Below are 57,103 nucleotides of genomic sequence, written 5' to 3'. Positions count from 1 at the left end.
GCATGGGCTTGAACTGATGCGTGAGCAATCGCAAAACACTGACGCACTGCGAGAGCTGCTGGATCAGCGTCGAAACGGAACCTTCACTACTCTCGAAGAGGGCAAGGAGCGTACCAAAGACATGATCGCACGCAAGCGGGCTGCGCGTGGTCTATAAAGTCGTTCGCGCCGAAGAAGTCACCTCAGATCTCGATCTCATATTTGACTATCTTGTTGAAACCGCTGAGCACTTTGGCGAAGATCTGGAAACCGCTTTTCTGCGCGCTGAGAAGCGCGTCATAGAGATTCAGGAGAGCCTCGAAAGCCTGGCGAACGTTCCACATCAAGGCACCCTAAGACCACATCTCGGCAATAACATTCGGAACGTAACCAAGATCAAAGCGATCATTTATTTTGAAGTCGACGATGACAAACTGATCGTACGCGTACTCGCTGTCTTCTATAGTGGTCAAAACCACGATGCGCACATTCTGCTGCGCCTATTGTCCTGACCCCACGCATACATTGGCCGAGCGATCGGCCGGCAGTTCTCATAAGTCGGCTACCTTTTAATAGCCGAACAGTGCTGAATCTCGAGTGCATTCCTGCGGTTCAAAACTAAGACCTAGCCAAGGATTTCAGTCTGGATGCCATCAGGGTCATGGAGGAGAGTGGTCCACTCAGAGCTGGATCTGCGCGATTGGTGAGCTTTGGTCATGAGATGGTTGGTGGTTTCCCGATCCTGAAAGACGCAAAAACGTACGGTCTGGGTGTTGGTTTTGTCTCTGGGCTAAAAACTGGTCAGTCAGCGCCGTTAGCGACCCGTCGGCTTCTCGCTCCGCGCCATTGAACTTGCTAGTGGTCGAAAAATTCTACCTAGACGTGGTGATCTGCACCACTGGCGATGGAGCAGATCTGGATGAGTTCTTCGGCCACATGAGTGTGTGGGACAACAAGGGTTGGGCGACCCGACGAAAAGCACATCGGTTCATTGAATAATCGGAATTTGCCCATTCGTTTTGGTGACCAGGTCCGTCGTGCTCTCAGAGAAAAGGCAACTCGCAAAGCGTTCCGCCAACCGGTCCAGCGCCACGTTTTACCGTGACCCTGTCGCCGGGTTCGGCATCGACCGAGACCAAAGCAAAGCCGATATTCTTTTTCATCCGGAAAGACCAGGCGCACGTCGTCAAATCACCAATTTTTACCCCCCCTTTCTCTATGTCGTTCCAAGTGAATTCTGGATTTGCAGGACTGCCAGCGTCCAGTACAACCCCCAACTGATGCCGTTTCGGCCCCTCATCCGCAATACGGCGCAACGCATCGATCCCAATCGTGTCGTCAGGCACATGCAAGTCCACATATTTGCCCATGCGGACTTCGTAGGGATTGGTCTGTCCATCGGTGTCGCCTCCATAGGAAACGAGACCGCTCTCGACTCGCTCACTCCAGTTGGGGTTCCCTGGACCAATACCGTGTGGCTGGCCTGCCTCTTTGACGATGTTCCAGAGTGCAGTGCCTTTGGCACTATCCATCAGGTAAATCTCGAACCCACCTTGTTTGGACCAGCCCGACCGGGCGACGGCGACCGGAATACCGTCAATTTCGGTTTCCCGGAACCAGAAGTATTTCAGGTCTCGCACCCAATCACCAAAGATCGAGGCAACCACAGTTTCCGCCTTGGGACCCTGCACGGCCAGAGGTGAGACATCAGGCTCACTGACTTCCACATCCAATCCGCGCTCTCGTGCGACGGCTTCGGCCCAGAACCAGATATTGCTGTCCGCGATAGACAGCCAGTAGCGGTCTTGGTCCAGCTTCAGCAGGATTGGATCGTTGATAAGCACGCCATGGTGGTTGCAAAGTGGAACATACTTGCCTTGGCCCATCTTGCATTTTGAAAGGTCTCGCGGCGCAAGGATTTGCGCCAGACGCCCGGCATCTGGGCCCTTTAGCTGCACTTGCCGCTCTACCGCAACATCCCACATCGAGACATCGTTGATGATGCGCCAGTACTCCTCCTCTGGGCTGCCATAGGAGGTCGGCATCAACATGTGATTGTAAGTTGTCATGGCACACACACCATCGGCCAAGGTGGCCTCATAGAAGGGTGATGTGCGCAGACGCGTGGACGGAGAAATAGAGAACATGGCTTGATCGCGATTTAAGGGAGACAAGAGAAGGCCGCCGGTCCGGGTGGAACCGGCGACCAAAGGTCAGTTGACTGGTGCCACTGACGGGGAGAAAGCAGCCTTAGGTAAGCCAGATATTGCGTAGAGTCTGACCAAACCCACCAAGAGTTCCAACCGGATGGGGTGTGTACCCCATGACGTTTTGTGCTGTTGCCTCAAGTTGGTTCTGGAACACGGCGTTCACAAAGCCGCCATCGTCGTTCATCATATGCAACATGTCGCAATACATCTGCGCGCGTTTTGCCTCATCCAATTCGGCGCGGGCCGCCAGGATCATGGAATCGAATTCGTCAGAACCCCACATGGTTTCGTTCCAACTGCCACCTTTCATGTGAGCGATGGTCAGGAAGGCATCGACAGTAGGTCGAGCGTTCCAACCCGACATGGTCATTGGTTTCTGCATCCAGGTGTGGGTCCAGTACCCGTCCGATGGGGTTTTTATCACATTTACATCTACCGCTCCCTTTGCAGATTGCTGGAAAGTCAAAGCAATGTCGTTTGCCGAATTCCCAGCAGTCTCGGACGTATGGAGGTCGAAGCCCGAAACCCCTGCCTTGTCGAAGTAGAACTTTGCCTTGTCGGGATCGTATTCGGCAGGCTTTGCGTCCGGGCACCAGTACTTGTAGGTCGGGCCAATCGGTGTGTCTGCTGAAATAGTACCTATTCCCTTGAACACCTGGTTCAAAACAAGTTCACGGTCCAACGCGTGTTTGACACCTTTACGGAAATTCGCGTCATTTGTCGGAGCGCGGTCCACCATCATCACCATGTTGGTAAACGAACCAGTCGGTGTATTGTGAAGCGTCACAGCGTCGTTGGAGTTGAGCTGATCAACAGCGAAGGCCGGAACGTCGTATACGGAGTCTACATCCCCCGCTAACAACGCGCTCAACATTGCGTTTGCGTCCGGAACAGGGATGAAATCCAAGCCATCTAAGTAAGGCTTACCGTCCTCATAGTAGTTTTCGAAACGTTCGAAAACCACTCGCTCGCCGGGAATGAATTCCATCACCTTGAACGGGCCGGAGCCAATTGCATTCGTGAAATCGCTGTGCCCGGCTGGATGGATGGACAGATGGTAGTCTGACATGATCACCGGCAGGTCTGCATTGCCCGAGGACAAGGTGATCTTTACGGTCATAGCATCGGGTGCATCGATTGCAGTGACTGTCGAAAGCAGAGCCTTGGCAGGCGATTCCGAACCCTCGGCAATGTGGCGCGACAGGCTTTCGACTACATCGGCTGAGGTGACGTTCTGACCGTTGTGGAAAACTAGGCCATCGCGCAACTTGAATGTCCATTCGGTAGCTGCATCGTTGACACTCCATTCCTCTGCAGCGTCGCCTTCGACCTCAAGCGAGGGTAGCAAACGAGTCAATCGCTGGTAGACGCAATTGCCGTAGACTGCATCCGAAGTATCCGTCATCCTGACGGGCTCTAGGGTATCATCGGTGTTGCCCTGCGCGATCCGCAGCCAACCACCGCGTGTTGGCGACTGAGCGTATGCGGGACCTGCCTGGGCAAGAATGCCGCTGGCTGTGGGCACCAATAAACCAAAAGCGCCTGCGCGTTTGAAAAAACCGCGACGACTGAGCGATCCCGCCTTATATTGGCGTACCAAGCTATCGATGTCGGACATTTTTTCCTCCCAGATGACCGATGCGGGTTGCACCCGCTGTTCATCGAAGTTTGAGCGGACGGCACCCGGTACACAAACAACCGATTCCATGACATTGCCATAACTGAGGTTATGGAAATGTCAGCAGACTTCGAAAAGCCCGGCTGCACCCATACCACCGCCGACGCACATGGTGACGACAACATACCGAACCCCGCGCCGCTTCGCCTCAATCAACGCGTGGCCAACCAACCGGGAGCCAGTCATTCCATAGGGGTGACCGACGGAAATCGCGCCGCCATTCACGTTTAGCCTTTCGGGGTCAATACCCAGCTGATCCCGGCAGGGAATGGCCTGGGCTGCGAATGCCTCGTTCAATTCCCAAAGACCAACGTCATCCACTTTCAATCCGGCACGCTCCAGTAGCTTCGGAACAGCATAAACTGGTCCCATGCCCATCTCCTCCGGAGCGCAACCTGCCACAGCAAGGCCCCGGTATACGCCTAGTGGAGCGAAGCCGCGCCGTTCGGCCATACGGGCCGACATCAGCACACAGGCCGATGCCCCGTCGGACAATTGGCTCGCGTTTCCTGCGGTCACGACACCGGCTTCAACAACCGGCTTCAGCCCCGCAAGCGTTTCGATTGTCGTTCCCGGCCGGTTGCCTTCGTCTTGTCTAATCGTAACGGTTTCTTCGGTAATTTCGCCAGATTCGCGGTTTTTGACCAGCTTGGTCGCTGTTACAGGTACGATTTCATCGTCGAATGCCCCTGCAGCCTGGGCGGCGACAGTGCGCGTTTGCGACAGTGCCGCGAATTCATCCTGTGCCTCACGAGTTACCCCGTGCAGTCGCGCTACATTTTCGGCGGTTACAAGCATCGGCATATACGCGTGCTCTGAGGCTTGGACTACGGCTGGGTCTTTTTCGTCCATGACCCAGTCGAAATACCTGGCCTGCACCGCGGAAATATTCTCTTGTCCTCCCGCCACGACAATGCCCATTCCGTCGACCGAAATCTGTTTTGCCGCTGTGGCAATGGCCATCAGGCCCGAGGCACATTGACGATCGAGAGTCTGGGCTGCCGCCGTTGCCGGGAGACCACCTGCAAGCGCTGCCAGGCGGGCGATGTTCAGGCCGGCAGTCCCAGCGGTCAGGACCGATCCCAGCACCACATCTTCTACCTCTGCTGGATCGATACCGGCCCGACTGACGGCGGCTCGTATGGCGTATCCAGCGAGTGTCGGCGACTTCGAGTTATTGAAGGCACCCTTGAATGCCGACCCTATGGGTGTTCGAGCGGTTGATACGACAACGACATCTTTCATATCACGAACCTTCCTATTAGATGAACCGGGCCCTAAGGGCCTTCTTGTCCAGCTTGCCAACCGACGTTCTTGGCAAGCTGTCGGTAAACTCAATCCGGTCTGGGATCGCCCATTTCGAAATCGCCCCTTGGTCTACCGCCACATCGAACGCCATACGAAGACGGTCGTAGGTTTTTTCGGTTTCATCACAGCAGGTAACAATCAGCATAGGGCGTTCCCCCCATTTCGTGTCTGGAACGCCAATGGCGGCCGCTTCACTCACACCTTCAACGGTGCTCGCGAGGTTTTCCAGTTCAAGCGAAGACACCCATTCGCCTCCGGTCTTGATCACATCTTTAACCCGGTCGGTGATCCGCAACGTGCCCGTTTCGTCGATGAACCCGACATCTCCAGTATGCAGCCAGCCGCCTTGCCAAAGTGCCCCCGTCCCGGCCTCGTTTTTCAGATAACCTTGAGTTAGCCAGGGCGCGCGCGCCACAATTTCTCCCGTCGTCCTTCCATCGCGAGGGGCATCGTTCATATCCCCATCAACCACACGGATTTGCACAAATGGCGCGGGTTTTCCTGTTGCAATCCGAGCACTCAGCGGTGTTTGCGGGTCCCGCGTGGCCATCATGTCCGCCACTGTCAGGAACGGACAGGTCTCTGACATGCCATAGGCAGCGTGCACGTCAACTCCGTGCTCTAATGCCTGCCTTGCCAGACCTTCGGACAGAGCAGAACCGCCTATGATGACCTTCCAGTTGCTGAGATCTGTTTGCGCGACTTCAGGTGCATTCAGAAGCATCGCAAGTATCGTCGGTACACAATGCGAGAACGTAACACCGTGCTTTTCGATTAGCCCCAACAGGCGGGCGGGATCGTAACGACCAGGATAGACTTGTTTAAGGCCCATCAATGTGGCGACATAGGGTATGCCCCAACCATGCACATGAAACAGCGGGGTTATCGGCATGTAGACATCGCTTCGGTTCAGCCCGCCGCCTGGTACCGGGCCTAATCCGGCCGCGACCGCCATTGTGTGCAAAACCAGTTGGCGCTGGGAGTAGCTGACCCCCTTGGGATCACCTGTGGTACCGGTCGTGTAGAAAAGCGTCGCTCGGATATTCTCGTCAAAATCCGGGAATTCTTGCTCCGGTTCGCACTGCTGCAGCAGGGCCTCGTACTCGCCTTCCGAGGACTCCACCTCGGGGAACACCCCATCGTCGCTGAGGATTACCAACCGCCAAGGCCGCTCGATCCGCTCAGAGATCTCGAGTAGAAGTGGCAAAAAGTCGACGTGGCATAGGATTACGTCGTCCTCTGCATGGTTGATCGTGTAGAGGATCTGATCCGGCGACAATCGGATGTTCACGGTATGCAGCGTGGCCCCGATCATCGGAATAGCAAAGAAACACTCGAGATACCGATGGCTGTCCCAATCCAGAACGGCCACAACGCTACCCTCACCCACGCCAAGTGAGCGCAACGCCCCTGCAGCCTGGCCGACGCGCCTGGCAAAAGTGCGGTAGTCATACCGCTTCGTATCGGCGTGTACGATCTCCTGATCTGGCGTGTTTGCCAGCGGCGTGGCGAGGATTTGCTTGATCAACAATGGGTAGGAATAGGCAGTCATGGGCATCTCCGATCGCCCCAGTCTTTGCGTTCTCCAGCCCTGCGGAACAAACAACAAAATCTCGGTCTTTGCCCAAACAAAAGAATACACATGCCTTTGCTATAACCAAAACGACCCCAATCTGGTCGCTATGGTTGTTTGTCTCGCTTCAAGCTTGCGCCGAATATGCCGGAAGCCTTGAAGGGAGGACCAAGGTGTACCGAATTATTCTGACCCGCCTGGCTCAGGGTTTACTAACCTTGCTCCTTGCTTCCATCATTATCTTCGGCGCGACGGAAATCCTTCCGGGCGACGTTGCTGAAGCCATTCTAGGACAAAGCCGCACCGAAGAATCGCTTGCCGCGCTTCGCGAAGAGATGGGACTCAACCGCCCTGCAGTAGTGCGTTATCTCGATTGGCTGGGCGGTATGATCCAAGGGGATCTGGGGACATCATTGGCCACCAAGCGACCTGTGGCTGACATGATAGAAAGCCGTATGTGGAACACTCTGCGGCTTGCGCTTTTGGCAGCGGCAATCTCGGTACCGATGTCTTTGGCTCTTGGCCTTTGGTCTGCGATGCGCGCCGGTGGCCGGATCGACAAAACTCTTGCCATGACCACACTTGCGTTGATTGCAGTGCCTGAATTCTTCATTGGTCTCATTCTGATGAAAGTTTTTGCAGTCGAACTAAAGTGGCTCTCCGCGTCGGCCAACACGCGGCCCTACTTTGATTTCTGGCAGAATTTCCGGGCCTTGGCTCTCCCCGTAGCCACCCTCAGTTTTGCCGTTCTGGCGCACATGATGCGGATGACACGTTCTTCCGTCATCAACATCTTCACCTCCCCATACTTGGAGATGGCAGCACTCAAGGGCTTGCCCAAGCGTAGGCTGGTTTTGCGCCACGCGCTGCCTAACGCGCTGTCGCCGATCTTCACGGTTATTGCACTTAATCTGAGTTACATGGTGTCCGGTGTCATTATCGTTGAAACCGTGTTTGGCGTACCCGGCTTAACGCGGCTTCTGGTCGACGGTGTCACTCTGAGGGACATTCCACTCATCCAGGCCTGTGCAATGATTTTTGGCACTGTCTATATCCTTCTGAATCTACTGGCCGACGTCCTGTCCATCATGGCGAACCCGCGCTTAAGGTACCCAAAATGAGCGAAGCAACCGATATCCCCACTCCCCGGGCCTCCGTCTTTGCGGGCCTGCGCCTGACCTGGACTGCAGGTATTGCCGGCGCGGTGCTGCTGTTCTGGCTCATCCTTGCGTTTTTTGGGCCATGGATCGCACCCCATGGTGAAGCCGAAATCATCTCAGGCCAGACCTTTGCACCAATAGGCGAAGGCGGTTTGCTGGGTACTGACAAGCTGGGACGAGATGTATTGTCCCGCCTGATCTATGGAGTACGTACAACGCTGTTGCTGGCACTTGTCACCACCATGATCTCTTTTTTATTCGGCGTCGCACTCGGTTTTGCCGCCGCGATTCTGAGAGGCTGGTTCGATATCGTAGTAAGCCGCGTTGTCGAGGCATTCATGGCTTTCCCCTCCACCCTATTGGCTTTGGTTGTCATAGGCGCCTTCGGTACTTCTATCACAGTGCTTGTTCTGACTGTTGGGTTGGTCCTCTCGACCAGCGTATTCCGTGTCTCTCGAGCACTTGGTTATGACATCGGCGTTATGGATTTTGTCGAGGCTGCCCGTGCGCGGGGCGAAGGCACCTGGTGGATTCTGACACGTGAGATCTTACCCAATTCCATGGCCCCCTTGATTGCCGAGTTTGGCCTTCGATTCACCTTTTCGATCCTGTTCCTTTCGGGCCTGTCGTTTCTTGGCCTAGGAGTGCAAGAACCTGCGGCCGACTGGGGGCTCATGGTGCAGGAAAACGTGGGGGGGCTGTTCCTCGGTTCGTCCGCAGCGCTTATACCAGCTGCATGCATTGCCTCCTTGACCGTTTCCATGAACCTGCTTGTTGACTGGTTCCAACAGCGCCAGCAAGGCGAAACTGTTCTGGAGAAGATCGACCAATGACCGACATTCTGACCATCAAGGACCTGCGCGTCGAGGGACGCCCCCCAGGCGGTAACTATGTGCCAATTGTCAAGGGCGTGTCCATGAGCGTCGCCAAGGGCGAAGTGTTGGCACTCATTGGCGAAAGCGGCTCGGGCAAATCTACGATCTCTCTGGCATCAATGGGTTTTGCCCGCCCCGGCTGTCGCATCTCAGGGGGTGAAGTCTGGCTGAACGGACGGGACATTATGAAATTGCCCCCACGCGACCGCCACAGCTTGCGCGGGGACGAAGTGTCTTACGTGGCACAATCGGCAGCAGCTAGCTTCAACCCTGCGCTTAGGATCGGCAAGCAAGTTATCGAGGCACCTCTTTGGCATGGCACCGGAGATGCCGAAACTCTGACCGCGAATGCAATAGAGCTTTACCGCAAACTTGACTTGCCCGCCGCGGAAACCGTCGGCGACAAGTTTCCACATCAGGTTTCGGGTGGTCAGTTGCAGCGCTTGATGGCTGCAATGGCCATGTCCTGTGGACCCGACCTTCTGATACTCGACGAACCCACCACTGCGCTTGACGTAACGACCCAGATCGAGGTGCTGAAAGCCTTTAAGGACATTATCCGCGATCAGGGTACCGCCGCGATTTATGTCACACATGATCTCGCCGTAGTCTCGCAGGTGGCTGACCGAATTCTAGTGCTAAAAAACGGCGAGATGGTCGAGGAAGGCACAACGGATCAGATCTTGCACCACCCACAGCACGAGTACACTCGCACACTGATGGAGGCTGTCCGTCCTGCTCCACACTTGGTGGATCACGTGGAGACAGATCTGGCTCAGAGGCCGGTGATTTCGGCACGGAACGTGACTGCGGGTTATGGAGCTCTGACCATTCTCTCTGATGTATCCGTCGATGTACCTGCCGCTTCGGTCGTGGGCGTAATTGGCGAAAGTGGTTGTGGAAAAAGCACACTTGCCCGAGTTGTTGCGGGCCTCACACCGTTAAAGGGCGGAGAAGTCCAACTCGATGGCAATACCGCCGCTCCAGCAGTGAAGGATCGGTCGATTGAAACGCTCAAGGATTGCCAGATCGTCTTTCAAATGGCTGACACGGCGCTTAATCCTCGGCAACGGATCAGCGATATCCTGGGCCGTCCTCTGGAATTCTATCTGAACCTCAAGGGGCGCGCACGCGCCCAGAAGGTCGGCGACCTTTTGGAACTGGTCGATCTTCCTCGCGATTTCGCCTCCCGCTATCCCGGAGAGCTGTCTGGTGGGCAAAAGCAACGCATTAATCTCGCTCGCGCGCTTGCCGCCGAGCCCAAGGTGATCCTTTGTGACGAGGTGACTTCGGCGCTGGACACCGTGGTGGCCGCAGGTGTGATCGAACTCCTGAAATCGCTGAAGGACAAACTGGGCGTCGCCTACATGTTCATCAGTCACGATCTTTCCACCGTAGCTTCTTTCGCCGATGAGGTGGTTGTACTGTATGCCGGACGTGTCGTCGAAAAGGGACCATCAAAAGCGGTTTTTCGCCCGCCTTTTCACCCCTACACAAAGCTGTTGCTATCTTCGGTGCCCGAGATGCGCCAAGGCTGGCTGGAAGGCGTGGCAGATACAAGCGAGGCAAAGGCGGCTAGCGCTGGCAGCGTCGAAATCGGTGCGCGGGGCTGCCCCTTCGCCAACCGCTGCACCCATATCATTGCGGGAACATGTGATACTCGGACTCCACCTTTGCATGACCTACCCGGTGGATTGAGCATCGCTTGCCATTTGACCCAGACGAACCTGCCCCTAGACTGACGTCGCCTCAGTCCACCAGCGCCTGGTAACTCAGAACTCTAAGCTCACGGCGCAGGGTATAGGCGCTCGAAGGAATTAGCTGCGTCATAAGTATCACAGTCATCTCCTCGATCGGGTCCACCCAAAAGGCGGTCGAGGCCATACCGCCCCAGGCAAATTCACCGGGTGAGCCGATGATTTTGGCCCGCGCCGGGTCTAACATCACCGACACACCGAGTCCGAAGCCAACCCCCTCAAAGGTAGTTTCGCTGAAATGAGCCTGTCCCCGGCTCGCCAAATCGCCGCCCATGTGATTGCACACCATTAGATCAAAAGCCTTGCGCCCTAGTAACCTGCCTCCGTCACATCTGCCGCGCCGAAGAAGCATCGTTGCAAAACGCTGGTAGTCGTCCATTGTGGAGAGCAACCCACCGCCCCCGCTTTCCAAGGTAACCGGCGCAATGAAACCTTTCTGATCATCAGAAGCAACAAAGCCGCCTGGCGCGCGGTCATAGAGCGTGGCCAAGCGGCCAGACTTATCGGCCGATACGGCGAAGCCTGTGTCCACCATTCCGAGCGGATCAAAGATCTGTGTCTTAAGAAATTCGCCGAGAGGCTGACCACTGATAACCTCGATCAAATGGCCGAGAACATCCGTCGAAAGGCCATAAAACCAACGGTCACCCGGCTGAAAGGCCAAGGGAAAACTCGCTAGCACTTCAACAGCTTCCGCCATCGTCGTAAGACCTCTGTCAAAGTCGAGACCGCTATCCGAAAGGGCACGCTCCAGCTCGTTTCCCTGCGGATCACCATAGACGATCCCCGCCTGGTGTGTGAGAAGATCATGGATTGTAATACCCCGGTCAGCTGGCTCGGTCTCGTTCAGAGCGTGACCAGGACCCTTCCAGACCTGCGGGTTTGCGAAATCTGGGAGAAAGTCGCAAACAGGCTGATCCAGTTGAAACGCCCCTTCTTCGTAGAGCATAAGTAGGGCGAGTGAGGTCACAGGTTTGGTCATCGAATAGATGCGCCAAATAGTATCAGGTAATACAGGCCGCTTCGACTTTGCATCGGCAAATCCCGCACGCTCCGAAAAACATATCTTTCCCCGGCGAGATATTTGCACAGCCAGACCAGAAAGGCGTCCGTCATGCACATGGGCGTTCATCCAATTGGTGATGCGCGACAGCTTAATCGGGTCTAATCCCAAGGTATCTTCTGGTTGCAAGTCGTCAGCTCCATATAGTCTCAACGTCAATCTGCACCGAGATTCTCTTGGCGTTCAAGCGATAGATAATCTATCTATAACCTAACTGAAATTATGCTTGAGTTGGCCATGAGTACACGGCGACTTCCCCACCTGAACTGGCTGCGCGCATTCGAAGCGTCGGCCAGGCATCTGAGCTTTACCCATGCGGCGCAGGAACTGAACCTGACACAAGCAGCGATCAGCAAACAAGTGAAATTGCTGGAGCATTACTTGCGCGAGCCGCTCTTTGAGCGCAAACCCAGAAGTCTGGTCCTGACCAAAGTGGGCGCCGCCTATCTACCGAAGGTCAGAGACGGCTTTGAACGCCTGGCCGCGGGAACCGAGGAAGTGTTTGGCCTGCGGCGCTCCGAAGTCCTGACCGTGCGGGCGCCGGTCGGGTATTCAGTTAACTGGATCGCGCCGCGACTTCAGGGATTCTTTGACCGCCACCCGGACACTGAAGTGCGTCTGGTCTCAAGTGTATGGGGAGATCAGTTCGACAATGAGCGGTTTGATCTCGATATCCAATACGGCACAGGGAAGTGGCCAGGATACAAAGCCGACCGGTTAACTTGGGAGGTGATCAAACCGGTTTGCTCTCCAATTTTGCTTGAGGGTTCCAAAGCGATCCGCAAACCAGATGATCTTGCCCACCATCGCCTGCTACACGTGCTCGGTTACGAGGAGGGTTGGGCTGACTGGTTGCGTTATGCAAAGGCAAGCGGTGTCAACTCGGGCCAGGGGTTACAGTTCGACACCTCGCTGCTTGCTTTCGAGTTTGCCTCTCGTGGTGGCGGTGTAGCTTTAGCACGGTCCTCAATGTGCGGCGTCGAGATCGAGCGCGGACGACTTGTTGAACCCTTCGAGCTCGAAGCGCCCCTGCAGGAGGCTTTCTACTTGATCGCACCGGAAGCGGATCGCGACCATCCTGATGCCCAAAATTTTCGCGAGTGGCTGATCGAGACGTCAGAAAACGACCTCGAAAACAAGCGCATTCGAGAGACCTATCCGGCTTGAAGCCGCACGCCTGCGTCAAGACGAATGGTCTCGCCGTTCAGCATAGGGTTTTGGATGATGTTAACGGCAAGGCGCCCAAATTCCGCGGGCTCGCCAAACCTGTTTGGAAACATCCGGCCATCTAGCATCCCGTCGATTACCTCCTGCGGAATATGATCAGCGATCGGAGTGCGAAATAATCCGGGCGCAATTGTCATGACCCGCACTCCGCGGGGCATGAATTCACGGGCGGCCTGCAATGTCAGACTGGCAATCGCGCCCTTTGAAGCCACATAAGCCCCCTGCCCAATTTGACCCTCGATTGAAGTAATCGAGCCTGTGTTGATGATAATCCCGCGCTCGCCATCTTGATTGAGCGGCTCCTGCTGCATCATCCGGGCTGCGCATTTCGTCATGACGCTGACGGTTCCCATCAGGTTGACGTTGATCACCCTCGCGAAAGCTTCCATATCAACTGGACCGTCCCGTCCGACAAGTCGCATACCGCCGGGGATGCCCGCACAGTTGACAACTATGCGAATTGGTCCGCTCCGGTCTTCGGCCAGATCCAAAGCGGCCTCGACCGCAGAACTGTTGATAACATCACAACCTATGCCAAGCGCGCCGATTTCCGCTGCCGCGTTTTTTACCCGAACTTCATCGAGGTCCAGCAAGGTAACTCGTGCTCCGGCTTTGCTGAGCGCCTGTGCAGTAGCAAGCCCCAGTCCTGATCCTGCCCCGGTCACGATCGCAGATAGTCCTTCAATATCCATGCGTGATAATCTCCGTTTGTTCAAAACTTCTTAACCCAGAACCAGAAGTTAAACATCGAAGTTCTATTTACCCTTTGGCCAACCAAAAATCATTTTGCCTCCGCGTGCAGTGCAATATGTCGGGACGGACGGGTCACAAACCTGCGCTGTTGTTTGGAACAATTGCTCCGCGATAAGCGACTTCAGGCGGGTTGAGTCACACCCGCGACATGCCTTGTTGACAACTTCGGCAGGATATCCCGACAGACGTAAATGCCGCGCTGAGAAGAAGTTCAGTTTAGGTGATCGAAACTGGATGATCGAAGAGTGGGTCGGATCACTCTAAAAGATTCGGCCCAGGTCAAGGACTGCAAAGCGGCCAATCCGTGCCTTCCCCGCTGACACCTAGCTCGGCAACTGCAAACCCGTCAAATGACAGAAAGGCAGACGTCTCGAAGCGTTGTGGCCAGCTCTCCCATATAGGTGTCATCGTAACCCGAGTCATTCTCCAGCACACTTAAGAATGCACAGCTGGTGCCGGTGACCATATCCACCATGAGGAACTGCCCTCCATAGCCAGCATGACCGATTAATCGACCGTCGGTCATGGTCTGGTTTGAGTACTTGAGCCAATTCTTGGGTGGTGTCATCGCTGGCGCGCGGCGGATCAGAGTTTTTTGCAGGAAACCGGTGTTGGCCATAGGTCGACCGTGCAGGTCGCGGCCTTCCCGCGCCAGTAGCAACCCGAACCGCGCGAGGTCGCGCACGCTTAGGCAACCGCCACCGGAAAACGCTGGGTGCCCGTCCTTGCTGAGGCTGATGTGAAACGCGCCCTCGTATCCTGCGGCATCAGCAATCTCTTCGATTTGCTCAGCCATTGGAATGGGCGAAACCTTGGCCGCTATCAGGGTCAGGACATCCGTGTTCGCGGATTTATAATCGGCTTGTCGCACCCCCGAGTTTGCCCTGAAACCAGTAATCGAGGCCGCAAATTCCGCAAGCGTGATTTCCTTTTCACCCACGCCGGGCAAGCGCCAACCCAAGGCGACCTCTTCAGTATAGCAGTCGGCATCGGGGTCAGCATAATCCTCGGTGAAGTCGTTATCGACGTTCATATCGAGCAGAGATTGAATGCTGGCCTCGGCATACCCGCTGCCGATACCCGGCAGATAGTCGCGGACCTGCGCGTCCAATGACAACAGCCCCTGTGCAAGCAGACGACCTATGATTAAGTGGATGTGTAGCTTTGTCACTGACTGGATGGAATGCGGCGCTGAGGTCGAAAAATCATCTGCGGCTTTTTCCAGAATGATCTGGTCATTCTTTAAACAGCAGAACGCAGAGAAAGCCGGATGGGCAAGCATTTGTGCCAGTTCAGGCACTCGGGCGCACAGATTCTGCTCGGCGGCTTCCAGCTGCAAAACCTCTCTGGAACGCACCATGAGACATCGGCGGAACAGCCGATATGCATTGTGGAACCCATGCCGGCGAAATTCCGGCTGGTTCCACCGCTGCTTGTTGTCGTCTCCAACAGCCAGATCGGGATTGGGTATGATCCTATTCCTGCTCATGACCGGGGCACCTGGATCAGGGCATCAACGGCGACGATGTGATCTGGGTAGACAAACATAGGGTTGATCTCGATTTCTGCGACCTCGCCGCGCGCCTTTAGGAATTCAGTGCACAACCGGTGTAGCGCATCCGCAATTCGTGGAATGTCCGCCTGTCGACTGCCCCGGTACCCCTCTAACAAGCGAGCTACACGGAGCGAACACAATGCGCGCTCGATCTCGTCTTTTGAGGCAGGCAACAACACAGTGCGCGCATCTCGGACCAATTCGGTCAAAACACCGCCGCTACCGATGACCAAACTGGGACCAAATTGCGGATCAGCACGCAGCGTGACGATCAGCTCTGCAAGCGGCTTGGGCGACATGGCTTCGATCAGGAAGCGATCCGTCACCGCCGCGCGGTCATACGCCGCAACCGATGCCGTCATTGCCTTGATCGCCGAAGACAGCCCCTCTGCATCCTTGATCCCCAAAGCGACCGCGCTCGCTTCGGTCTTGTGAGGCAAGCTTGGTGACATCATTTTCAGTGCGACCGGATAGCCGATATCCTGCGCAACGCCAGCTGCCTCGGCCGCATTGCAGACATGTCCGTTTGGCACAGCAACAGCCATTTGCCTGAGCCAGGATTTACCTTTGTCTTCGGTCAATACCATTGGGTTCTGTATAGTTGCACCGGGTCGCAAGGCAGCAGGCCGGTCAATCCTTGTCCGCGCCCTTGCTTCGGACCACCAAATAGCATCACGCATGGCATTCAACGTCTCGTGAATACCCTGCATAGGCGCAACCCCCAGTTCAATGAGATGTCTGCGGGTCCCACGATCAAGATTTTCAGGTAGGGTCGCGCAGATCGCTGCCGGGACGGAGTGTTCCTGAGCGGCCTGCGCAAAAGCTGCAGCATCGTTCTGGTAGTAGATCTTGGACGCGTCCAACCCTTCTGCCGGGTAGTCCTGCACCAGAACAGCCAGATCCGCGTTGAGGGCCGATAGCGCCGTGGCAAAAACCGGGTAAGTCTTATCGCCCTGTCCCCAGATCGGGGTCGTATAATCCAGCGGGTTGGAAACCGTCGCGATCTCAGGCAGCAAACTGGTCAGGCTTTCCTGCCCTGCAGAGCCCACTTTGGGAAAGCACACACCAATCCTTTCCGAGTGATCTGCGAGCATCGTCGCCCCGCCCCCAGAACAGGTAAAGCCAGCGACACGCCTGCCTTGCGGCGCGCCTGCTACGCAGAGGTACTTCAGCGTTTCCAGAAACTGCGAAGGGCTGGTGACGTCGATCACCCCGGTGCGATCAAACAGTGCCTGATAAAGCTCGCTCGAACCGGACAGAGAGCCGGTGTGACTGACCGTCAGAGTCGCCCCAATGGCGGAATTGCCGGTCTTCAGTGCGACAACCGGAACCCCCCGATCCAGGGCTTTCAGCGCGGCGCGTTCAAAAGCAGCAATGTCACGCAACCCTTCGATGTGCAATCCAATGGCGCGCACAGCCGGGTCTTCAGCAAAGGCATCCAGGAATTCCTCAATCCCCAAGACCGCCTGATTGCCTGCAGAAACCATGTAGGCCATTGGCAATGAACGCGCGCTCATGGTTATGTCGGATGAGAACATACCGGACTGGGTAATGATCGCCGCACCGTATCCCGGCGACCAGCCGCCATGTTCAAATGACCAAAGAGCGGCATTGTCGATATAGTTGATCATGCCATAGCAGTTTGGGCCGATCAGAGCCATATCTCCGGCGACTTCGATCAGATCTCGTTCCGATTGTATGTCGCCAGTTTCCTTGAAGCCCGCGGAAAAACAAACGACGCCACCTGCACCCATCTGCTCCAATTCTCTCAGGGCATCAGTCACCCCGGCCGCAGGGATAGCGAGATAGACGGCATCAGGTGGCTCCGGCAGGTCCGAGATGCTGGGAACACAGCCCACGCCATCCAGATCGGCGCGTTTGGGATTAACGGCCCACATTTGCCCTTGAAATCCACGCCGACGGGCTTCGCGCACGGCAATGGTCGCATCACGTCCACCAATAAACGCGATGTGGCGCGGCTTTAAGAGACGCTCAAGATTTTCGCGCCGCGCCGGCGTCATGCGCCAAGTGGCCTCAGGATGGACCTGGTGATGATGTGGCGTTGGATTTCGCTGGTGCCGTCCCAAATCCGCTCCAATCGGCTATCGCGCCAGAACCGTTGGATCGGCATTTCCTCCATCAATCCCATGCCACCAAAAATCTGAACGGCATCATCGGCGATCTTGTTGAGCATCTCTGAGCAGTAAACCTTGACCATTGCCGCATCTGCATCACCCATGACACCCGCTTCGGCACGTGCAACGGCGTCTTGCACCATCAGATCGGCCGCGCGCAACGTCATCGCACCGTCCGCCAAACGGAAGCCGGTGGCCTGAAACGTACCGATCGGTTTACCGAATTGCTTGCGCGTTGCGGCCCACTCGGTCGCCAGGTCAAGGATGCGTTCGGCCTTACCGCAGCAGGTCGCGCCGACCCAGATACGCCCCATGCCGAGCCACTTTCCCGACAGCTCAAGCCCGTGACCCTCTTCGCCCAGGATCTGGTCCGGACCAAGACGCACATTTTCGAAACTCAATTCAAAAGTCTTATAACCGCGATAGCTCACGCAATGCGTCCCTTCGCGGCAGTCGAACCCCGGAAGGCCCACATCGACCAGAAAAGCCGTCACCCGTTTGCGTGGGCCGCGTGGTGTTTCATCTGTACCAGTTGCAGCAAATACAATCGCGAAATCCGGCATGCAGGGACCGGAGATAAAGTGCTTGGATCCATTCAGGATCCAGTCATCCCCGTCGCGTATCGCATTGGTCTTCATCCCCATTACATCCGAACCTGCGTCAGGCTCTGTCAAGGCAAAGAGCTCACGCTTTTCACCGCGCACGGCAGGAAGCAAATATCGCTCACGCTGGTCTCCTTCGCAGGCCATCAGCAATTCCGTCGGGCGCGCCGCCCAGCTTTGCAGCGCATGGCTTGTACGGCCGTATTCCCTCTCGATCAGGGACATGGGCCCATATCCCAGCCCTCCGCCACCGACCTCTTCGGGCAGGTTGCAGGCGAAGAGGCCCAATTCATGCGACCTCGCCTCAATCTGGCGGCCGATCTCCTCGGGCACATAGCCTAAGCGGTCCACCTCTTCTTCATGCGGATACATCTCTGTTTCGACAAATCGGCGAACAGTGCTAACCAGAAGCTCTGTTTCGTGACTGGTTTCCAGATTCATGGCAACCTCATTCATTCTGCCTGAGCCCGCGCGTTTCGCCGCGACAGAACGGCAGAAACGGCAAAGGCAATCAGGGTGATGGCAATCAGGATCACGGCAGCGGCAGCCACTGTCGGATCGGTGTTTTCACGGATGCCGTTCCACATGCGGCGCGGCAGCGTGTAGACGCTGTATTTCGAGATGAACAAGGTCACCACGATTTCATCCCAGCTGAGGATAAAGGCAAAGAGCGCCCCGGCAAAAACCCCCGGCCTGATCGAAGGCAGGATCACCCGGCGCATGGTGGTCCAGTTGGAGGCCCCGAGATTCTTGGAGGCTTGTTCAAGCTTGGGATCAAACGTTGCCAAAGACGCGCTGACCGTGATCAGCACCATTGGGGCTGCCAGGATTGTATGCGCAAGGATCAAACCGGCGTAGCTGTCCAATAGACCCAGAGGGATCCACAACCGATAGAACGCCATGGCGGAAATAATCTGCGGTATGATCAAAGGCAGCAGCAGAAAGGCGCGAACCAATTCGCTGTACCGCGATGACACCCGCCATAGACCGATCGCACAAAGCGTGCCTAAAAGCGTCGCTAATGCGGAGCAGGACAGGGCAATCACGCCACTTTGGAAAAAACTCGACAGCCATTCCTCACTGGTGAACAGCTTCTCGAAATGACGCAGAGAATACTCGCCCTGCGGCATGGACAAAAAGCGTTTCGGCGTCAACGAAACAGGGATGGCGATCAGGGCCGGTGTCACTAGAAACAACAGCAGCACCCATGCCCCCACGCGGTTGAAAAATGAGAACAGGCCCGGCTTCATCGCGCTGCCCCCCCGAACACCGTGCTCAGCTTCATGAACCGCGACATGATCCAAAGCATCGCCAGAACGCCAAACAGCATGATGGCCGCCAGCATCGCCGCCGTGCCCCACTTCAAAGTCACCAGCAATTGAACCGAGATGTATTCTGCCACCATCAGCACCTTGCCGCCGCCCAACACGGCCGGGGTGACATAAAACCCGAGGCTGAGGATAAAGACCAACAGGGTCGAAGCCACAAGCCCCGGCATGGTCATGGGCAGGTAGACCCGCCAGAAGGTCTGGCTTCCGCTGGCCCCCAGGTTGCGCGAGGCGTCCATCACCCTCTGATCAATGGATTGCATCGAGACCAGCAATGGCAACACCGCATAGGGGATCATGTAATGCACCATTCCAATCAGAACGCCCAACTCGTTGCGCATGAAGGCGATGGGTTCAGCAACTAGGCCGATGTCTTCCAATGTGACATTGACCAGCCCCTTGCGTCCCAGCAACATGAGCCAGGCGAAGGTGCGTACGAGGATGGAGATCCAGAACGACACCAATAGCAGGGTCAGCATGTAAGTCTTCTGGCGTTGATGGCAGTGCACCATCGCGTAGGCGATGGAATAGCCGAAAATGACGCTGAAGACCGTCGTGATGATGCAGATGCGTACCGTGGTCCAGACAATGCGGATCAGGGCGTCACCTTCCGTCAGCTTGGCATAGTTGCCGAACCCGGGCTCGGGGTCTGTCACGCTCAGCCAAAGGATATTCAGGATCGGCCCCAGATAGAGCGCGACCACCATCAGCAGCAAAGGCGCGATAATCAGCCATCCTGGGTGGATATGACGGTTTAAGGCTTGCATCCAGAGCTTTCGACATGGGTTTGGCAACCCGACCCTTAGGATCGGGTGACCATAAGCTAAAGCGATCAGCTGATCGCTTCGAGGAAGGCATTCACCGCGTCGCCGCCGTTTTTACCCCACCATTCAGGATCGTTGTAGACGATCTTGTCGATGTTCATGGCCGATGTTATCGCATAAGGCTGTTGGTCCTCGGGGATCTGGCCAAAGGCCTCGGGATTCGACGGGGTCATGCCAAGGCAATCCAACAGCGCCAACTGCGCTGGTATGTCCTGCGCCGTGGCGATGAAATCCATGACTGCGGCACCCGCCGGGTTGCCCTTGGGCACGATATACGCCCCCGGCATCGCCATCGCCTGATTGTTCACCAACTTGTACTGGCCATCGGTGTCGTTTTCGATGTTGCGACCTCGGTTCTGCCAGATGATCGCCATCGAGACCTCGTTGTTGACCACCATCGAGTGAACTTCCGATCCCGAGCCCCAGTAAAGGCTGTCATCTTTGATCGACTGGATTTTGTTCAAAGCGCGGTCCATATCAAGCGGGTAGAGATCGCTGCCAGCGACGCCATCGGCCATCAATGCGGCCTCGAGCGACCCATTTGCCCATTTGTAAAGCGCACGGGTCCCGGGGAATTTCTCGGTATCAAAGAAATCGGCCCAGTTTTGCGGTGGATTATCGCCATAGGCTTCAGTGTCATACACAAAGGCATACCCGTAGAGGATGATCGACACCCCATATTCCAGCGCATAGCCGGGCAGCGTTTTATCCTTGGACACCACGGAATAGTCAATCGGCTCCAGATGCCCGGTTGGTCCAAGTGACACGGCGTTGAATAAGTCCGCATCCGCCACATCGGCAGTCACATTGCCACTGTCGACCATTTCCTTGATCTTGCCTTCCAGCGGACCAGAGGTATCAAACTTCAAACCTTTGCCGGTTTTGGCGGTAAAGGCCTCACCGATGGCCGAGCCATGGCATTCTTCGGATTGGCCGCCCCAGTTCCACATCACGACATGGTCTGCCGCCGCTTCGGCGTCGCCCGCCAGTACCGCATTCATTGCAACACCCGAGGCACCGCAAAGCGCAAGAAACGTGCGCCGGTCCATACGGCCAGCCCTAAACGCCTGGGCACTTTCGGCAAGCATTTCCTTTTTGAATTGTTTATCGTGCATTTTCTTCCTCCCATTTGATCCGAGATTTGACCCGGCTTTCGGTCATGACGCCTCTGGGCGTTCTGTGTTGGGGTGCCTAGCCCGTTTGTAGCTCCACTGCTGCTGAGTCCTTCCAAAGCAAATCCACCCGCACCCCCTCTGTCAGATCAGAGGCGTTGCGCCAGACGTCGATATCTACCTCAATCTCGGCCCCTTCGTCGGTGTCCACGATGATCCGCTGCATCGAGCCGAAATAGGTGATGCTGCGAATGGCGCCCCTCATCCGGGCCTCGGTGTTTTCGTTGCCAGGCATCAGATCAATTTTTTCCGGGCGCAGGGCAAAGACCTTTCCGTTTTGATGAATAAAGTTCGATTTCCCGAGGAAACTGGCGGTGAACTGATTGATCGGGCGCTCGTACAGCTCTTTTGGCGTTCCGACCTGCTCGATCGCGCCGTCGCGCATGATCACGATGCGGTCAGACATCGACAGTGCCTCTTCCTGATCATGCGTGACATAGATGAAGGTAGTGCCAACGCGGCGATGAATGTCCTTGAGCTGCTCCTGCACTTCGACACGCAGCTTTTTGTCCAGCGCTCCCAGCGGTTCGTCCAGCAACAGCACAGGCGGCGCAAAACACAAGGCACGTGCAAGGGCCACACGCTGTTGCTGACCACCAGACAATTGCCCCGGTTTGCGATCTGCAAACTCCTGAAGCTGAACCAGCTCCAGCATCTCGTCGACACGGTTCCGAATTTCGTCGGCGGGGCGTTTACGCACGCTTAGCGCATAACCTACGTTGTCGCGAACAGTCATATGGGGGAACAAAGCATATCCTTGAAACACCATGCCGAAATTGCGCTTTTCGGCGGGCACATTCGAGATGGACGCACCGTCCAGCGCAATCTCTCCTTTCGATATGTCGAGAAACCCGGCGATCATCATCAACAAGGTGGTTTTGCCCGATCCCGACGGGCCCAACAGCGTCAGGAACTCTCCATTTCGGATATCCAGGCAGATGTCGTTGACAGCACGGAACTGACCAAAAAACTTGGAGACATTGCGAATTTGCAAGCTACCGGTTTGGGTTGGATCAGCCATCCGCCCCCCTCAGGTTCAGCTTGTTGCGCGACTCTTGCGGTGTCAGGATCCGCCCACCCATCCGTTCGATAATCTCTCGGGCGCGGGTGACAAGCTGGCCGTTTGTCGCCAGAACCCCGCGATCAAGGTAGATGTTGTCCTCAAGACCGACACGCACATTCCCGCCAAGCGCGACAGCTGCGGCTGCCATCGGCATCTGCCCCCGCCCAATCCCAAAACTGGCCCAGCTGGCGCCTACGGGCAGTTGCGCCTTCATGGCCGCCATGGTTTCCACCGTTTGATCGGCCCCCCATGGAATTCCAAGGCACAACTGGAACATCGGCGGAGCATCAATCAGCCCCTCCTCCACCATCGCCTTGGCAAATCGGATATGGCCGAGATCAAAGACCTCAAGCTCGGGCTTCACACCCCATTCCTGAACCAGTGCCGCCATCCGACGCAGTGTAGGTGGCGTGGAAATATAGATCATGTCCGTGTCGGAAAAATTCAGCGTGCCACAATCGAGAGAGCAGATTTCAGGCAGGCATTCCTTGATATGGGCCAGCCGTTCTTCTGGTCCGATCATGTCGGTGCCCGGACCGGGCATGGCGGGATTGGACGGGTCTGAAATCCAATCGCCCCCCATACCTGCCGTAACATTGATGACCACATCCGTATCGCTTTCGCGTATTCGATCCACGATTTCCTTGAAGAGCGCCGGATCGCGCGAGCCTTGCCCCGTTTCAGGATCACGCGCATGCACATGCGCGGCAGAGGCCCCTGCCCTGGCGGCTTCGATTGCCGCATCAGCAATTTCTTTCGGGGTCACCGGCACGTGAGGGCTCTTGCCGGTCGTATCTCCCGCACCGGTAACTGCGCAGGTCAGCACAACTTCGTAGGTCATATCCGAGCCCCCCTTTTTACCTAGATTGCCGCGCGATTGACGGATAAAGATGTCGATTATCCGCCACAGATTAGGTTAGAATGGCGAAAAATCTGACCTAAAGCTTCTTGGTAAAACCAATGCATGTCGACATCACAACGCATATGGCTCGGGCTAAACGGCATGCCGTATTTGTCGTTGTCCCGCGTTTCAACCTGACCACGCTGATCACCATGATCGAAACCATGCGGATCGCAAATTACCTGGCGCCAGAACCGATGTTTTCCTGGGACATCGTCTCGTTCGACGGTCCTGAAATTGTTGCCAGCAATGGCATGACGACCGCAGTTGACACCGACTACGGGAGCCTCACTCCGGCAGATTTTGTGTTTGTGTTGGGCAGTTGGGGTACTGAACACTACGAAAACACCGCTTTACTCACCTGGTTGCGAAAACGCGCACGCGCAGGCGAAACTGTTTGCGGCGTTGAATTGGGCAGCTACATCGTCGCACGTGCAGGCCTGTTGGACGGCAAACCTGCGACTATTCACTGGTCGTGGTTGAGCGGGTTCCGGGAGTCCTTTGATCGGGTCGATGTCCATGAGTGTCTGTTCACTATTGACGGCAAGGTAATGACGTGCGCGGGCGGGTTGGCTGGGGTCGATCTGATGCTAAGGCTGATTGAATCCATCAGCGACAGCGGCTTTTCGGGGGAGATTGCAGACCAGATGCTGCATCACCCCATTCGCGACGCCGCCTCACCCCAGCGCAGCACCATGGGCCGGAGCACGGAAACCATGCTTCCGTTGATCCGAGAAGCGATGACCCTGATCGAAGAAAACATAGAAGAGCCGCTCAAAGTGCCCCAAATCGCTGATGTTCTGGGTGTTTCTCAGCGTCAACTGGAACGCCAATTCAAGAAACACGTGGGCTGTACCGTGGTGCAATTCGGCTTATTGCGCCGATTGCAGAATGCTCGCCTACTGTTGATTTCGACCGACCTCAGTGTACGCGAGATTGCCACCGCATCAGGATTCAATACACTGTCACATTTTGCCTATTCATTCGGTAAATTCTTCGGCCGGCGCCCATCCGAATACCGTGAGGCATGGCCGAAAAGCGAGCCGGCACCCAGCTGGCCCGGCTCTCTCTCGGATTTCTTGTCCATTCTGAACAACGTGCCCGCTCAAGGTTATCCCCCGCGGGACTGACGAAGAGCATTCAGCACTGCAACTATTTCGCGATCTCGTTGGGCTGCCATGTCCTCGAAATCTCGGTCGCCGGCGACAGCGTTGCAGCCATCGACCATGCGATCGCGCAATTCCTTCGTCAGCTCAGGTGCCTCCAACCGGGTCCAGGGCAGTTTAAGCGCCGGGCCGAACTGATCCAGGTTGGTGGCCATGCCTCCGGCACCACAGGCCACGTGAAAAGCCATACACTGACCCTGCGAGACCATACGAGGCGCCGGGCCGTTCATGAGTGCGATGTCGATGTCTTCCGGCGTTGCCTCTCCATTGGCGACCATATGCAGGGCCTCTCGCCAAAGCGCCTCTTGCAGTCGGGTCGCGACAAAGCCGGGGATCTCTTTTTTCATCATCAACGGGGCCTTGCCCGCGATTTCGTAGAATTTCCCGGCCCAAGCCACCGCCACTGGTGATGTCTGTTCGCCGCCCACGATTTCGACCAGTGGTAGCAAATAGGGTGGATTGAAGGGATGGCCGATCACACAGCGTTCCGGTGTCGCGCAAGTCGCTTGGATGTCGGTCATCATCAAGCCGGACGTGGAAGAGCCAATCACGACGTCTGTTGGCAAAATGAGCCCGAGTCGTTGATAAAGTGCCTGCTTTATCTCAAGACGCTCGGGCGCGCTTTCCTGCACAAATTCGGCGCCGTCCAGCGCAGCCTCCAAATCTGTAACGATGCGCAAGCGGTCAAGCGACGCGCCGGCGGCAAGCCCCAAGTCCGTCAAGCTCTTCCAAGCAGTGCGTAAGATTGCGTGAAAGGCATCGGATTCGCTCGCGTCATGCAAATAGGCGGTCACATCATAACCACGCGCAAGAAAATGCGCTGCCCAGCCGCCGCCGATGGGGCCGGCTCCAATGCTGGTGATGCGGGTGATCGATGAGGGGTCAGGATACATCACTCACCCTTGAATTTGGGTTCACGCTTTTCGACAAAAGCCGCGACACCTTCGGCCGCGTCATCAGATTTCAGCATCTTGCGGTAGATCGGCATCGGATCGGTGCGCATCTTGTGAAAGGCCTGTTCCAGCGGCACGCACTCGATCTCGCGCTGCACTTCCTTGACAGATTGCATTGCAAGAGGCGCCGACCAGGCAATCGAGGCCGCCCATTCCCGGGCCGCCGCCATCAATTGATCCTTTGGAACCACCTTGTTGACCAACCCGTAATGCGCCGCCTCCGTCGCGGTCATCCGACGGCCCAACAGAAACATCTCCATCGCGATGTTGTGCGGTATTCTTCGAGGCAGGCGTTGCAGTGCCCCCGCATCTGGAACGATGCCCAAAGGCATTTCAGGTAGGCCAAACTCCACATGGTCCGCCGCGATCAGAAGATCACAGGCCATGGCCATTTCGAACCCACCACCGATTGCCAGACCGTTTATGGCCGCGATAACCGGCTTATTGAGCGCCCAATTCTCGGTCAGACCCGTGAACCCGCCGAACCCGTAGTCATCACTTTCCCACCAGTTGTCGAGCTGCATTTCGCCCTCGTTCAGGGCCTTCAAATCCCAACCGGCCGAGAAAATTCGATCTCCGCCCCCGGTCAGAATCGCGCAACGCAAGTCCTTGTCCTCGTGCAACTCCTGAAACGCCGCGGCCAAGGCCTGACTGGTGGGAACGTCGATGGCGTTTACTTTGCCCCGCTCTAGTGTGATTTCCAGAACGTGGCCGTCGCGGTGTGTTTTGACCCCTTCTGCCATTGCTTCAGTCCTCCTTGAATTCCGGCATGACCTCGTCGCAGAACATGCGCAAGGATCGCTGCTGCGCCGCGTGATCAAGCCCCATCGAGGCATAGTAGATGAACTCGTTCACACCGAGCCCCTGATATTTCTTGAGCTTTCCAATCACACACTCAGGTGAACCGAACATTAGGTTTTCTTCCAGCATCAAGGGATCATACTGTTCCCGGCCCTCCAACTGATCCAGCGGAATGGAAGCAGGAAAACCATCTTTGACATCGCCCAAATTGCGATAGAGGTTTTCGAACTGGCTCAGCAATCGTCGCACCGCCTTCATCGCGTTTTCGCCATCGGCCGCATTGTCGTAAACGCAGGAATGGCGCATCAGCGCAAAACGTGGCACCCAGCCATTATCCGCTTTTTCAATCGCCTCATCGAGTTGCTTTTTGTACAGCTCGGCCTCAGCGAACGGGCGGGTGAAAGGCCAGCAATTCACGTGGCAGCGTTCACGCATGGCGTAGTCATAGGTGATCGGCGAGCGCGCCGCGACCCAAACCGGAACCTCGGCTTGCAATGGTTTGGGCACCGAGGTTGATGTCGGGAATTGCCAATATTCGCCTTCATGCGCATAATCGCCCTTCCACAACTCGCGCACCGTGGGCAGCATCTCTTGCATATAGCGCCACGCATCAGATTGCTTGAGGCCCGGCTTCATGCGATCGAACTCGCGCTGATAGGCACCTGACCCGATACCAAACTCCAACCGACCGCCGCTTAAAAGATCCAGCATCGCGGCTTCACCGGCCAGGTTAATCGGGTGCCAGTACGCAGCGGTCGCCACCGCCGTACCAAGCCGGATCCGGCTGGTCTCGGATGACCACCAAGTCAGCAGTTGGAACGGGTTGGGCGCAATCGTCATTTCCAGCGCGTGATGCTCAGCAGCCCAAACGATATCGAAACCGCCATCCTCGGCGATTTGCACCATCTCCAATGTGTGGCGCGCGACGTCTTTCATATCAAGACTGTTGTCGATCCGCTCCATGTTTACGGCAAGTTGGAATTTCATGCTCACCTCCCTCAGCGCATTACAAACGGGTTCGCCATCGGCTCATCCGATGTGTTCATCCAGACCGTCTTGGGCCGGGTGTAATCGTAGATCGCCTGGAACCCGCTTTCGCGGCCATAGCCTGATCCTTTAACGCCACCAAACTCCGCTATCGGCGACACAACACGGTAGGTGTTCACCCAGACGATGCCGGCACGCACCGCATTTGCCATGCGCAAGGATCGCGCGCCGTCGGTGGTAAAGATGCCCGCCGCCAGCCCATGTTCGGTATCGTTGGCCAGTTCCAGCACCTCAGATTCGGTCTTAAAACGCTGGACGCAAAGTACAGGGCCGAAAAGCTCTGTATCGACGATACGCAGATCCTGCCGTGGGCAGTCGATGATGGTTGGCTCGAAATAGAGCCCTGCTTTGCCTTCCGGCTGCTTGCCCCCCACCAAAACCTTGCCGCCCTCTTCCTGAGCGAAGTCGACCTCGCGTTGGATGTGGTCCAACTGTCCGGCGGTGCAAAGCGGCCCCATCTGAGTTTCCTCGGCCAGTGGATCGCCAATGAGGATCTGCTGCGCCTGCGCCACCATCCTATCGAGAAACTCATCCGCGATGTCCTCGTGCAAATAGAGGCGCGATCCGGCAACGCAGCTTTGCCCTGTCGCACCAAAGATACCGGCAATCGAGGCATTGACTGCACTTTCGATATTGGCGTCATCAAAAACAATAAAGGGCGACTTGCCGCCCAGTTCCAATGAGACCTCGGCAAAGTTGCGTTTGACGTTTTCCAGCACATGGCGCGCGGCATTTGGACCTCCGGTAAAAGAGACGCGCGCCACTAGTGGATGCCCGGTCAAAGCCCGTCCACAAGGTTCTCCATGACCCGTCACGATGTTGACAACACCAGGCGGGATACCGGCCATCTCGACAAGTCGCCCAAATTCCAACATCGCTGCGCTGGCATGTTCAGATGCTTTCAGAACAACCGTATTCCCGGCAGCCAATGCCGGACCGATCTTGACCGCCACAAGGAACAATTGCGAATTCCAGGGCACCACGGCAGCAACCACGCCCAGAGGTTCGCGCTTGGTAAAGACAAACATGTCAGGTTTGTCGATGGGCAGGGTCTCGCCGCTTACCTTATCCGCACACCCAGCAAAAAAATGGAAAAACTCAGCAATGTACTTGGCTTGCCAGCGCGTTTCCTTGAGCATCTTGCCGGTGTCGATGGATTCAGTTCGTCCCAGCTCTTCGGAATGATCCGCCAGAAGATCGCCCAGCTTGCGCAGGCATTTGCCGCGCTCGGTCGGTGTCATACGCGCCCACGGCCCGCCGACAAAAGCAGTGTGCGCCGCGGTGACTGCGCGGTTTATATCATCCTCAGTTGCCTCTGGAACACGGCTCCAGACCTCACCATTGGCTGGGTTGACGCTGTCAAAAGTACCGCCATCCGCAGCGTCGACCCAGTCGCCATCAATCAGCATCTGATAGTTTTTTACATCAGCCATGGCGTGCCTCCCCCCTGATTGTTGCCTCCCTATTCATGTCTGCTTTCGCGCCTCAGGGTTATGAAAATACGACGCAGTCTGTCGAAAAATCCGGGTCTCGCATCCGATCATGGGTGCAGGCTGTTCCAAAGGGAGGCTTGGAAATGGGTAGCAAAAAGCAGGTTATCGGAGGTCCACTGGAAATTGGCGGACGGGTTCTGTCGCTGTCCCGCGCCATTCGGGCAGGTGATTTCGTTTTTCTGACAGGGCAAATTCCTATGCGAGACGGCGTGCCTATGACCGATGGCACCGTCGAAGAGCAGACCCGCGCAGTTTTGGACGACATCACCAAGACACTGGCCAAGGCAGGCTGCACCCGCGACGATGTCATCAAGGCCATGGTCTGGCTGCGGGAGCGCGACGATTTCCCTGGATTTAACGCCGTCTACGCCGACTATTTTCCAGTTGAGCCTCCAACCCGGTCGGCTGTGGTCAGCGATCTTCTGGTGGATGCCCGCGTTGAGGTCGAAGTCGTAGCCTATCGCCCCCTCAAGGACCAATCCTGATGGGCATAGCACCAGACGGAACCCATTTCAAAATGACAGGACCAGAAGGTGCGCCTGTTGTGGTAATGATCCATGGGCTGGGCCTGAACCAGGATTGCTGGCAATGGACGATCCCTGCACTGTCTGATCGCTTTCGCGTTCTCACCTATGATCTATATGGTCATGGGCAAAGTGCCCCGCCACCCGAACGCCCCAGCCTTTCAATGTTTTCACGCCAGCTAGAGAGCTTGCTGGACCACTGCGCCATCCAAAGCGCGGTTATCGCAGGGTTCTCGTTGGGTGGCATGATCGCGCGTCGGTTTGCCCAGGATGTGCCACAACGGGTTTCAGCTCTGGTGATCCTGCATTCCCCACATAAACGGACCGATGCCGCACAAGAGGCAATTTTGAAACGGGTAGAACAGGCACGGCGGGACGGACCAAAGGCAACGGTCGAAGCTGCGCTGGACCGGTGGTTCACCGATGCGTTCCGCCAGTCCAACCCTCGTATGATGAACACGGTTCGTGACTGGGTCATGGCCAATGACAAAGCAACTTACCACACCATCTATCGCGTGCTGGCCGATGGTATCGACGAAATTGTTGCGCCAAATCCGCCAATTTCTTGCCCTGCGCTGGTGATTACGGGTGATGAGGATTTCGGCAACGGGCCAGAGATGGTGAATGCCATCGCAAGCGAGATTGCGGGGGGCAGTGCACATATCCTCCCGGGACTGCGGCATATGGCACTTGCCGAAGACCCGGACGCAGTGAACAAACTACTCCGCAGCTTTCTCAACAATCTGGATCTGAAGCCATGAGCACCCAAATCCTCAAAGGCCTGCGTGTGTTGGATTTGAGCCGGATGCTTTCAGGTCCCTATTGTACAATGCATCTGGCGGATCACGGGGCCGAGGTGATCAAGATCGAAAGCAAGCATGGCGACACCAGCCGCGGCAACGGACCGTTCCGTCAAGACGATCCGGATCATGCCTGGGCCGGCTACTTTGTAAGTCTGAACCGCGGCAAGAAAAGCGTGCAACTTGATCTGAAATCGCCGGAGGGCTGCGCGACTTTCCGAGAACTTGCGGCAACGGCGGATGTCATCGTCGAGAATTTCCGCCCGGGCGTAATGGATCGCCTTGGCCTGTCTTATGAAAGCCTTGCTGCCGACAACCCCCGGCTCGTCTATGCCGCGATCCGTGGCTTTGGCGACCCGCGCACAGGCCAAAGCCCCTATGCCAACTGGCCTTCGTACGATGTGGTTGCGCAGGCCATGGGCGGTCTGATGTCCGTCACCGGACCGAATGCTGACACACCCACCAAGACCGGACCCGGGGTGGGTGACATATTCACCGGCATGATGATGGCTTTCGGTATCATGGCCGCCCTGCGCGAGGCCGAAGCGACGGGCAAAGGGCAGTTTGTGGATGTGGCCATGTATGATGCCATGATCTCGCTCTGCGAAAGAATGGTTTACTTGCATGACGTGACAGGAGAGGTGCCCGGACCGGAAGGCAACGGGCATCCATTCCTTTCCCCGTTTGGCCTCTACCCGGCAGCAGATGGCCACATCGCGCTTGGTATTGTCGATGATGCGTTTTGGCAGCTTTTGACACGGCTGATGGGGCAACCGTCACTTGGACAAGATGACCGCTTCTCCACAAGGGCGGCCCGGGCCAACCATGCTTCCGAAGTCAACCAAATTGTAAGCGATTGGACCCGACAACGGACTAAGGAGCAATTGACGGCAACACTGGGTGGCCAGGTCCCGTTCGGCCCGATGAACACTATCTCGGACATCGCGGCCGACCCTCATGTAGCCAGCCGCGGCATGCTGGCGAAGGTCCCGCATCCGGATGCGGGACATGAACCTTGGATCGTGGCAGCAAACCCGTTGCGGTTCGGTCGGCACCGCCAAGGTGCACTGACGACCCCTCCTGCGCTAGGTGAGCACAATAGCATTCTGGAAGGATTGCCCCCACCGGAGTCGACGGAACCCTTAGCCGGGAAGGCGCTGCGCGACGCCTTCGGGCGCTTTGCCACCGGTGTGACAGTGGTAACTACCCGGCAGCCGGACGGGACCCCGCGCGGGTTCACGGCGAACTCATTTACCTCCGTTTCTCTCGACCCACCTCTACTCCTGGTTTGTGTCGGTAAGCAGGCCTTGTCCTTTGAAACCTTCCTGCAGGCGGATCATTTCACGGTCAACGTCCTGTCGGACGACCAAAAAGAAATCTCGGGCCTTTTCGCGTCTCAATCAGCCAAAAAATTCGACATTGCAGCCTGGCAACCTGACGCGCGGAACATGCCCACGATAGACGGTGCGCTCGCCCGGTTCAGCTGTGCCCGACACCGTTTGGTCGATGCTGGTGACCATCTGATCCTGATCGGCCGCGTGGAGGACTTCGAAACGCGCGAGGGACATCCGCTGGGCTACTTTCGCGGTGCCTATTTCGATTTGGGGCTCAACAGTGCCCTGACAGAGGCCGCCACTGCAGGTGGTGTGACCGTCGGAGCGGTACTGGCCAACGAAGATCGGGTCCTACTCTCCGTTGACAAAAGCGGGCACATTTCAGTGCCGGTTGCTCCTGCAAATAACAATTCTGCAGATGGGCTGATCACTGATCTGTCAAACCGAGATTTGATTGTAGAGCTGGCGCATCCTTATGCGGTTTATCGAATATCCAAAAGTGGGACGCAGCGGATCATCTACCACGGAAGCGTTCATGGGCAGCCCCCTGACGGCATGCAATACTTTGATCTCGGCGACTTGCCGCTGGAACGCGTACGCGACGGGGCTGAAAATTCGATGTTGCGCCGTTACGCAAAGGAAAACAGCCACGGTACATTTGGTTTCTACCACGGAACTGAAGTCGAAGGCGTCGTACACACACCGACCGGGCACCACAGCTATCACGTTTGACAGGAGAAGCAATATGATCCCCGAATTGCGCAAGGTAGTCACCTTTGATGAGGATATTCACACAGAAGGAGGCCGACCTTCGGAACCCGTGTTGCGCATGATCGGCGTGGCAGCGGTGGTCAGAAACCCTTGGGCAGGACGTGGCTTTGTCGATGATCTTTCACCAGAGATTCAGCGCATGGCGCCAGTTCTGGGAGAGATGCTCACCAACAGACTGATCGCTCTGGCGGGGTCAGGCGATGCGATAGAAGCCTACGGAAAAGCCTGTATCGCCGGGACAAGTTGTGAGATTGAACATGCCTCCGCGCTTATTCACACCCTGCAGTACGGAAATTATTATCGTGAAGCAGTGGGTGCAAAAAGCTATCTCGGTTTCACAAACACGCGAGGGCCCGCGAACACCCAAATTCAGATCCCGCTGATGGACAAACATGATACCGGGCGGCGGTCGCATTACCTGACAGTGCAGTTCTCGATTTACGACGCGCCGGATGTGGATGAGCTTGTTGTGGCTCTGGGGGCATCAACCCGTGGTCGCCCGCACCACCGGATCGGCGACCGATACTCAGACCTCGCCGCCTTGGGAAGGGATGTGGAGAATCCGGCTGGGGTCTAGTTTGTTACGATTATGGTGTGTATCAGGTAATTAGCTTCACCCAACCGAAACTTCGCAATAGAACCGGTTCCAAGTCTATTCCCGCAATCTTGACAACGTGGTTAGATATCCAGCGTATGCTCTTTTTCCCATCGCGAGAAATGGCTGACAAACGAATTCCACTCCTGATGCTTCATCTTCAGGTAAGCGGCCGAGAATTCCTCGCCCAGGGCCGCTTTTAGCCCGGCATCTTTGTCGTATTCGCGCAGTGCATCCAGCATGTTCAACGGCAGCTTGGGCGCGTCGTTGACCGTGTGGCCCTCGGCGTACATGTCGATGTCATAGCGCCGGCCCGGATCCGCCTTTGAGCGGATACCCGACAGGCCCGCCGCGATGATCACGGCCTGCAGCAGGTAGGGGTTTGTCGCACCATCGGCCAGACGCAGTTCGAACCGCCCCGGTCCAGGGACGCGGACCATATGTGTGCGGTTGTTGCCCGTCCACGTGACGGTATTCGGAGCCCATGTGGCACCCGACATCGTGCGCGGTGCATTGATGCGCTTGTAGGAGTTTACCGTCGGGTTGGTGATCGCCGCCAGCGCACTGGCGTGCTTCATGATCCCGCCGAGGAAATGCTTGGCCTTCTCGCTCAGGCCAACCTCGCCCGTTGGACCGTCGCCTTCACCTGCAAATACGTTGGTCTTCGCATCAGCACCGGGCGCATCCCAAACCGAGATATGGGCATGGCAGCCATTGCCCGTCAGACCTTCGACCGGCTTAGGCATAAAAGTAGCGCGGAAGCCGTGCTTCTCGGCCACCGATTTGGTCATGAACTTGAAGAAGGAGTGTTTGTCGGCGGTCTTCAGAACATCATCAAACTCCCAGTTCATCTCGAACTGGCCGTTGGCGTCCTCGTGGTCGTTCTGGTACGGGCCCCAGCCGAAATCAAGCATGTAATCGCAGATCTCACGCACCACATCATAGCGGCGCATCACCGCCTGCTGGTCATAACAGGGCTTCTCAGCCGTATCGAATGGATCACTGATCTGCTCGCCATCGGGGGTCAGCAGGAAGAATTCAGCCTCGATACCGGTTTTGACATGCATCCCCATCTCGGCAGCCTCGCCAATCAGGCGTCGCAGAACATTGCGCGGGGCCTGGGCGACGTCCTTGCCTTCCATAACGCAATTGCCCGCAACCCAGGCGACCTCGGGTTTCCACGGCAGTTGGATGACCGAAGACGGGTCAGGCACAGCCAGCATGTCGGGATGCGCCGGGGTCATGTCGAGATAGGTGGCGAAGCCCGCGAAACCCGCCCCTTCCTCTTGCATGTCGGCAATCGCTTGCGCAGGAACCAATTTGGCCCGCTGCCCACCGAACAGATCGGTGAACGAAATCATGAAATACTTGACGCCTTTTTCCTTGGCGAAAGCTGCCAGATCTGTTGTCATGGTCACCTTCCCTTTCCCAGTTGGTTCAAAGAAGAAAGGCGCCGCCCTTTTGGGCCGCGCCTTCGTATTGTTTGCAGTTCAGAACACGGCTTTGCCCGGATACCAATCGGTGCCCGCCAACGGCACTTTGGCCATCGCAGCCGCCTCCATCGTCAAGGCGCAGAGGTCCTCGGGCTCCAGATTGTGCAGGTGATTGTGACCGCAGGCGCGTGCGATGGTCTGCGCCTCCAAGGTCATCACCTTCAGATAGTTGCGCAGGCGACGACCGGCCTCGACCGGATCCAGACGCGCAGCCAGTTCCGGATTCTGCGTGGTGATGCCCGCAGGGTCCTTCCCTTCGTGCCAATCGTCATAGGCCCCGGTTGTGGTGCCCAGCTTCTGATACTCGGCCTCCCATTTCGGGTCATTGTCGCCCAAAGCGATCAGTGCAGCCGTACCGATGGCCACCGCGTCCGCGCCCAATGCCATCGCCTTGGCCACATCGGCCCCGGTGCGGATACCGCCCGAGATCACCAGTTGCACCTCGCGGTGCACACCCAGGTCCTGCAACGCCTGAACAGCAGGGCGGATACAGGCCAGCGTCGGAATGCCGACATGTTCGATGAACACGTCCTGCGTGGCAGCGGTGCCGCCCTGCATCCCGTCCATCACCACGACATCGGCCCCGGCTTTCACCGCCAGCGCAGTGTCATAATAGGGCCGCGTCGCGCCGACCTTCACATAGATCGGCACCTGCCAGCCGGTGATCTCACGCAGTTCGAGGATCTTGATCTCCAGATCATCCGGCCCGGTCCAGTCCGGGTGACGACAGGCCGAACGCTGGTCAATCCCTTTGGGCAAGGTACGCATTTCAGCCACGCGGTCGCTGATCTTCTGACCCAGCAGCATGCCGCCGCCGCCGGGTTTGGCCCCCTGCCCTACGACGATCTCAATCGCATCCGCCTTGCGCAGATCATTGGGGTTCATGCCATAGCGCGACGGCAAATACTGATAGACCAGCTTCGAAGAATGCCCGCGCTCTTCGGGTGTCATGCCACCGTCACCGGTGGTCGTTGACGTACCAGCCATCGAAGCGCCCCGGCCCAGAGCCTCTTTTGCCGGACCGGACAATGCACCAAAGCTCATACCCGCGATCGTGATAGGGATATCCAGCTCAATCGGCTTTTTGGCAAAACGTGTACCGAGCGTCACCGAGGTTTCGCACCGCTCACGGTACCCTTCCAGCGGATAACGCGAGACGGACGCCCCCAGAAACAGCAGATCGTCGAAATGCGGCACCTTGCGTTTCGCACCGCCACCACGAATGTCGTAGATACCTGTGGCCGCCGCCCGCCGAATTTCGGCGTTGATCGGGTTGGTGAAGGTTGCCGACTGAATCGGCATGGTGCGGGGGATGGTCTGATCCATATCTTTCATACCCTTCGTACTCAGTAAGCGGCTGCGTTGTCGACGTCGAAATTGTAAAGCTGACGGGCCGAGCCGTAACGCTTGAACTCTTCCGGCTTGGCGTCCGAGCCCGCGCGTTCCAGCAGGTCGGTCAGAATTTCGATGTGCTCAGGCCGCATCTCTTTCTCGATGCAATCCGCGCCCAGGCTTTTGACCGAGCCGCGCACGAACAGCCGCGCCTCATAGAGCGAGTCGCCAAGCGCGTCGCCTGCATCACCACACACAACCAGATTGCCCGCCTGCGCCATGAACGCCGACATGTGACCAATATTGCCATGTACGACGATGTCGATGCCCTTCATCGAAATCCCGCAGCGCGAACTGGCATTGCCCTTGATCACCAGCAACCCGCCATGCCCGGTCGCACCTGCATATTGGCTAGCATCGCCGTCAACAATCACGGTGCCTGACATCATGTTCTCGGCCACACCCGGGCCCACCGAGCCTTCGATCTTGATGGTCGCCTGCTGGTTCATGCCCGCACAGTAGTATCCAGTCGAGCCTTTGACGGTGACCTCAATCGGCGCGTCCAGACCCACGGCGATGGCGTGGCTGCCCTTGGGGTTCTGCACTTCCCAATTGGTCCGGTTGGTCTCGGCGCTTTGCGCCTGAAGGGTCGAGTTCAAACCCCGCAGGCCGTTTTCTGCAACATCATAGGTCTGCATCTTAGTGGCTCCAGAAATAGACGGTTGCGGGTTCGGGTTCCCAGACCTTGGCGTCTTCGATGCCCGGCAGGTTTACTAGCGCGCGGTATTCGCTGCCAAAGGCCACGTATTGATCAGTCTCGGCCATAACCGCAGGTTTGCAAGCAATGGGGTCACGAACCACGCCGAACCCATCCTTGGTGCCGACCACGAATGTGAAGAACCCGTCGAGATCCTCCAAGCTGCTTTCCAGCGCCTCACCCAGAGTCGCGCCGTTCTGCATCTTCCAGGTCAGGTACGCCGCGCCCACTTCGGTGTCGTTCATCGACTCAACCCGCACGCCTTCGCGCTTGAGCTCGCGGCGCAGTGCATTGTGGTTCGACAGCGATCCATTGTGAACCAAACACTGATCCGCGCCGGTGTTGAACGGGTGCGCGCCTTCCGTGGTCACAGCGGATTCCGTTGCCATGCGCGTATGACCGATCCCGTGGCTGCCGCCCATGGTCGACAGGTTGAAGCGATCTGCCACGTCTTTAGGCAGGCCAACCTCTTTGTAGATCTCAATCGCGGCACCGTCTGACATCACGCGCAGACCGGGACGCAGATCGCGCACCGCTTGGCGGGCCTGTTCCACCTTCGTGCTGTCCAGTTTCAGAATCGCATGCGTGTCGTTGGCCTGCAGAGTAACCTCCGCCTCGATCGCCGCCCCCAGATCAGCGGCAAGCGCGGCGAAGTCCTCCTCAGGCTTGTCCGACTGCACTGTCAGCTTCGCGGCCCCGGCTACCTCGGCCCCATAGATTGCGATCCCTGCGCTGTCCGGGCCCCGGTCGGTCATTGTGACCAGCATATCCGTCAGCATCGAGCCCAGCTCGGGCTCCAATGTCTTGTCCTTGAGAAACAGGCCGACAATTCCACACATCAGCTTTTGCCCTATGAAATTTCATCGAGCCCGACGCTAACAGCGCAAGGCGAGAAAAACAACTATAAGAAATAAATATTCATGTGGGGAAACAATCGCGCGAGACACTCAAATCCGGCAACCGCCAGGAACGATGGCCGCCCGGCTCGAAAAACAATAAGCAAGACTTAGCTGGTCTGCGGATAAGAAATGATCGACAGGTATCTCGCTGGCAGTTTCACCAGAACTTCTGGCCCGTGCGGCGCGTCGGCATCAAAGAAAAGCGTGTCGCCGGGCTTCAGGGCATAAATGCTGTCGCCGTGGCGATAGTCCACCTCACCTTCGAGCATATAAAGCATCTCGATCCCATCATGCTGGAATGTCGGGAACCGGTCAGATTCCTCGGTTAGCGTGATCAGATAGGGCTCGACCACCACGCCACTGGCATTGGCCCCAAGATGGCCCAGAAGGTTATACTGATGCCCGGCCCGTGTGCCCGCCCGCTCGGTTTCGGCCCCCTCACCCGCTTTGGTATGCACTGCGTTTCGGGTTTCTTCATAGCGGCGAAAAAAAGAGGTAATCGGCGTGCTAAGTGCATCTGCTAAAGATTGCAGCGTGGTCAGCGACGGTGAGGTCGCCCCGTTCTCGATTTTGGACAGCATGCTGATCGACAGGCCAGTCAGAGCGGATAATTCGGCTATCGTGATCCCCTGCTGCAATCGCAACGCCCTAATTTCGCGTCCGATTGCGGTTTCCAGATTCTTCTCACCACTGTCCCGAACCTTATGCGGATCCTGTGACAGGATCGCTTTTTCATTGGTGGTTTCTGCCTGCGCCATCGCGGTCCTCTTGATCGCTTGTGGTGTTTGAACCAACCATGACATAAGAGCGACCGTTTTGTGTAGCTGGTCTTGCCAGGAAATTTTTATTCACCATAGTATCCGCCGGACTTGCATCTCAAAACGCCTGGAACGGAGGCTGACATGCATCAGACATCAGAGCATTTGAACGATGTTGATCTGGTTCTGGCGCAAGTTTCTTTGAGAGCTGCTTCTCGGTTGCTCATCCAGAAAATCATGAATTCCAGAACCTCAGAAATTCAAACCTCCAAGTAATTGATTTTGTTGCGACTACAGTCTCAGCAATTTCAATGGGCAGCACGAAAGAACTGAAAGCGCTTACGAGCCAGGAGTGTTGTCTTGATCTGACGCCTCGTCGGGCCAACCAGAAAGGAAAAACTGCCAGGTCGCGATGGCCCCAATCGCACCAAACAGTATGGCCCAGAACAAGTTCCCGGTTACAAGCTCCAGGATCGCCCATCCAACGCTCAAGAGTGTGACGGCAACCCGCCGCCAGAGCGGAAGAAAGAAGGGTACGCGAAGTTCGAACATGTTCATCCGGGGATCACTCCAACGCTATGGAACACGCGATGCTAGACCCCTGGCACGATAGGTGCGCTAGCAAATGCAATCAACCAACGCCCTACCCCACGGTAACACGTCTCAGATGCTGCGCATGCCGTTGAGCAGTTGCAATTGTCGGCGGCCGCACTGCCAACATTCAATGCCTCGGCATCGTTGCGCACAGCTCAGGCAGTCCCACCTCGATGTCATTCGCTGTCACTTCACCACGTCTACCTTGCTTCTGTTCAGCGAAATAGCGATGGCCGCAATCAGCAATACACCCAGGGCGACCTGACTCCATGATGGTGGCACGCCCGCGATTGTCAGCCCGTTGCGGACGATCGTCAGGGTCAATGCCCCGATGATCGTCTTGACTACGCTGCCATAGCCACCTGTCAGCGGCGTACCACCAAGCGCAACTGCAGCAATTGCGTCGAGCTCAATCATCAGTCCCGCCTGTGGCGTTGCCGCCCCTGCCCTTGCCAGGTTGACGCAAGCCGCCAACCCCACCATCAGTCCTGCAGCGGCAAAGACCTTGATCTTGAACGTCGTGACATTGATGCCGACCAGGCGGAGAACCTTCTCGTTGCCTCCAACGGCGCGCAACTGTTGACCAAAAACAGTCTTCTCATAAAAGGCCCACATAAACAGCGCGACAATCGCCGCAAGAATGAAGATCGCGGGGAATTTGCCCATCGACAGAAGCCAGGGTGCTGCGACAGACGAGATGTTGGTGCCGCCTGACACGCTATCGTCCGTTATGTAGATCGCCGTACCGTCTGATGCGATAATCACAACGGCGCGCACGATGATCAGCATTGCCAAGGTTGTCACAAATGATGGGATCTTGAGCAGTGAAATAATCAGGCCGTTGACCATGCCAACAAGGCCACCTGCGACAATTCCCAGGATCAAGCCCACATCCCCGAACCAGAGCATTCCAAGTGCCCCCAGAAACGCCGAAAATGCCAGGCTTGACCCGATGGAGATATCAATTGAACCGGTTGTCACGATCATCAACTGTGCAAAAGCCAGCAACATCAAGACAGGCGTTTGCTGCGCGATGAACGTCCAGTTGCGCATCGACATGAAGCGGTCGCCGGAAATCGCCCAGAACAACAAGATCACCAGAACAATGGCAATGAAAGGCACATAGTCTCGCAACATTTCCGCGCGTTTGGGCGTCAGGAAGGGGCCGGAGGCGGTTGTTTCGGTCATGTCGTTCTCCTCATTCGCCGAGAGTTATGGCCTTCACGAGCCGGTCCGAAGTAATCTCGTCGCGTTTGAATTCACGCGATGTGACCCCGTGATGGGTCACTACGATACGGTCAGCGAGGCGGCGCACCTGATCGAGATTGTGGCTGACCAAAAGGAATGACGTGCCCTGCTTGTCGCGCACATCCTCAACCAATCGCTCGACCTCCGCCGTTTCATTCGGTCCAAGTGCAGCGGTCGGTTCGTCAAGGATTACGATGTCGCTTCCCCAGGCAATGGCGCGCCCGATCGCGATACTTTGTTGTTGTCCTCCTGACATCGAGGAGATTGGTTGTGACAAATCCTGAACGGTGGTGACATTGAGCTGCGCGAGGGCTTCACGGGTTTTTTCACGCATCTTTCGTTCATCCACAAAAATCCCCCATTTGCGGGGGATGCGCCCCAGAAACAGGTTGTAGGGCGCCGTCATATTGGGAACCAATGCCAGATCCTGATAGACAACTTCGATCCCGCATTCCTGCATATGAGAAACGCTGTGCTCAGCCCGGGACACTTCCTTGCCATTGATGATGATCTGTCCGCCGTCCGGAACATGGGCCCCGGCCACAACCTTCATCAACGTTGATTTTCCGGCACCATTTCCGCCCACGATCGCGACAACTTCACCGCGATGAAGATCAAAGGAGCCGTCACGCAATGCCTGGACACCACCGAATGACTTCGAAACGTGTTTCACCGAAAGAAGAGGTTGAGCCGTCTGGTCATTCATAGTGGGTTCTCCTTCATTCCTATCCGCTTGCTTCGGCAACAAGGGCTTCTGGCTCGGCTCTGGGAGAACCGAGATAGGTTTGTGCAAGTACATCCAGAAAGGCCCCGCGCAGCACGGTATCTTCGCTTTGCTGGCTCAGCTCGATGTCGACGGCATCATAGATGCTTGGCAAAACCGTCGCTCTTACATGGGTCTTGATTTGTTCAAGAAAGTTTTGACCGAACCCGGCATATTCGTCTCCGATCACCACCAAATCCGGATTGACGAAGTTGATGCAGTTGGTGATGCCTTGCGCCAGATAGCGTGCAACCCTGTCCACCTCTTCGCTGGCAAGCCCGTCTTCCGCCGCGTATGCGTCGAGGACCTGAGAAAAATCAGCGTCTGAAGTCAATGTCGTGCCGCTGACGTTCTCTGCGCGCTCCCGAATGGCGCGCAGTAGGGCAATGCGTGATGTAAAGAGTTCCAGACAGCCTCGATTTCCACATTTGCACTGCTCGCCATCAACGCTGATGGACGTATGCCCCAGCTCACCTGCAAGTCCTTGCGCCCCGCGGTGCACATGGCCATCCACGACAAGCGCCGAGCCGATCCCCTGACCGGCGGACACGTACAACATGACCCTGGCCCCCAGCGCCCGGCCATGATGGCGCCATTCAGTCAAGGCTGCTGCCTTGGCGTCGTGTGTGGAGTGTACAGGTATGTTGGGATAACGGGAACGCAGCTCGGGGATCAGATCGAAGCCCTGCCATTGAGGGCTTTCAGTCATGAGAATGACGCGTTCATCCCGCTCCAGGAACGGGCCAGGAACAGCCACGCCAATGCCATCGACCTGTTTCAAATTGCCAATCTGGCGATCCAGTGTCTCGGAGATTTCCTTGAAAGTCTGCTTGGCGGACCCGTCTCGTGCGATGGGGAATTCATTTGTCTCCAGCAGGTCACCGCGCAGATTGAATGCAGCGATGGAAAAGCTACGCCGCTGCAGTCGGAGACAGAGGATGTATCGCCCGGAACCGACAAAGGCCAGGTTGATCGACCGTCGGCCGCGCCCACCGCGAACAAGCCCCACTTCCTCTACGATGCCATTGTCAATAAGGGGTGCAATTGCACGGGTGACGGTCGCCTGATCCAATCCGGTGGCTACGCTGATTTCCTTGCGCGAGCACTCTCCCATGTCGTGCAAAGCCGCAAGGATGGCGCGCCTGTTGTGGCCTTGAATGCCTTCGATCGACAGGCCTTTTTGAGCAAGCTTCATGTCCGAACCCCAATTATTGCAATTTGGCTCAAACATAGCGAGTTTTGCTTGCGACCTGCAATCAACTGTGGGGTGCTACGCATTGACGACCTCCTGAAACAGGATGTCGGCGAATGTAGCACTTTGTCGGATCCTCTCCGCGTTGGGCATGTCGGTCTTGGTGATCTTTTCCCGCGTCTCGACTTCACCTCTGCCGCCACGTTCGTGGCGTTGCATCAAGCGCTGCTTCAGGAGATCGTCCGGCGTATCTACAAAGATACGCAGGTCGAAATGCGATGCCGCTTGAAGCCAGGGCGCTTCATTCATCAGAATGTAGTTGCCCTCGATTATGCAAACGGCTTCGTTTCCTTCGATCCGGGTCCCTTCTGGGACCGGGTCATGTATGTGCCGGGAATATCGCGGCCACCAGAACGCATCTCCCTTGGACAAACGTTCCACCGCGCGGGCAAACGCGTTGCCATCAAATGTATCGATACGGCCTTTCACGCTCCTAAGCCCTTCGGCCTCAAGCTGGGCGTTTGTTTTGTGAAACCCGTCCATCGGGCAGTAGGCAGCGATGTGCCCGGCAGCGCGTAAATCCTCGGCCAGCCGATCGGACAGCGTAGATTTGCCCGTCGCCGGAGGCCCCGCAATTGCGACAATGAGCGGCGGTTGACCTGCACCTATCCGCTTTTCAATTGCGCCCAGAAGGCTGGCATAGTCGGCGAGCTGCTCAGGCATCCATCCAACTCCGCGTACCCGCATGGGTGCAGGACTTACCCGCAATCTGGTTTGCGATATTCAACGCGTCTACAAATGAACCGGTCTCGAGATATGCGTGGCAGAAAGCGCCGTGGAAAATGTCTCCTGCGCCCAAGCTATCGACAACATCCACCTCCAAAGCGGGTATCTCGCCCTGTCGTCCCTGATCATGCCAGACGACCCCAGCGTGACCCCGTGTCATCGCCCAGCGATGGATGCCCAATTCTTCACATATGTTGGCAAAGGCGCGTGGTCCCTCGGGACAAAACACGTCGCTGACAATTGGAATATCGGCCAGCTTTAGAAAGTCCGGTGACCAGTCTTTCCAGCCACCGCCATCCAAAATGATTGGCCCTTCAAACGCACGTAAGGCGTCAGCGTGCGCCGCAACAAAATGCCGTTCGTACTGGTCGATCTGAATCAACCCGTATCCTTCCGTCAGGATCAGATCGTTTTGAGAATGCACCTTTTCGCACTCATCCCCTGCGCCATTGACAATCATCCTGGCCCCAAGGCTCCGGGTTGAAACAACTGTCGAAAGAGGGATGCGATAGTCCGGGTCATTACAGATGTCGTGCACCGTAACGTTTCTGTCCTTCAGATCGGACATCAGCATTGTCTTCATCGGGCCCGGCGCACCCAGCGATGTGGCCAGCGCCGCCGTTCCGCCAAGATGGGCAAACGTGACGGCGGCGTTCAATGCCGACCCGCCCGGGATCACATCATTGCTCAATGCCTTGGTCTTCCCGTCCGGACCCGGAAAATCCTCGACAAGCGCGGTGACATCCATCACCGAGCGGCCTATGAACAGCGCCCGGCTCACGCGGCCTTCCGGGATGGATCAAGCCCGCCATCAGCATACCGCTTTGCCATTTCGGCAACTGGGATCGGCTTGATTTTATGCCCGTGGCCCGCCGCCCCGAACCTCTCGAACCTGTCACGGACCAGCGTCTCAAGCTCCGCCATCCCGGCCAGGATAAACGCCCGCGGATCGAAGTTCGACGGGTTGTCCCGGGAGAAACGCCGCATTGCGCCGGACATGGCCATGCGGCAATCGGTGTCGATGTTGATTTTTCGAACACCATGCCGGATCCCGCGTTCGATCTCTTCGACGGGGACGCCCCAGGTTTGTGGCATTTCACCGCCAGAGGCGTTTATCAGGTCCTGCAATCCCTGTGGCACAGAGCTCGATCCATGCATCACAAGATGGGTATTCGGTACGCGACGGTGGATCGCCTCAATCTGGCTGATGGCCAGGATGTCGCCATCCGGTTCCCGTGTGAACTTATAAGCGCCATGAGATGTCCCACAGGCTATCGCCAGCGCATCAACCTTGGTTGCAGCAACAAACTCCGCCGCCTGATCGGGGTCGGTCAATAGCTGATCGTGATCCAGTTTGCCCTCTGCCCCGGACCCGTCTTCTTCACCCGCCTCGCCGGTTTCCAGCGATCCAAGAACACCCAGCTCTCCTTCGATTGAGGCACCCGTCCAATGTGCGATCTGTGCAACGCGGGCCGTGATATCGACGTTGTGGGCATAGCTGGCGGGTGTCTTGCCGTCGCCCATCAGGGAGCCATCCATCATAGCCGAGGTGAACCCCGCAGCGATGGCGCTGACGCAGGCCTGTTCATCATGGCCGTGGTCCTGATGCAGACAGATTGGGTTGTCGGGATACATGGACGCCAGTGCATTCACTATGGCGACGATCATCCGATCTCCGGCATAGGCCCTGCGAACATTCAAGCTGGCCTGCAGGATCACCGGTGCGTCGCAGGCGCGCGCGGCGTTCATGATCGCAAGGCCCTGCTCCATATTGGAGATGTTGAACGCCGGCACACCAAATCCTTGATCCGCCGCATAATCAAGCAATTGTCTGAGGGTTATGAGGGGCATGGCGAGGCCTTTACTTGCGGAAGTTGAGATTGTGGAATTTGGCCGAGCCTTCCTGAACAAAGAGACCCCAGGCATCGGTATTGGAGATGTCATAGACCCTGAAGGATGCAACAACCTGCCCGGCCACAAAGCACTCGATGGCCGACCCGTTGCGCAGGATCTGGACCCGGTAACACCCATCCTCCGGTGTGAAGGCGAGCGGACGCTCGACCAATGGGCTGTCGATCTCCTGACGGACCTCAATGCCATGCCGTTCATTGAGCACCAGGCTGTCCCAAAGTGGATCCATCGCGGCAGGCCAGCGATCAAACAGGACGCGCTCCTTCATGGGCTCGATTGAAAGGCTGTAACCGCTGTCCAGATGATCGCCGCCTCGGGGTTCGATGAGAATACCCACAGCTTCGGTGGCGGGGCTGGGCTCGATAAGCACATCGAGCAACACATCATCCCGGTTCGGCCCGTCGATGAACGCGTATCCGTATGATCCTGTCGCATCACACCGAGGGTCTGCATCGCCGGTCCAGTCCCCTAACATGGGACGTAGCTTGTGGGGCACGGTCTCTGCGTAACTCTGGTCCACGTTATCGGGCAGTTTGCAGGTCAGCGTGCCGTCTGGCAGCGAGACAAGTTCGCGCGGGCTGCCCAGTTCTCCGCCCCAGACCCAGCTACGTTTGGGGCCGTGATGCTTGCGGAACGGAATCCATGCGAAACTCATGCGACGATCGCCATCGCTGGCGGATTTGGCGGCGTAGAACCGACGCCCGTCAAGACTGTCGAGCTTGCGGCTTTCCCAAGGACCATCCGGGGACTTTGACACCCGATACACGGTTTGCATTCGTTCCGAGTAGCGGCTTTCAACCAGATACCACCAATCGCCCAGCTTGAAGATTTCAGGGCATTCCGGGCAATGCGTCAGCATCGAGGACGCCAGCGGCGGGCCGACCTCCCAGCTTTCCAGATCATCGGACGTGGCTACGGCAACGCAGCCCCGACGAAACTGCGGACCTTCCTTGAGGCGTGCCGAGATCAGCATCTTGAAGCACCCTGCCTCTTCGTCGCGGTAGACAAAGGGGTCGCGCCAATCGACGGTTTCGTACCAGCGGGGATCGGGGGAGATCATCGGGTTGGATCCGGATTTCTCCCAGGTCTTGAGATCGGTCGATGTTGCTTTGCAAATTGACTGCGGCGAGGCCGATTGACGGTTGTAGCCTGTGTAGAAGAAGTGAAAAACGCCCTCGTGCTCAATGACAGAGCCGGTCCAGATCCCATCACCGTCGCATTCGCCATGCGCGCCAGGACCAAAAGCGTCGGGCATCACCTCCCAGTTTACGAGGTCATCTGACCGAAGATAAGCGGTCGAGACACGCGCCCGCTCAACATATTCCCAGGCGCCTACGGGGGGTTGGGAAAAAAACAGATGCCACGTGCCATCGTGGTAGAATGGCATTGTATCACCAGCGGCAGCACCGCGCTCCGGAGCGTATCCGAAAAGTCTCATCTGCGGACCTCGAAAAAGAGTTTGATATTTCTGGGTCCCCCGGCCCATTGAGCCGGGGGAGGGCATGCTGCGTGCAAGGGGAGTTATTGCACGTAGTCTTGCCAGTTTGCCTGCCAGGCGTCGATGAAACCAGGCAGATCAGCGTCGGGATTATGGACCTTGCTGAGATTGCGAATGGTGTCCGGCGAAAGAATACAGCCGTTCAGAAGACTGTTGGCATAGGTATCCACATTGTCGGCCGTTACTGGAATGAGGCCGACCCGAGGCTGGGTGTCTTCAATCGGGTGACCGTGCAGATAGTCATAGAGCTGGATAAGACCGAACCCGCCAACCATCCAGTGACCGCCGATCGAGAAATCCAGCTTGCCGTCTTTGATGAACTGAGCGACCTGCTCGTCGATATCTGTGGTGATGATGGCGATGTCATCTCGCCCGGCCTGTTCCACCGCAAATTGACTGCCAAGGCCAGCGACCGCACCAAGCACGATGATCGCGTCAATCTCGCCGGGTCCGAAGCGGGCAATGAACTGTTCAGCATATTTCTGGCCATTCTCCCGGTTCAGACGATCCCAGGCCTCGGCGATCACCTCGACCCCTGCCGCGTCCAGTTCCGATTGGACACCAGCCCAGATTTCTTCCGCAGAAGTCACACCCTTCTGGTTCCAGACCATCGCGACTTTCTTGTGCCCCAGATCTGCCGTGGCTTTGCCAATCGCCTGCCCCCAAGTGTCATTGTTCTGGGTCACCTGCGCGATGAAATCCTCACCTTCATAGTCATCGTCGTAGCTGGACACCACCAGTCGACCGACGGCAATGCCCGGAATGTCATTCTCTTCCAGAAGACGGGCGACCTGGATACCGGCCGGCGACGTCAGCGGGTTGAAGATCAGCCCGTCCGGGCCGCTTGCGATGATGGATTCAGCTTGCGCAGCGTGCTGCTCTTCCGAGTTCTGATCGTCAAACTCCTTCAGCTCGACACCAAGCGCTTCGGCGACGCAGCGTTCAAAACGATGGCGGTTGATTACCCAAGGGTTTGTTTCCGGCTGGCCAAGGTCTGCGATTACCAGATCGGTACGAGCTTCGCTTTGAGCCGTTGCCACGCTCGCAAGCGGCAACATGGCTGCTGTCACAAGCAAAGGCTTGAGCATCTTATAGGTCATGATCTCCTCCCTGGAGAGTTTTTCGCGTTGATTGCGGAGAGGTAAACTCCTATTTAATGCGTACTGCAATTAAATGCAGTTTGCAAGTATATATCCAACCTGCTGAACCGGCCCATGAACCTTGAGGTCGCGAAGCGGCAAAAATCCAGGTTTTACGGCTCATGCAGTCAAGGCATCAAGTTCCGCGCGAACCTCGCGGTACGCCACGGCCCGGTAAGGAACCGGTTGGGCCGATGACCGACGACTGCGGGTCCATCGCACTCAATAGGAGGAAGATAAGCCTTTGGTATGATAGCAAATCAAGGAAGTTGAAAGGATGAGCCAGCAAAACCTCAAACCACACAAGCTACTTCTTCATTACTCGACCTATCTTGTACCGGTTTCGGATCGAGGCTCTAATCGGCCTAAAAACAGTTGGTGATTTTGGCGCTGCTCTTGACGTCATCCGTATCGGAAAGCTGCGCTCCGTTTCGGTTTCAATCCAAAAAATGTGCCAAACACTACGATCTGGAGGCTTGTAATGGCGGCGGCAATTTGCACTGGTCAGTGTCTTTGTGGAAAAATTGAGGTTCGTATTTCGGGTTCTCCTGAGTTTTCGGTTTTGTGTTTCTGTCTGGACTGTCAGAAAATTTCCGGTGGCGGCCATCTTCCGCAGTCTGCGTATCTTAGGCAGCATGTGGCAATTAGCGGTGAGCCGAAGCTCTACAGCTGGGAGTCTGACGCCGGGAACACTGTCAGCCTGGGTTATTGTTCTGACTGTGGTTCGCCGATCTACAAAGCGACGTCGAAGATGCCGGAGTTTCTATTCGTCGCGGTAGGTGTTTTGGGCGACCACCCTGGTTTCGAGAACCCCCATATGGCTTTCGTCGAAAACTGCCGGGATTGGGACAGGTCACGCGATCTCAAACTGAAGGGTCCTCTACAGTGAAGGCTGGTCCAAATTCAATTCGCCAAGACGGTCGCTTCTCTCAACGCGCCCGTAAATGATCAGGCTTGTTTTTCGATCGCCGCAGTTTGATGGCCTTCGGAACTACCAACAGGTGCAGCCTGCCCTGCCTCCTAATGTTCCTGTATTGGGGGACGAGTTCGGCTCGGGGCATGATCGTATCAAAAAAATGCTTACCTTCGCTGCGCGCTGCATGAACCGTTAAAACGCGGACCTTGCCGACATTGGATTTTGGCACTTCGCTGACGCAGTAACTTCTTGCGGTTGCGGCACGACTGTTGCTGTGGCGTGGAAAATGTCTCCATTCCGGTCATTCGAGGGTACTGATATCGGCCGGATCGAAACCGTACTTTCGCCGCTGTAGTCCCGAATCAACAGTGACGGTATAGGCCAGACTTTGGGTTTTCGATCTTCGCTGACGCAGCATTCTTTTGCGCGCGGATCTAACCCAACATGGTATGTTGTCGTTGTGGTAGAATTAGTCCTGCGTCCCAACGCGAAAGATAGGCCACCGCGCGGGTATCTCACAAATTGGCCTCACCGGAAGAAGACAGACCTTTCAAGGATCAACTCGCTTTGGTGACCGTTGGAATATTCGGATCGTGGTCGCCGCCTTGCAGCCGCGCGGCCGTTGCCAGAACGAGCGCTTGCGAAATACACATGGGGGCTGCGATGGAACGTGAAAATGTCTGGCGATGCTCCGGCACAACAAAAAAAGGCTTGGCGGATTTGGCGAGAGGCGAGAGGTTGCTATCTGTGATGGCGATTATCGGGTGTCCAACTTCTTGCACCTGCTCGACAATCTTCACGACTTCGTTTGCGTAATAACGGAAAGACACCGCCACGAGAACGTCTCCTGTCTGCATTGTCTGCGCCATATGGGTCGCCAAGCCTCCGCTCGGATCAAGCATCACACATCGCTTACCAATCATAGTCAGCATGTATCTTATGAAGTCTACCACAGGTGCCGATCGCAGTTGCCCAATCAAGAATACTGTTTCCGCTTTGCTGAGCCGGTCGGCGGCGAGCGCGAGGTCATCGCCTGAAATGTCCTCAATAAGGGACTGAAGGGACGCAATATCTCTGACCACCAGATCGCGCAAAAAGCCCATATCGCTGGGATCGTCTCGGTTTCCGAGGTCATCCTCTAGCGCACGGACGCGTGCTTCAAATCCGGGTGCCGCAGTCTCCAGGCGTTTTTGAAACAGGACTTGCAGATCTTTGAAGCCGGTGTACCCCATCGCTTGGGCAAATCGGACGAAACTAGAAGCATGAATACCACAGCGATCAGCAATCGCATTGACCGAATGCACCGCAATTTCGTTTGGGTTCTGCGTCAAATAGAGCGCGATGGCCTGATGAGACTTGCTCATCTTGTCGTAGCGTTCCTGCACCAATTGAACAAAGGTTTCAAAGTCCGAGGGACCCGTTGACAAGTTTTGATCGCCCAATCTAGGACGGCTTTGTTGCAAAGTTTTGAGCTTACCGAATTGTCTTGGCGATCAGAACGAAGTTAAGCTGCCAGTTCAGCGAATTGTTTAAACGGACAGAGTCCGGGCGCGAATTGGCCCTTTCGGATCATGTGCGACACCTCGATGCCAGCAAGTGTTGCTGCAGCTGAGGCAAAGCTCTTGAAACCGAGCATCGGGCGAGTTCGCCTTTTGATGAAACGATGGTCTTGTTCTACGATGTTGTTCAGATATTTCCGCCTGACCATCTCGATCGGGATGGGGCAGCCAAAACCCGCAAGCATCTTGTTGATTGCCTTGATGCCAGCGGTGTTGGCACCGCTTTTGTCGATAACGATCTTTCGCGGCAGACCGTTGACCTCCATCATTCGGGCGAAAAACCTTGTGGCGGCCGGCTTGTTTCGACGCTCGAACAGCATGAAATCAAGAGTTTTGCCGTGTTTGTCTACGGCACGATAAAGATAAACCCATGTGCCTTTTACTTTGATGTACGTTTCATCCATTCTCCAGGAGCGGTCGCATGGTCCCTTGCGACGACGCGCTGCATCAGCAATTGCGCCAGAATACCTTGTCACCCAGCGGTTCAGTGTGGTGTGATCCACCGTGACGCCTCGCTCGAGCATGATTTCTTCCAGATCGCGATAGGACACGCCGAAACGGACATAGAAGAAGACCGCAAACAGGATCACGTCTTTCGGATATTCTGCGCCTTTGAAAGAGATCATGAACCGACTCTCGAGTTGAAAATAACGATAGCCATTCACTCGCAGCACCGAAGAGCGTCAACAGCTAAAAGTTTGCAACAGATCCCAAAGGAACGCTGAAGCAGTCTGAGCATTTGTCGGCGTTATTTTTCGAACAATAGCGAAAACGAGTTCAGATTCCGTATTGGTCCTATGGACTCAACGTGACTGGACGTTGTTTATTCAACTCTTTTGCAGCAATTGCCATGAAGTTTCGAAGCAAGGCCGCACCATCCTGATCATCCGAATAGTTCTCGACATGCTCTGGCTCGGTCTGTTCATACATGCAGGACCAGACTGATCGGCGGGATTCCGGATGGAATTGTGTCGTATACCAATGGTTGCCGTGGTCGATACAGATGGCGTTGCTCTCACCGATGCGGGCCAGTACCTTTGCTTTCTGCGCTTCTGACGGAATCACATGCAGATAGTTGGCAAAGTTGAAACGGGGGAATGTGGACAGGCCTTCAAAAAGGGGGTGCTGGCGCCCAAGGTCTGTCAGCTCAATCTCATAGGTTCCGGCAAGCGTACCTCCGGTACGGCCATCAAGCACGCCATCCTCGAACTGCGTAGACACCAATTGATGTCCACCACAAATGCCAAGCAAAGGTTTCCCGGCATCGCGATACCGGCGCAACCAGGAATAGAGCGCGTGCAGCCAGGGGCGGTCCTCGGTGACTACATGCATCGTGCCGCCGAGGATGACACAATCGACATCATCCACCGCAGGCAGTGCATCACCGCGACAAATGTCGACGCCGGATAGTGAAAAACCCGTTTCCAGCGCCACGGGTCCAAACCAGTCCACGATCCAATCTTTTTCCTGGCCGGAAGTACACAAGCCTCCAAAGTGATCGGGGTTGAAAAGCTCATTCTCACCCAACATGGAAATGAACAGCAAAGAGTTCCCGGCTGTATCGGTCATGGTATTTCTTTCGCTATCTTGGGCGGGCAGACGCTGCGGCCGCCCCGATGTTCAATGATTGAAGAAATCTAGCTCAAATTGTATACCAATTCAATGATTTTAACTGGATAATCTACCAAAATGTGCCCCAATGAAGATATAGGTATACCTATGAAGGATCACTCTGCTTCAAAAAGAACACCGCCTTCCTCTTGGATGGCATCCAGACGCGACACGACCACTCTGAGATAGGTTTTGTGGATCGAGGCCGTCAACTTGATATCGCCGATCTCCAGACTGCGGCGCAATATTCGGATCTCATCCTTCAAATCCTCGACTTGGACGCGCATCTCGACGCGATCCAGCAACAAGAACCAAAAGCGCGCGGACTGATAGAATAATGTGTCGTTGATATCCTCCAGCACCGCGTTGGTGGTCAACCCATGCAGGATTTTGTGCAAGCGCAGAAGCACGCGCGCGAATTCGCGTTTGTCGTGACTATCCAGCATCGCATCGCACCGCGCTTCCAACTCGCGCATCTCGTCCAGTATGGCCGGATTCCGAGGGGACGGAGCGGAATCACCCAGCGCATCCATGAGCCTCATGCGCACGATATAGACATCGCGCATGGATTTCAGATCGATTGAGGTAACGATGGTGCCATGCCCGTGCTGGCTGGAGATCAGACCGATGTGTTCAAGCTTTTGCAGCACGGCCCGCATCGGCGTGCGGCTGACGCCAAATTCCGTTGCCAATTCCCGCTCGTTCAGGCGCGTTCCCGGCTGATAGTCAAGAAGGCAGATACGCCGGCGCATCTCGAGATAGATATCGTTCTTCGTCATGCGTTGCTCACTATCGATAACGGGTATTCGCCAACTTATGCCATCCACGTGAGAAAACTGTCCATATCAACGTTGCCGCCCGTCACCAGAGCAACGACGGTCTGCCCTTGCAAGGCGCGTTTGTTTGACACGGCTGCGGCCACTGAAACTGCGCCGCCGGGTTCGGCAACAACCTTGAGCTCTGTGAACAAAGTCCGCATTGCGGCAACAACATCTAGCTCGTTGACGGAATAGCCACCCGACAGGGTCTTCAGGTTGATTGGAAAGGTTAGCTGTCCGGGTCGCGCGGTCACGATCGAGTCGCAAATCGAGCTGTGACCCGGCTCAATCGACAGGGCAGTTCCCGCTTCTAGAGAGCGCTTGGTATCATCAAAATTCCGGGGTTCAGCCGCCCAGATTTCAGTGTCCTCATGGCGCGCGAGCATGGCAGTAGACAGCCCGGCGATTAGCCCGCCACCTCCGGCGGGGCAAATGACTCTATCCGCCCTTACGCCAAGCGCGTCCAATTGCTCAGCTATTTCCAGCCCAGTTGTACCTTGCCCGGCCATCAGGTCGTAATCGTCATAGGGCGGCACCAGCGTTGCGCCGGTTTTTTCGGCGATGTCCTGGGCTATTTTGGCCCGGTCACCCGTCTGTCGGTCATAGGTGATAACCTCGGCCCCCCACTGGGCGGTGTTGTCCAGCTTTATGCGGGGCGCATCTGCTGGCATCACTATCTTAGCCGAAACCCCCATCGCGTTTGCGGCAGCCGCAACGCCTTGTGCGTGGTTGCCGGATGAATATGCCACGACCCCTGCCTTGCGCTGGCCTTCGCCAAGCGACGCAATCTTGTTGTAAGCACCACGTATTTTGAACGAGCCGGTCTTTTGCAGGCAATCCGATTTGATCAGCAACCGGAACCCAAGCGCGTTGTTGAGCAGTGGAGATTCCAACAACGGGGTTCGGATCACGACATCCTGTAACCGCTCGGCAGCCTGAGTGATCATTTCAATGGTCAACACTGCGTCACGTCCCCACCTGCAAAGTTGAATGAAAGCGGCGTAGAAGGGCGATCACGCTTCGGGCGGTGATGATGCCGGTAGCCGGGTTTTCAGCGCTCGGCCGGTTCTGAATAGACATTGTGAAATCCGAGCTGTCGGAAGTTACCTCTACCGAATGTGTGTTTCGCGTCAGGGATGGATCAGCCCAGACCTCCATGCGGGTCTTGTCTGGACCAAGCCCGGCCATGCTGATCGCTGCCGCGACATTCACGTTGGCGGGGAATTCGCGTGCCACTTCGGTGACACTGCCTGCGATCACTTGTTTTGGCCCTTGAAGCGCGGTTAGATCCATGCCCAACCGCGCGACAAAAGGTGCCCTGATAAGGCTTTCGACCGGTTTGCGGGTCACTATTGTGACCGAATGAATCTGGCCGACATTCACTGCATTCAACGCGTCCAGACCCAGCATCGCACCTGACGCGACCATAATGCGGCTACCGTTTTTCGCCGCAAGAGAGATTAGGTCGTCCCGGGCAAGCAACTGGCTGGCCGAAAGCACAACCAGTTGCTTGCCTGCCCGCAAAACCGGGTCAGCCAGATCGCCGAACAATGCGGGGGGGAGAGCTTCGATCACACAATCACAGGTCAAGGCCAACGTTCCGAAATCCACTACATGCGCCGGATGTTTCAGAGTATCATTCAGGGCAGCCGCCTTTTCGCTGGTTCGCGCCGCCAGACCACCCAGCGCACATCCTGGAACTTCACCGTTGTCCAATGCGCGTGCAACCGCCGCACCGACAGCTCCGATACCGGCAACTCCAATTCTCATAACAGGTCTTTCTTTGGTGGTGGTTCCTCGGGAACCGTATCATGACGTCAGGTGCAAGGCTCAATCCGCCGCTTTTACTGCTGACAGGAATTGCTGTGTGCGTTCGCGTTTGGGATTGCCGAACAGATCCTCCGGAGGACCCTGTTCTTCGATCTTCCCTTGGTAGAAGAAACAAACGCGATCTGAAATGTCGCGCGCAAAGCCCATCTGGTGTGTCACCATCAACATGGTGAGGTTGTGCTCGGCCACCAGTTTGCGGATGACGCCGGTCACTTCACCGATTACCTCGGGGTCAAGCGCCGAGGTGACTTCATCAAACAGCATCACCTTGGGGCGCATGGCCAACGCCCGGGCGATGGCGACACGTTGCTGCTGACCGCCCGACAGGCGCGAAGGATGCTGGTCCTTTTTGTCGATCATGCCGACCATCGACAACAACTCTTCGGACCGTTCTCGGGCCTCAGCCTTTGGCAAACCCAGCACCTGCACAGGCCCTTCCATGCAGTTCTGTAGGGCGGTCATATGTGGAAACAGGTTGAAATGCTGGAAACACATGCCGATTGAGGACCGGGCCCGGCGCAGGTATTTCGCGTCCGCCGGCACCAGAACCCCGTTCTTTTCCATATGGGTAAGCGGTTTGCCATCAACATAGATGACGCCGCCATTGATGGTTTCCAAAGTCATCAGCATGCGCAACACGGTGGTTTTGCCCGAGCCGGACGGGCCGATCACGGTGACCATCTCACCCTCCGACACGTCCAGATGCAGACTGTCCAGTACGGTCAGGGCGCCATAGCTTTTGGTTACGTTCATGAACCGTACCATCGGCACGTCGGGCCCGGTCAGTTCCAGTGGGTATTGCGACATATCTTCCATCAGTTCATTCCCAGTTTCTTGCGCACCCAGGCCTCAAAGAGTTTGATCAACCCGGCTGCGGGCAGTGAAATCGCCAGGAAGATGATCCCGACTATGGTATAGGGTTCCAAATACCTGTAAGTTGACCCACCAATGGCATTCGCCGCCTGCATCAGCTCGGCCACGCCGATAACCGACAGCATCGGTGTGTCCTTGAATATCCCAACCAGGTAATTGCCCATCCCAGCCATTGAGGGCGGCAGGGCTTGGGGGATGATAACGCGAAAATAGGTCTTGGTCGTGCTCAGGTTCAGTGCGGTGCAAGCCTCCCACTGTCCTTTCGGCACCGACTCGAGGCCGCCGCGATAAACCTCAGACAGGTAGGCCGAATAATGCAGCCCGATGGCGATCATCCCTGCCACCCATGGACTGAGGCGTATCCCGAATTGCGGGCCGACAAAGAACACAAAGAAAATCTGCAGCACCAGCGGCGTCGATCGGATGAATTCGACACATTCCCGCACCACCATTGTGACGATGCGCGACGGTGTGCGTTGCGCCAGTGCAAAAACCAGCCCCAGTACCACTGCGATCCCATAGCCGATTCCGGCAGCGGCCAGCGTGTTCAGCGTGGCCTGTAAAAGCCGGGGAAGAATTTCAAAGGTAAAATCCCAACGCCAGTCAAACATAGCTTACGCCCTCCCCAATTTGCGTGCCATGAAGCGTTCGAGCCACCGCATGAACGGCGTCACGATCAGCCGCGCAAGAATGTAGTAAATTATCAGTGCTGTCCCGAAAGCCTGCGCTGACAGGAAGGTGGAGCCGTTTATTTGCTTGGCTTCGAACATCAGGTCAGTAACCGAAATCAACGACACCAGCGCGGTCGCCTTCAGCAGTTCGATCATCAGGTTGCCCCAAGGCGGCAGCATGTTCAAAAACGCCTGTGGCAGGATGATCCGATACATCCGTTTGGCCGGAGACATCGAGATCGCATAAGCCGCTTCCCACTGCCCTTTGGGCACCGACTGAATGCCGCCACGCACGAGTTCGGCACCATAGGCCCCGAGGTTCAGCCCGACCGCAATGAAACCGGCAAAGAACTTGTCCAGCGTCAATCCGAAGAGAGGCAGGACAAAGAAAATCCAATAAAGCTGCACTAAAAGAGACGTGCCCCGGAAGATTTCAATGTAAACGCCGGCCGTCCAGCGCACCGCAATATTCCGTGACAGTTTCATCAACCCTGCGGTCAGAGCGAGCACAATGGCAAGCGCTGCCGACAGAAAAAACTGCGCGATTGTGACCAGCGTTCCGTCCAGAAAACGCGGCGCGTTTTCGGCGAGAAATTCCCAATATGACATGACGTATCCCGGATGGCGGACGTAAAAGGCGGGCCGAACCTGACCCGCCTGCTAAAGCAATGCCGTCAACGGTTCTGGCAAATCCATTCGGTTTTCACGCTTGGATCCGGAACCTGAAATTCAGTGTATTCGTATGGCGCAACGGCGGCCAACATCTCTTCTGAACCCAAGTACTCTGCCTGCGCGGCATTGAAGGCCTCAAGAAAGTCGCTGTCTTCCGGGCGGAAACCGATACCAACCCAGTTCTGGGTCCATTCGGGCAACGCGTTAGGATCGGTGACCTCAAGCTCGCCATCGGATTGGGCCGCCAGGTTTTGCGCCGTGAAGAACGTCATAGCACCTGCGTCAGCACGACCAACACGCATTGCGGCTAGCACCTCAGTTGGCCCGGGCACTTCGAGGATCTGCTCGGCTGCCACGCCTTCGCGTTTGGCGGCATCAACCGTGTTGTAACCGGCGCCAGTGACCATCGTGGCCCCCTGATCTTTGATGTCAGCATAAGAGGTGATGTTCTTCGGGTTGCCAGCGGGAACCACAAAGGCATCGCCAAAAATCCCCATCGGCTCGGAGAAATCAATGCTCTCACAACGCGCTTCAAGAATGTACATGCCACCCGTGATGATATCAAAGCGATTGGCTTTGAGGCCCGGGATCAATCCACCCCAATCTGTCACGACGGGCTCGATGTTGTCGTAGCCCATTGCCTTCAGGACACCCAGCGTGTGTACGTTTGCAAATCCAAGTGGTGCGTCGTTGTCGCCGGGGTAAGACCACGGCACTTCATTGGAGAAACCAATCCGAATGGTCTCACCACTTTCGATACGATCCATGAGTGGACCCGCCAGCGCCGATGTCGCGACACCCACAATGGTTGTCGCGGCGATAATAGTGGTTCTTAGTATTTGGCTCATTGGTCTCTCCCTGATTGATTCCCTGAACTACGGCGTATTGGTATACCTTTTTGGGAAGTTTCTCAACATAAATCTGCAATTTCGCAAAAATGTCCCAATATTTTGGGGCCTATCATGAACAGCGCCAGCCTCTTGACTTATCATTGGTATACCTTAACAGTCGACGCAGTGGAATCAATCTCAGTTAGGAGACACCGAATGATCGAACACGCCCCGTTCCCAAAAGAGGAGCTGGACCACCGACTCAACCGTGTAAAAACCGTCCTGTCCGAGCAGAATCTGGACGGG

55 protein-coding genes (2 of these 55 only partly in view) are annotated in these 57,103 nt (G+C 56.4%); 13 read left to right on the top strand and 42 right to left on the bottom strand.

Features of this window, described 5'->3' with window-relative positions:
- Both ACR0CG_RS17625 and ACR0CG_RS17620 read left to right on the top strand, forming a co-directional pair.
- On the top strand, nt 1–157 hold the 3' portion of the coding sequence (locus ACR0CG_RS17625; protein WP_170418358.1) for a ribbon-helix-helix domain-containing protein. 101 nt of this gene lie to the left of the window's left edge; 157 of the gene's 258 nt are visible here — the last part of the coding sequence; the start codon falls outside the window, past its left edge; it ends in the stop codon at nt 155–157.
- Nucleotides 147–491 (top strand): type II toxin-antitoxin system RelE/ParE family toxin, encoded by a 345-nt coding sequence (locus tag ACR0CG_RS17620; protein WP_170418355.1) that lies wholly within the window; start codon nt 147–149, stop codon nt 489–491. The genes ACR0CG_RS17625 and ACR0CG_RS17620 overlap by 11 nt, the downstream gene beginning before the upstream one ends.
- A gap of 531 nt (nt 492–1,022) precedes the next feature.
- Here ACR0CG_RS17620 and ACR0CG_RS17615 read toward each other — a convergent pair.
- The 4 genes from ACR0CG_RS17615 to ACR0CG_RS17600 form a co-directional block, all read right to left on the bottom strand.
- Nucleotides 1,023–2,126: a glycine cleavage T C-terminal barrel domain-containing protein gene (locus ACR0CG_RS17615; RefSeq protein ID WP_170418349.1), complete on the bottom strand. Its 1,104-nt coding sequence runs from the start codon at nt 2,124–2,126 to the stop codon at nt 1,023–1,025.
- Between the two features lie 103 nt (nt 2,127–2,229).
- Complete coding sequence (locus tag ACR0CG_RS17610; RefSeq protein ID WP_170570580.1) at nt 2,230–3,807, bottom strand: ABC transporter substrate-binding protein; 1,578 nt, start codon at nt 3,805–3,807, stop codon at nt 2,230–2,232.
- 120 nt (nt 3,808–3,927) lie between these two features.
- The gene (locus tag ACR0CG_RS17605) at nt 3,928–5,112 is read right to left on the bottom strand and encodes an acetyl-CoA C-acyltransferase (RefSeq protein ID WP_170418343.1); all 1,185 of its coding nucleotides are present in this window, start codon (nt 5,110–5,112) and stop codon (nt 3,928–3,930) included.
- Nucleotides 5,113–5,128: 16 nt separating this feature from the next.
- Complete coding sequence (locus ACR0CG_RS17600) at nt 5,129–6,727, bottom strand: fatty acid--CoA ligase (RefSeq protein ID WP_245223335.1); 1,599 nt, start codon at nt 6,725–6,727, stop codon at nt 5,129–5,131.
- A 194-nt stretch (nt 6,728–6,921) separates the two neighbouring features.
- On the opposite strand from ACR0CG_RS17600, the gene ACR0CG_RS17595 reads away from it, so the two are divergent.
- From ACR0CG_RS17595 to ACR0CG_RS17585, 3 genes are read left to right on the top strand one after another with little or no spacing between them, the layout of a single operon-like run.
- Nucleotides 6,922–7,869 carry an ABC transporter permease gene (locus ACR0CG_RS17595; RefSeq protein ID WP_170568174.1) on the top strand — a complete coding sequence of 316 codons (948 nt, stop codon included), beginning with the start codon at nt 6,922–6,924 and terminating at the stop codon, nt 7,867–7,869.
- A complete protein-coding gene (locus ACR0CG_RS17590; protein WP_142638852.1) occupies nt 7,866–8,741 on the top strand; it encodes an ABC transporter permease in 876 nt (291 codons plus the stop codon). Before ACR0CG_RS17595 ends, ACR0CG_RS17590 begins: the two co-directional genes overlap by 4 nt.
- The gene (locus ACR0CG_RS17585) at nt 8,738–10,525 is read left to right on the top strand and encodes an ABC transporter ATP-binding protein (protein WP_170667826.1); all 1,788 of its coding nucleotides are present in this window, start codon (nt 8,738–8,740) and stop codon (nt 10,523–10,525) included. The genes ACR0CG_RS17590 and ACR0CG_RS17585 overlap by 4 nt, the downstream gene beginning before the upstream one ends.
- 7 nt (nt 10,526–10,532) lie before the next feature.
- Here the strand turns inward: ACR0CG_RS17585 and ACR0CG_RS17580 are convergent, their stop codons facing one another.
- Nucleotides 10,533–11,732: a serine hydrolase domain-containing protein gene (locus ACR0CG_RS17580; RefSeq protein ID WP_245223334.1), complete on the bottom strand. Its 1,200-nt coding sequence runs from the start codon at nt 11,730–11,732 to the stop codon at nt 10,533–10,535.
- Nucleotides 11,733–11,840: 108 nt separating this feature from the next.
- Here ACR0CG_RS17580 and gcvA point away from each other — a divergent pair, with 108 nt between their 5' ends.
- Entirely contained in the window at nt 11,841–12,770 is a 930-nt protein-coding gene (gene gcvA / locus ACR0CG_RS17575; protein ID WP_170709383.1) for a transcriptional regulator GcvA, read from the top strand.
- Here the strand turns inward: gcvA and ACR0CG_RS17570 are convergent.
- The 9 genes from ACR0CG_RS17570 to ACR0CG_RS17530 form a co-directional block, all read right to left on the bottom strand.
- A complete protein-coding gene (locus tag ACR0CG_RS17570) occupies nt 12,758–13,522 on the bottom strand; it encodes an SDR family NAD(P)-dependent oxidoreductase (protein ID WP_170724910.1) in 765 nt (254 codons plus the stop codon). The two genes, gcvA and ACR0CG_RS17570, sit on opposite strands and share 13 nt — an antisense overlap.
- 407 nt (nt 13,523–13,929) lie before the next feature.
- Nucleotides 13,930–15,072: a serine hydrolase domain-containing protein gene (locus ACR0CG_RS17565; RefSeq protein ID WP_010443828.1), complete on the bottom strand. Its 1,143-nt coding sequence runs from the start codon at nt 15,070–15,072 to the stop codon at nt 13,930–13,932.
- Nucleotides 15,069–17,159, bottom strand: coding sequence for an acetate--CoA ligase family protein (locus ACR0CG_RS17560; protein ID WP_170418327.1), 2,091 nt, complete (start codon nt 17,157–17,159; stop codon nt 15,069–15,071). Before ACR0CG_RS17560 ends, ACR0CG_RS17565 begins: the two co-directional genes overlap by 4 nt.
- Nucleotides 17,156–18,316 carry an acyl-CoA dehydrogenase family protein gene (locus tag ACR0CG_RS17555; protein ID WP_029622287.1) on the bottom strand — a complete coding sequence of 387 codons (1,161 nt, stop codon included), beginning with the start codon at nt 18,314–18,316 and terminating at the stop codon, nt 17,156–17,158. Before ACR0CG_RS17555 ends, ACR0CG_RS17560 begins: the two co-directional genes overlap by 4 nt.
- Before the next feature lie 11 nt (nt 18,317–18,327).
- On the bottom strand, nt 18,328–19,125 hold the full coding sequence (locus ACR0CG_RS17550; protein ID WP_170418324.1) for an ABC transporter permease: 798 nt from the start codon (nt 19,123–19,125) through the stop codon (nt 18,328–18,330).
- Entirely contained in the window at nt 19,122–19,970 is an 849-nt protein-coding gene (locus ACR0CG_RS17545; RefSeq protein WP_010443824.1) for an ABC transporter permease, read from the bottom strand. Before ACR0CG_RS17545 ends, ACR0CG_RS17550 begins: the two co-directional genes overlap by 4 nt.
- A gap of 65 nt (nt 19,971–20,035) precedes the next feature.
- Nucleotides 20,036–21,142 carry an extracellular solute-binding protein gene (locus tag ACR0CG_RS17540; RefSeq protein WP_170418321.1) on the bottom strand — a complete coding sequence of 369 codons (1,107 nt, stop codon included), beginning with the start codon at nt 21,140–21,142 and terminating at the stop codon, nt 20,036–20,038.
- Between the two features lie 76 nt (nt 21,143–21,218).
- Nucleotides 21,219–22,220, bottom strand: coding sequence for an ABC transporter ATP-binding protein (locus tag ACR0CG_RS17535; protein ID WP_029622289.1), 1,002 nt, complete (start codon nt 22,218–22,220; stop codon nt 21,219–21,221).
- Nucleotides 22,213–23,103, bottom strand: a complete 891-nt coding sequence (locus tag ACR0CG_RS17530) for a beta-keto acid cleavage family enzyme (protein WP_170570572.1) — start codon at nt 23,101–23,103, stop codon at nt 22,213–22,215. Before ACR0CG_RS17530 ends, ACR0CG_RS17535 begins: the two co-directional genes overlap by 8 nt.
- A 119-nt stretch (nt 23,104–23,222) precedes the next feature.
- Here ACR0CG_RS17530 and ACR0CG_RS17525 point away from each other — a divergent pair, with 119 nt between their 5' ends.
- Nucleotides 23,223–24,293 carry a GlxA family transcriptional regulator gene (locus ACR0CG_RS17525; RefSeq protein WP_170508305.1) on the top strand — a complete coding sequence of 357 codons (1,071 nt, stop codon included), beginning with the start codon at nt 23,223–23,225 and terminating at the stop codon, nt 24,291–24,293.
- Here the strand turns inward: ACR0CG_RS17525 and ACR0CG_RS17520 are convergent.
- The 4 genes from ACR0CG_RS17520 to ACR0CG_RS17505 are packed head-to-tail and all read right to left on the bottom strand — an operon-like array spanning nt 24,275 to nt 28,563.
- Nucleotides 24,275–25,222, bottom strand: a complete 948-nt coding sequence (locus tag ACR0CG_RS17520; protein ID WP_170570568.1) for a 3-hydroxyacyl-CoA dehydrogenase NAD-binding domain-containing protein — start codon at nt 25,220–25,222, stop codon at nt 24,275–24,277. The genes ACR0CG_RS17525 and ACR0CG_RS17520 overlap by 19 nt on opposite strands.
- Nucleotides 25,222–26,025, bottom strand: a complete 804-nt coding sequence (locus ACR0CG_RS17515) for a carnitinyl-CoA dehydratase (protein ID WP_170418313.1) — start codon at nt 26,023–26,025, stop codon at nt 25,222–25,224. Before ACR0CG_RS17515 ends, ACR0CG_RS17520 begins: the two co-directional genes overlap by 1 nt.
- 4 nt (nt 26,026–26,029) lie before the next feature.
- On the bottom strand, nt 26,030–27,070 hold the full coding sequence (locus tag ACR0CG_RS17510) for an LLM class flavin-dependent oxidoreductase (protein WP_170418310.1): 1,041 nt from the start codon (nt 27,068–27,070) through the stop codon (nt 26,030–26,032).
- Between the two features lie 11 nt (nt 27,071–27,081).
- Nucleotides 27,082–28,563, bottom strand: a complete 1,482-nt coding sequence (locus tag ACR0CG_RS17505; protein WP_170570565.1) for an aldehyde dehydrogenase — start codon at nt 28,561–28,563, stop codon at nt 27,082–27,084.
- Nucleotides 28,564–28,706: 143 nt separating this feature from the next.
- On the opposite strand from ACR0CG_RS17505, the gene ACR0CG_RS17500 reads away from it, so the two are divergent.
- From ACR0CG_RS17500 to ACR0CG_RS17485, 4 genes are read left to right on the top strand one after another with little or no spacing between them, the layout of a single operon-like run.
- Entirely contained in the window at nt 28,707–29,108 is a 402-nt protein-coding gene (locus ACR0CG_RS17500; RefSeq protein WP_170418304.1) for a RidA family protein, read from the top strand.
- Entirely contained in the window at nt 29,108–29,908 is an 801-nt protein-coding gene (locus tag ACR0CG_RS17495; RefSeq protein WP_170570562.1) for an alpha/beta fold hydrolase, read from the top strand. The genes ACR0CG_RS17500 and ACR0CG_RS17495 overlap by 1 nt, the downstream gene beginning before the upstream one ends.
- Nucleotides 29,905–32,013: a CoA transferase gene (locus ACR0CG_RS17490; RefSeq protein WP_170682344.1), complete on the top strand. Its 2,109-nt coding sequence runs from the start codon at nt 29,905–29,907 to the stop codon at nt 32,011–32,013. The genes ACR0CG_RS17495 and ACR0CG_RS17490 overlap by 4 nt, the downstream gene beginning before the upstream one ends.
- 13 nt (nt 32,014–32,026) lie before the next feature.
- The gene (locus ACR0CG_RS17485; protein WP_010443804.1) at nt 32,027–32,629 is read left to right on the top strand and encodes an amino acid synthesis family protein; all 603 of its coding nucleotides are present in this window, start codon (nt 32,027–32,029) and stop codon (nt 32,627–32,629) included.
- Between the two features lie 101 nt (nt 32,630–32,730).
- On the opposite strand, the gene glnT is transcribed toward ACR0CG_RS17485, so the two are convergent.
- From glnT to ACR0CG_RS17415, 14 genes are all read right to left on the bottom strand, one after another.
- Nucleotides 32,731–34,059 (bottom strand): type III glutamate--ammonia ligase, encoded by a 1,329-nt coding sequence (glnT, locus tag ACR0CG_RS17480; protein WP_170682345.1) that lies wholly within the window; start codon nt 34,057–34,059, stop codon nt 32,731–32,733.
- Nucleotides 34,060–34,137: 78 nt separating this feature from the next.
- Entirely contained in the window at nt 34,138–35,466 is a 1,329-nt protein-coding gene (locus tag ACR0CG_RS17475; RefSeq protein ID WP_170682346.1) for an FMN-binding glutamate synthase family protein, read from the bottom strand.
- A 20-nt stretch (nt 35,467–35,486) separates the two neighbouring features.
- Nucleotides 35,487–36,170, bottom strand: coding sequence for a GltB/FmdC/FwdC-like GXGXG domain-containing protein (locus ACR0CG_RS17470; RefSeq protein WP_170682347.1), 684 nt, complete (start codon nt 36,168–36,170; stop codon nt 35,487–35,489).
- 1 nt (nt 36,171) lies between these two features.
- The gene (locus tag ACR0CG_RS17465) at nt 36,172–37,068 is read right to left on the bottom strand and encodes a class II glutamine amidotransferase (protein ID WP_170508320.1); all 897 of its coding nucleotides are present in this window, start codon (nt 37,066–37,068) and stop codon (nt 36,172–36,174) included.
- 167 nt (nt 37,069–37,235) lie between these two features.
- The gene (locus ACR0CG_RS17460; protein WP_170682348.1) at nt 37,236–37,886 is read right to left on the bottom strand and encodes a helix-turn-helix domain-containing protein; all 651 of its coding nucleotides are present in this window, start codon (nt 37,884–37,886) and stop codon (nt 37,236–37,238) included.
- 339 nt (nt 37,887–38,225) lie between these two features.
- Complete coding sequence (locus tag ACR0CG_RS17455; RefSeq protein WP_217358282.1) at nt 38,226–38,438, bottom strand: hypothetical protein; 213 nt, start codon at nt 38,436–38,438, stop codon at nt 38,226–38,228.
- A 228-nt stretch (nt 38,439–38,666) separates the two neighbouring features.
- Nucleotides 38,667–39,668 carry an ABC transporter permease gene (locus ACR0CG_RS17450; protein ID WP_171181066.1) on the bottom strand — a complete coding sequence of 334 codons (1,002 nt, stop codon included), beginning with the start codon at nt 39,666–39,668 and terminating at the stop codon, nt 38,667–38,669.
- A gap of 10 nt (nt 39,669–39,678) precedes the next feature.
- Nucleotides 39,679–40,434 carry an ATP-binding cassette domain-containing protein gene (locus ACR0CG_RS17445; protein ID WP_299664544.1) on the bottom strand — a complete coding sequence of 252 codons (756 nt, stop codon included), beginning with the start codon at nt 40,432–40,434 and terminating at the stop codon, nt 39,679–39,681.
- A gap of 19 nt (nt 40,435–40,453) precedes the next feature.
- Nucleotides 40,454–41,686 (bottom strand): ROK family protein, encoded by a 1,233-nt coding sequence (locus ACR0CG_RS17440; RefSeq protein WP_480526514.1) that lies wholly within the window; start codon nt 41,684–41,686, stop codon nt 40,454–40,456.
- A gap of 75 nt (nt 41,687–41,761) precedes the next feature.
- Nucleotides 41,762–42,406, bottom strand: coding sequence for a nucleoside/nucleotide kinase family protein (locus ACR0CG_RS17435; RefSeq protein ID WP_480526513.1), 645 nt, complete (start codon nt 42,404–42,406; stop codon nt 41,762–41,764).
- Entirely contained in the window at nt 42,399–43,250 is an 852-nt protein-coding gene (locus ACR0CG_RS17430; RefSeq protein ID WP_480526512.1) for a PfkB family carbohydrate kinase, read from the bottom strand. The genes ACR0CG_RS17435 and ACR0CG_RS17430 overlap by 8 nt, the downstream gene beginning before the upstream one ends.
- Nucleotides 43,247–44,320 carry a class II fructose-bisphosphate aldolase gene (gene fba, locus ACR0CG_RS17425; RefSeq protein WP_480526510.1) on the bottom strand — a complete coding sequence of 358 codons (1,074 nt, stop codon included), beginning with the start codon at nt 44,318–44,320 and terminating at the stop codon, nt 43,247–43,249. The genes ACR0CG_RS17430 and fba overlap by 4 nt, the downstream gene beginning before the upstream one ends.
- A 10-nt stretch (nt 44,321–44,330) precedes the next feature.
- Complete coding sequence (locus ACR0CG_RS17420) at nt 44,331–45,818, bottom strand: family 43 glycosylhydrolase (RefSeq protein ID WP_170764669.1); 1,488 nt, start codon at nt 45,816–45,818, stop codon at nt 44,331–44,333.
- An 83-nt stretch (nt 45,819–45,901) separates the two neighbouring features.
- Complete coding sequence (locus tag ACR0CG_RS17415) at nt 45,902–46,978, bottom strand: sugar ABC transporter substrate-binding protein (protein WP_480526509.1); 1,077 nt, start codon at nt 46,976–46,978, stop codon at nt 45,902–45,904.
- Between the two features lie 520 nt (nt 46,979–47,498).
- On the opposite strand from ACR0CG_RS17415, the gene ACR0CG_RS17410 reads away from it, so the two are divergent.
- Nucleotides 47,499–47,906 (top strand): GFA family protein, encoded by a 408-nt coding sequence (locus ACR0CG_RS17410; RefSeq protein WP_480526507.1) that lies wholly within the window; start codon nt 47,499–47,501, stop codon nt 47,904–47,906.
- 584 nt (nt 47,907–48,490) lie between these two features.
- Here the strand turns inward: ACR0CG_RS17410 and ACR0CG_RS17405 are convergent.
- From ACR0CG_RS17405 to ACR0CG_RS17360, 10 genes are all read right to left on the bottom strand, one after another.
- Nucleotides 48,491–49,375, bottom strand: a complete 885-nt coding sequence (locus ACR0CG_RS17405) for a MurR/RpiR family transcriptional regulator (protein ID WP_254436329.1) — start codon at nt 49,373–49,375, stop codon at nt 48,491–48,493.
- A 62-nt stretch (nt 49,376–49,437) separates the two neighbouring features.
- On the bottom strand, nt 49,438–50,118 hold the full coding sequence (locus ACR0CG_RS17400; RefSeq protein ID WP_480526505.1) for an IS6 family transposase: 681 nt from the start codon (nt 50,116–50,118) through the stop codon (nt 49,438–49,440).
- 169 nt (nt 50,119–50,287) lie between these two features.
- Entirely contained in the window at nt 50,288–51,061 is a 774-nt protein-coding gene (locus tag ACR0CG_RS17395; protein WP_170432386.1) for a type 1 glutamine amidotransferase, read from the bottom strand.
- 158 nt (nt 51,062–51,219) lie between these two features.
- Nucleotides 51,220–51,882 carry a GntR family transcriptional regulator gene (locus tag ACR0CG_RS17390; protein ID WP_170432389.1) on the bottom strand — a complete coding sequence of 221 codons (663 nt, stop codon included), beginning with the start codon at nt 51,880–51,882 and terminating at the stop codon, nt 51,220–51,222.
- Nucleotides 51,883–51,917: 35 nt separating this feature from the next.
- Nucleotides 51,918–52,883, bottom strand: coding sequence for a threonine ammonia-lyase (locus ACR0CG_RS17385; protein WP_336509504.1), 966 nt, complete (start codon nt 52,881–52,883; stop codon nt 51,918–51,920).
- Nucleotides 52,884–52,887: 4 nt separating this feature from the next.
- Nucleotides 52,888–53,691, bottom strand: a complete 804-nt coding sequence (locus ACR0CG_RS17380) for an aspartate dehydrogenase (protein WP_170432392.1) — start codon at nt 53,689–53,691, stop codon at nt 52,888–52,890.
- A 60-nt stretch (nt 53,692–53,751) separates the two neighbouring features.
- Nucleotides 53,752–54,567 carry an ectoine/hydroxyectoine ABC transporter ATP-binding protein EhuA gene (gene ehuA / locus ACR0CG_RS17375; RefSeq protein WP_272871531.1) on the bottom strand — a complete coding sequence of 272 codons (816 nt, stop codon included), beginning with the start codon at nt 54,565–54,567 and terminating at the stop codon, nt 53,752–53,754.
- Nucleotides 54,567–55,235 (bottom strand): ectoine/hydroxyectoine ABC transporter permease subunit EhuD, encoded by a 669-nt coding sequence (gene ehuD / locus ACR0CG_RS17370; RefSeq protein ID WP_480526503.1) that lies wholly within the window; start codon nt 55,233–55,235, stop codon nt 54,567–54,569. The genes ehuA and ehuD overlap by 1 nt, the downstream gene beginning before the upstream one ends.
- 3 nt (nt 55,236–55,238) lie before the next feature.
- Entirely contained in the window at nt 55,239–55,904 is a 666-nt protein-coding gene (gene ehuC, locus ACR0CG_RS17365; protein ID WP_170432397.1) for an ectoine/hydroxyectoine ABC transporter permease subunit EhuC, read from the bottom strand.
- 65 nt (nt 55,905–55,969) lie between these two features.
- The gene (locus tag ACR0CG_RS17360) at nt 55,970–56,815 is read right to left on the bottom strand and encodes a transporter substrate-binding domain-containing protein (protein WP_170432400.1); all 846 of its coding nucleotides are present in this window, start codon (nt 56,813–56,815) and stop codon (nt 55,970–55,972) included.
- A gap of 198 nt (nt 56,816–57,013) precedes the next feature.
- Between ACR0CG_RS17360 and ACR0CG_RS17355 the strand changes: the two genes are divergently transcribed.
- On the top strand, nt 57,014–57,103 hold the 5' end (the start) of the coding sequence (locus ACR0CG_RS17355; protein WP_170432403.1) for a M24 family metallopeptidase. Its footprint extends 1,068 nt past the window's final position; 90 of the gene's 1,158 nt are visible here — the first part of the coding sequence; its start codon is at nt 57,014–57,016; the stop codon falls past the right edge of the window.

The sequence above is a fragment of the Ruegeria sp. AB8 genome (assembly GCF_056542605.1).
Note: the sequence above shows the minus strand (reverse complement) of the source record. Positions and strands in the feature narration are given on the sequence as shown.

Coding starts and splice junctions, on each gene's coding strand:
- ACR0CG_RS17525 (WP_170508305.1), top strand. CDS start 23,223: ATGCATGTCGACATCACAACGCATATGGCTCGGGCTAAACGGCATGCC.
- ACR0CG_RS17455 (WP_217358282.1), bottom strand. CDS start 38,438: ATGTTCGAACTTCGCGTACCCTTCTTTCTTCCGCTCTGGCGGCGGGTT.
- ACR0CG_RS17435 (WP_480526513.1), bottom strand. CDS start 42,406: ATGCCTGAGCAGCTCGCCGACTATGCCAGCCTTCTGGGCGCAATTGAA.
- ACR0CG_RS17395 (WP_170432386.1), bottom strand. CDS start 51,061: ATGACCGATACAGCCGGGAACTCTTTGCTGTTCATTTCCATGTTGGGT.
- ACR0CG_RS17555 (WP_029622287.1), bottom strand. CDS start 18,316: ATGAATCTGGAAACCAGTCACGAAACAGAGCTTCTGGTTAGCACTGTT.
- ACR0CG_RS17565 (WP_010443828.1), bottom strand. CDS start 15,072: ATGAGCAGGAATAGGATCATACCCAATCCCGATCTGGCTGTTGGAGAC.
- ACR0CG_RS17420 (WP_170764669.1), bottom strand. CDS start 45,818: ATGAGACTTTTCGGATACGCTCCGGAGCGCGGTGCTGCCGCTGGTGAT.
- ACR0CG_RS17465 (WP_170508320.1), bottom strand. CDS start 37,068: ATGTGTGGAATTGTCGGCCTGTTTCTCAAGGACAAGACATTGGAGCCC.
- ACR0CG_RS17535 (WP_029622289.1), bottom strand. CDS start 22,220: ATGGCTGATCCAACCCAAACCGGTAGCTTGCAAATTCGCAATGTCTCC.
- ACR0CG_RS17450 (WP_171181066.1), bottom strand. CDS start 39,668: ATGACCGAAACAACCGCCTCCGGCCCCTTCCTGACGCCCAAACGCGCG.
- ACR0CG_RS17550 (WP_170418324.1), bottom strand. CDS start 19,125: ATGAAGCCGGGCCTGTTCTCATTTTTCAACCGCGTGGGGGCATGGGTG.
- ACR0CG_RS17360 (WP_170432400.1), bottom strand. CDS start 56,815: ATGAGCCAAATACTAAGAACCACTATTATCGCCGCGACAACCATTGTG.
- ACR0CG_RS17410 (WP_480526507.1), top strand. CDS start 47,499: ATGGCGGCGGCAATTTGCACTGGTCAGTGTCTTTGTGGAAAAATTGAG.
- ACR0CG_RS17610 (WP_170570580.1), bottom strand. CDS start 3,807: ATGTCCGACATCGATAGCTTGGTACGCCAATATAAGGCGGGATCGCTC.
- gcvA (WP_170709383.1), top strand. CDS start 11,841: ATGAGTACACGGCGACTTCCCCACCTGAACTGGCTGCGCGCATTCGAA.
- ehuD (WP_480526503.1), bottom strand. CDS start 55,235: ATGTTTGACTGGCGTTGGGATTTTACCTTTGAAATTCTTCCCCGGCTT.
- ACR0CG_RS17470 (WP_170682347.1), bottom strand. CDS start 36,170: ATGCAGACCTATGATGTTGCAGAAAACGGCCTGCGGGGTTTGAACTCG.
- ACR0CG_RS17600 (WP_245223335.1), bottom strand. CDS start 6,727: ATGACTGCCTATTCCTACCCATTGTTGATCAAGCAAATCCTCGCCACG.
- ACR0CG_RS17605 (WP_170418343.1), bottom strand. CDS start 5,112: ATGAAAGATGTCGTTGTCGTATCAACCGCTCGAACACCCATAGGGTCG.
- ACR0CG_RS17445 (WP_299664544.1), bottom strand. CDS start 40,434: ATGAATGACCAGACGGCTCAACCTCTTCTTTCGGTGAAACACGTTTCG.
- ACR0CG_RS17495 (WP_170570562.1), top strand. CDS start 29,108: ATGGGCATAGCACCAGACGGAACCCATTTCAAAATGACAGGACCAGAA.
- ACR0CG_RS17390 (WP_170432389.1), bottom strand. CDS start 51,882: ATGACGAAGAACGATATCTATCTCGAGATGCGCCGGCGTATCTGCCTT.
- ACR0CG_RS17530 (WP_170570572.1), bottom strand. CDS start 23,103: ATGACCTACGAAGTTGTGCTGACCTGCGCAGTTACCGGTGCGGGAGAT.
- ACR0CG_RS17505 (WP_170570565.1), bottom strand. CDS start 28,563: ATGGCTGATGTAAAAAACTATCAGATGCTGATTGATGGCGACTGGGTC.
- ACR0CG_RS17540 (WP_170418321.1), bottom strand. CDS start 21,142: ATGCACGATAAACAATTCAAAAAGGAAATGCTTGCCGAAAGTGCCCAG.
- ACR0CG_RS17515 (WP_170418313.1), bottom strand. CDS start 26,025: ATGGCAGAAGGGGTCAAAACACACCGCGACGGCCACGTTCTGGAAATC.
- ACR0CG_RS17615 (WP_170418349.1), bottom strand. CDS start 2,126: ATGTTCTCTATTTCTCCGTCCACGCGTCTGCGCACATCACCCTTCTAT.
- ACR0CG_RS17485 (WP_010443804.1), top strand. CDS start 32,027: ATGATCCCCGAATTGCGCAAGGTAGTCACCTTTGATGAGGATATTCAC.
- ACR0CG_RS17475 (WP_170682346.1), bottom strand. CDS start 35,466: ATGGATCAGACCATCCCCCGCACCATGCCGATTCAGTCGGCAACCTTC.
- ACR0CG_RS17570 (WP_170724910.1), bottom strand. CDS start 13,522: ATGGATATTGAAGGACTATCTGCGATCGTGACCGGGGCAGGATCAGGA.
- ACR0CG_RS17415 (WP_480526509.1), bottom strand. CDS start 46,978: ATGACCTATAAGATGCTCAAGCCTTTGCTTGTGACAGCAGCCATGTTG.
- ehuC (WP_170432397.1), bottom strand. CDS start 55,904: ATGTCATATTGGGAATTTCTCGCCGAAAACGCGCCGCGTTTTCTGGAC.
- ACR0CG_RS17510 (WP_170418310.1), bottom strand. CDS start 27,070: ATGAAATTCCAACTTGCCGTAAACATGGAGCGGATCGACAACAGTCTT.
- glnT (WP_170682345.1), bottom strand. CDS start 34,059: ATGACAACAGATCTGGCAGCTTTCGCCAAGGAAAAAGGCGTCAAGTAT.
- fba (WP_480526510.1), bottom strand. CDS start 44,320: ATGCCCCTCATAACCCTCAGACAATTGCTTGATTATGCGGCGGATCAA.
- ACR0CG_RS17520 (WP_170570568.1), bottom strand. CDS start 25,222: ATGTATCCTGACCCCTCATCGATCACCCGCATCACCAGCATTGGAGCC.
- ACR0CG_RS17400 (WP_480526505.1), bottom strand. CDS start 50,118: ATGATCTCTTTCAAAGGCGCAGAATATCCGAAAGACGTGATCCTGTTT.
- ACR0CG_RS17590 (WP_142638852.1), top strand. CDS start 7,866: ATGAGCGAAGCAACCGATATCCCCACTCCCCGGGCCTCCGTCTTTGCG.
- ACR0CG_RS17380 (WP_170432392.1), bottom strand. CDS start 53,691: ATGAGAATTGGAGTTGCCGGTATCGGAGCTGTCGGTGCGGCGGTTGCA.
- ACR0CG_RS17440 (WP_480526514.1), bottom strand. CDS start 41,686: ATGAAGCTTGCTCAAAAAGGCCTGTCGATCGAAGGCATTCAAGGCCAC.
- ehuA (WP_272871531.1), bottom strand. CDS start 54,567: ATGGAAGATATGTCGCAATACCCACTGGAACTGACCGGGCCCGACGTG.
- ACR0CG_RS17500 (WP_170418304.1), top strand. CDS start 28,707: ATGGGTAGCAAAAAGCAGGTTATCGGAGGTCCACTGGAAATTGGCGGA.
- ACR0CG_RS17460 (WP_170682348.1), bottom strand. CDS start 37,886: ATGGCGCAGGCAGAAACCACCAATGAAAAAGCGATCCTGTCACAGGAT.
- ACR0CG_RS17560 (WP_170418327.1), bottom strand. CDS start 17,159: ATGACGCCGGCGCGGCGCGAAAATCTTGAGCGTCTCTTAAAGCCGCGC.
- ACR0CG_RS17545 (WP_010443824.1), bottom strand. CDS start 19,970: ATGCAAGCCTTAAACCGTCATATCCACCCAGGATGGCTGATTATCGCG.
- ACR0CG_RS17585 (WP_170667826.1), top strand. CDS start 8,738: ATGACCGACATTCTGACCATCAAGGACCTGCGCGTCGAGGGACGCCCC.
- ACR0CG_RS17490 (WP_170682344.1), top strand. CDS start 29,905: ATGAGCACCCAAATCCTCAAAGGCCTGCGTGTGTTGGATTTGAGCCGG.